Source organism: Comamonas sp. C24C, assembly GCF_053345995.1.
The window spans coordinates 183552-241222 of sequence record NZ_JBKFBC010000002.1; the positions used below are offsets into that span (position 1 = coordinate 183552).

At 61.3% G+C, this 57671-nt stretch carries 38 protein-coding genes (2 of these 38 cut by a window edge); 25 read left to right on the forward strand and 13 right to left on the reverse strand.

The window, feature by feature from the left end:
* The 4 genes in view from ACLBXN_RS04590 to bamE are tightly spaced (at most 42 nt apart) and all read left to right on the forward strand, a layout consistent with a single transcriptional unit that may run on beyond the window.
* Positions 1 to 779, forward strand: the 3' portion of a protein-coding gene (locus ACLBXN_RS04590; protein ID WP_447611312.1) for a TolC family outer membrane protein. It extends 589 nt beyond the left edge of the window; the window shows 779 of its 1368 coding nt (coding positions 590-1368); its start codon lies off the left edge, out of view; it ends in the stop codon at positions 777 to 779.
* A complete protein-coding gene (locus ACLBXN_RS04595) occupies positions 776 to 3046 on the forward strand; it encodes a type I secretion system permease/ATPase (protein WP_447611313.1) in 2271 nt (756 codons plus the stop codon). Before ACLBXN_RS04590 ends, ACLBXN_RS04595 begins: the two co-directional genes overlap by 4 nt.
* Positions 3043 to 4320, forward strand: coding sequence for an HlyD family efflux transporter periplasmic adaptor subunit (locus tag ACLBXN_RS04600; protein WP_447611314.1), 1278 nt, complete (start codon positions 3043 to 3045; stop codon positions 4318 to 4320). The genes ACLBXN_RS04595 and ACLBXN_RS04600 overlap by 4 nt, the downstream gene beginning before the upstream one ends.
* A gap of 42 nt (positions 4321 to 4362) precedes the next feature.
* Complete coding sequence (gene bamE, locus ACLBXN_RS04605) at positions 4363 to 4800, forward strand: outer membrane protein assembly factor BamE domain-containing protein (RefSeq protein ID WP_447611315.1); 438 nt, start codon at positions 4363 to 4365, stop codon at positions 4798 to 4800.
* 320 nt (positions 4801 to 5120) lie between these two features.
* Here bamE and ACLBXN_RS04610 read toward each other — a convergent pair whose 3' ends face one another.
* Positions 5121 to 6059: a LysR family transcriptional regulator gene (locus ACLBXN_RS04610; RefSeq protein WP_407715685.1), complete on the reverse strand. Its 939-nt coding sequence runs from the start codon at positions 6057 to 6059 to the stop codon at positions 5121 to 5123.
* 150 nt (positions 6060 to 6209) lie between these two features.
* On the opposite strand from ACLBXN_RS04610, the gene ACLBXN_RS04615 reads away from it, so the two are divergent.
* Positions 6210 to 6674 (forward strand): (2Fe-2S)-binding protein, encoded by a 465-nt coding sequence (locus ACLBXN_RS04615; protein ID WP_447611316.1) that lies wholly within the window; start codon positions 6210 to 6212, stop codon positions 6672 to 6674.
* A 19-nt stretch (positions 6675 to 6693) separates the two neighbouring features.
* On the forward strand, positions 6694 to 8955 hold the full coding sequence (locus ACLBXN_RS04620; protein WP_447611317.1) for a molybdopterin cofactor-binding domain-containing protein: 2262 nt from the start codon (positions 6694 to 6696) through the stop codon (positions 8953 to 8955).
* A gap of 23 nt (positions 8956 to 8978) precedes the next feature.
* Here the strand turns inward: ACLBXN_RS04620 and ACLBXN_RS04625 are convergent, their stop codons facing one another.
* Positions 8979 to 11354: a DNA polymerase II gene (locus ACLBXN_RS04625; protein ID WP_447611318.1), complete on the reverse strand. Its 2376-nt coding sequence runs from the start codon at positions 11352 to 11354 to the stop codon at positions 8979 to 8981.
* A gap of 301 nt (positions 11355 to 11655) precedes the next feature.
* The gene (locus ACLBXN_RS04630) at positions 11656 to 12948 is read right to left on the reverse strand and encodes an allantoate amidohydrolase (RefSeq protein WP_447611319.1); all 1293 of its coding nucleotides are present in this window, start codon (positions 12946 to 12948) and stop codon (positions 11656 to 11658) included.
* Positions 12949 to 13038: 90 nt separating this feature from the next.
* Between ACLBXN_RS04630 and ACLBXN_RS04635 the strand changes: the two genes are divergently transcribed.
* On the forward strand, positions 13039 to 13938 hold the full coding sequence (locus ACLBXN_RS04635; RefSeq protein WP_447611320.1) for a LysR family transcriptional regulator: 900 nt from the start codon (positions 13039 to 13041) through the stop codon (positions 13936 to 13938).
* Positions 13939 to 14062: 124 nt separating this feature from the next.
* Here the strand turns inward: ACLBXN_RS04635 and ACLBXN_RS04640 are convergent, their stop codons facing one another.
* The gene (locus tag ACLBXN_RS04640) at positions 14063 to 14923 is read right to left on the reverse strand and encodes a LysR substrate-binding domain-containing protein (RefSeq protein ID WP_211455756.1); all 861 of its coding nucleotides are present in this window, start codon (positions 14921 to 14923) and stop codon (positions 14063 to 14065) included.
* 95 nt (positions 14924 to 15018) lie between these two features.
* Between ACLBXN_RS04640 and ACLBXN_RS04645 the strand changes: the two genes are divergently transcribed.
* From ACLBXN_RS04645 to ACLBXN_RS04685, 9 genes are all read left to right on the forward strand, one after another.
* Positions 15019 to 15609, forward strand: a complete 591-nt coding sequence (locus ACLBXN_RS04645) for a cysteine dioxygenase family protein (RefSeq protein WP_211455757.1) — start codon at positions 15019 to 15021, stop codon at positions 15607 to 15609.
* A gap of 100 nt (positions 15610 to 15709) precedes the next feature.
* On the forward strand, positions 15710 to 17299 hold the full coding sequence (locus ACLBXN_RS04650) for a rhodanese-like domain-containing protein (RefSeq protein ID WP_447611321.1): 1590 nt from the start codon (positions 15710 to 15712) through the stop codon (positions 17297 to 17299).
* Positions 17300 to 17348: 49 nt separating this feature from the next.
* The gene (locus tag ACLBXN_RS04655; protein ID WP_407715691.1) at positions 17349 to 18335 is read left to right on the forward strand and encodes a Bug family tripartite tricarboxylate transporter substrate binding protein; all 987 of its coding nucleotides are present in this window, start codon (positions 17349 to 17351) and stop codon (positions 18333 to 18335) included.
* Between the two features lie 21 nt (positions 18336 to 18356).
* Positions 18357 to 19583, forward strand: coding sequence for a cystathionine beta-lyase (gene metC / locus ACLBXN_RS04660; protein WP_447611322.1), 1227 nt, complete (start codon positions 18357 to 18359; stop codon positions 19581 to 19583).
* Positions 19584 to 20374: 791 nt separating this feature from the next.
* Entirely contained in the window at positions 20375 to 21853 is a 1479-nt protein-coding gene (locus tag ACLBXN_RS04665; RefSeq protein WP_343679316.1) for a TolC family protein, read from the forward strand.
* Between the two features lie 17 nt (positions 21854 to 21870).
* Positions 21871 to 22653 carry an efflux RND transporter periplasmic adaptor subunit gene (locus ACLBXN_RS04670; protein WP_447611609.1) on the forward strand — a complete coding sequence of 261 codons (783 nt, stop codon included), beginning with the start codon at positions 21871 to 21873 and terminating at the stop codon, positions 22651 to 22653.
* Positions 22654 to 22862: 209 nt separating this feature from the next.
* On the forward strand, positions 22863 to 36470 hold the full coding sequence (locus tag ACLBXN_RS04675) for an Ig-like domain-containing protein (RefSeq protein ID WP_447611323.1): 13608 nt from the start codon (positions 22863 to 22865) through the stop codon (positions 36468 to 36470).
* Positions 36471 to 36506: 36 nt separating this feature from the next.
* Positions 36507 to 37871 (forward strand): efflux RND transporter periplasmic adaptor subunit, encoded by a 1365-nt coding sequence (locus tag ACLBXN_RS04680; protein WP_447611324.1) that lies wholly within the window; start codon positions 36507 to 36509, stop codon positions 37869 to 37871.
* Positions 37872 to 37877: 6 nt separating this feature from the next.
* A complete protein-coding gene (locus tag ACLBXN_RS04685; protein ID WP_447611325.1) occupies positions 37878 to 39989 on the forward strand; it encodes a site-2 protease family protein in 2112 nt (703 codons plus the stop codon).
* 397 nt (positions 39990 to 40386) lie between these two features.
* Here ACLBXN_RS04685 and ACLBXN_RS04690 read toward each other — a convergent pair whose 3' ends face one another.
* Positions 40387 to 40938: a ferritin-like domain-containing protein gene (locus ACLBXN_RS04690; RefSeq protein ID WP_447611326.1), complete on the reverse strand. Its 552-nt coding sequence runs from the start codon at positions 40936 to 40938 to the stop codon at positions 40387 to 40389.
* 433 nt (positions 40939 to 41371) lie between these two features.
* Between ACLBXN_RS04690 and ACLBXN_RS04695 the strand changes: the two genes are divergently transcribed.
* Together ACLBXN_RS04695 and ACLBXN_RS04700 are read left to right on the forward strand one after the other, a co-directional pair.
* The gene (locus tag ACLBXN_RS04695) at positions 41372 to 41938 is read left to right on the forward strand and encodes a hypothetical protein (RefSeq protein ID WP_447611327.1); all 567 of its coding nucleotides are present in this window, start codon (positions 41372 to 41374) and stop codon (positions 41936 to 41938) included.
* Between the two features lie 320 nt (positions 41939 to 42258).
* Positions 42259 to 42642: a hypothetical protein gene (locus tag ACLBXN_RS04700; protein ID WP_447611328.1), complete on the forward strand. Its 384-nt coding sequence runs from the start codon at positions 42259 to 42261 to the stop codon at positions 42640 to 42642.
* A gap of 263 nt (positions 42643 to 42905) precedes the next feature.
* Here the strand turns inward: ACLBXN_RS04700 and ACLBXN_RS04705 are convergent, their stop codons facing one another.
* From ACLBXN_RS04705 to ACLBXN_RS04715, 3 genes are all read right to left on the reverse strand, one after another.
* The gene (locus ACLBXN_RS04705) at positions 42906 to 43055 is read right to left on the reverse strand and encodes a hypothetical protein (protein WP_003056894.1); all 150 of its coding nucleotides are present in this window, start codon (positions 43053 to 43055) and stop codon (positions 42906 to 42908) included.
* A 935-nt stretch (positions 43056 to 43990) separates the two neighbouring features.
* Positions 43991 to 44830, reverse strand: coding sequence for an alpha/beta fold hydrolase (locus tag ACLBXN_RS04710; RefSeq protein WP_447611329.1), 840 nt, complete (start codon positions 44828 to 44830; stop codon positions 43991 to 43993).
* Positions 44831 to 44873: 43 nt separating this feature from the next.
* Positions 44874 to 45125 carry a hypothetical protein gene (locus ACLBXN_RS04715; protein ID WP_155293547.1) on the reverse strand — a complete coding sequence of 84 codons (252 nt, stop codon included), beginning with the start codon at positions 45123 to 45125 and terminating at the stop codon, positions 44874 to 44876.
* A 353-nt stretch (positions 45126 to 45478) separates the two neighbouring features.
* Here ACLBXN_RS04715 and ACLBXN_RS04720 point away from each other — a divergent pair, with 353 nt between their 5' ends.
* The 3 genes from ACLBXN_RS04720 (at position 45479) to ACLBXN_RS04730 (ending at position 46592) form a co-directional block, all read left to right on the forward strand.
* Complete coding sequence (locus ACLBXN_RS04720) at positions 45479 to 45775, forward strand: DUF883 family protein (RefSeq protein WP_447611330.1); 297 nt, start codon at positions 45479 to 45481, stop codon at positions 45773 to 45775.
* A 61-nt stretch (positions 45776 to 45836) separates the two neighbouring features.
* The gene (locus ACLBXN_RS04725) at positions 45837 to 46184 is read left to right on the forward strand and encodes a PRC-barrel domain-containing protein (RefSeq protein WP_447611331.1); all 348 of its coding nucleotides are present in this window, start codon (positions 45837 to 45839) and stop codon (positions 46182 to 46184) included.
* Between the two features lie 84 nt (positions 46185 to 46268).
* Positions 46269 to 46592, forward strand: coding sequence for a hypothetical protein (locus tag ACLBXN_RS04730; protein ID WP_407715705.1), 324 nt, complete (start codon positions 46269 to 46271; stop codon positions 46590 to 46592).
* A 184-nt stretch (positions 46593 to 46776) separates the two neighbouring features.
* On the opposite strand, the gene ACLBXN_RS04735 is transcribed toward ACLBXN_RS04730, so the two are convergent.
* From ACLBXN_RS04735 to ACLBXN_RS04755, 5 genes are all read right to left on the reverse strand, one after another.
* Positions 46777 to 48963 carry a TonB-dependent siderophore receptor gene (locus ACLBXN_RS04735; RefSeq protein WP_447611332.1) on the reverse strand — a complete coding sequence of 729 codons (2187 nt, stop codon included), beginning with the start codon at positions 48961 to 48963 and terminating at the stop codon, positions 46777 to 46779.
* A gap of 79 nt (positions 48964 to 49042) precedes the next feature.
* Positions 49043 to 49759: a TonB-dependent receptor gene (locus ACLBXN_RS04740; RefSeq protein WP_447611333.1), complete on the reverse strand. Its 717-nt coding sequence runs from the start codon at positions 49757 to 49759 to the stop codon at positions 49043 to 49045.
* A gap of 168 nt (positions 49760 to 49927) precedes the next feature.
* Complete coding sequence (locus ACLBXN_RS04745; protein ID WP_447611334.1) at positions 49928 to 50287, reverse strand: DUF3325 domain-containing protein; 360 nt, start codon at positions 50285 to 50287, stop codon at positions 49928 to 49930.
* Positions 50288 to 50290: 3 nt separating this feature from the next.
* Complete coding sequence (locus ACLBXN_RS04750; protein WP_447611335.1) at positions 50291 to 51973, reverse strand: PepSY-associated TM helix domain-containing protein; 1683 nt, start codon at positions 51971 to 51973, stop codon at positions 50291 to 50293.
* Positions 51970 to 52278 (reverse strand): DUF3649 domain-containing protein, encoded by a 309-nt coding sequence (locus tag ACLBXN_RS04755; protein ID WP_447611336.1) that lies wholly within the window; start codon positions 52276 to 52278, stop codon positions 51970 to 51972. Before ACLBXN_RS04755 ends, ACLBXN_RS04750 begins: the two co-directional genes overlap by 4 nt.
* A 471-nt stretch (positions 52279 to 52749) precedes the next feature.
* On the opposite strand from ACLBXN_RS04755, the gene ACLBXN_RS04760 reads away from it, so the two are divergent.
* The 4 genes from ACLBXN_RS04760 to ACLBXN_RS04775 all read left to right on the forward strand — a co-directional run.
* Complete coding sequence (locus ACLBXN_RS04760) at positions 52750 to 53268, forward strand: sigma-70 family RNA polymerase sigma factor (RefSeq protein ID WP_447611337.1); 519 nt, start codon at positions 52750 to 52752, stop codon at positions 53266 to 53268.
* The gene (locus tag ACLBXN_RS04765) at positions 53265 to 54245 is read left to right on the forward strand and encodes a FecR domain-containing protein (protein WP_447611338.1); all 981 of its coding nucleotides are present in this window, start codon (positions 53265 to 53267) and stop codon (positions 54243 to 54245) included. Before ACLBXN_RS04760 ends, ACLBXN_RS04765 begins: the two co-directional genes overlap by 4 nt.
* Before the next feature lie 148 nt (positions 54246 to 54393).
* On the forward strand, positions 54394 to 57000 hold the full coding sequence (locus tag ACLBXN_RS04770) for a TonB-dependent hemoglobin/transferrin/lactoferrin family receptor (protein ID WP_447611339.1): 2607 nt from the start codon (positions 54394 to 54396) through the stop codon (positions 56998 to 57000).
* Between the two features lie 66 nt (positions 57001 to 57066).
* Positions 57067 to 57671, forward strand: partial view of a choice-of-anchor tandem repeat GloVer-containing protein gene (locus ACLBXN_RS04775; RefSeq protein WP_447611340.1) — the start only. 1513 nt of this gene lie beyond the right edge of the window; only the first 605 of its 2118 coding nucleotides appear in the window; its start codon is at positions 57067 to 57069; its stop codon lies off the right edge, out of view.

Genomic DNA, 57671 nt, shown 5'->3' on the forward strand with positions numbered 1-57671 from the left:
AGGCACAGTCCCGCATGGATGGTGCACGCGGCCAGCTGATCAATTACGAAGCGCAGGCGCGCCGCTGGCAGGCGCGGCTGATGACTCTGACCGGATTGCAGGCGCCACCCGCCGTGAGTGCAGGAAATAGCGGTATGCCGGATGCCCTGCCCCGGGCCTGCACTGCTGCGCAGGTGGTGCCCACGGCGGCGGTGCGCCGAGCCCAGGGCCAGCGGACGCTGGCCCTGGCCGAGTTGAAGGCCGCTGACGCACAACTGATGCCTACGCTCTCGGTGGATGGCTCAGCCTCGCGTGGGCTTACCGCAGCCTCGCGCCCGACTGGCTACCCGGATCTGGATATGCGGGTGATGTTCAATGTATCGGCGCCGCTGTTCGAGGGAGGGCGTAACCAGGCCCGTCAGCGCGCAGCAGGGTACGCGCTGGAGGCTGCAGACGCGGCGGTGGCCAACGCCGAGCTCCAGGCTCGGCAGTCGCTGCGTGATGCACAGGACCAGAGCCTGGGCTTACGGGAGCGTCAGCCGGTGGTGGACGAGCGTATCTCCAGCATCCGCATCACGCGTGATTTGTACCGTGAGCAATACCTGCAATTGGGCACACGCTCGCTGCTGGATCTGCTCAATGCCGAGCAGGAATACCACGGCGCACGATTCGAGCAGGTGGACAACGCCCATGACCTGCAGAGGCTGGCTGTGGAGTGCTGGTACCAGAGCGGACGGTTGGCGGATGAGTTTTCGCTCGATACCCGGTTCCGGGATGCGAGCCAAGGAGTGATGCGATGAACGGGTCGATGAATCAGGGTCATCGGAGGCCGGCTGGTGCCGGGCTGCATTCGCTACTCATGCAGGGATGGCTGGAAGCGATACTGGCTGTGGCCGCGCATTATCAGATCGACACCTCGCGTGAACGTCTGTGTGTGGATGCGGCCTGGGCGGCTGATGGCGAGCTGTCGGCCGAGGACCTACGTCAATGCATACGTCAGATGGCCAGGCAGGCGGGCTTGACCGTGACCGAGGTGGCTCCAGACCTGCAGCGGCTCACGGCCTGGCGCTTGCCCCTGGTTTTGCAACTGCGCGGTGGGCAGGTGGCTGTCGTCACGGCGCTGGCCGAAGACGGCCTGCGCCTGTTGCTGAGCGGCGACGAGGGTGGTGAGAGCACGTACACGCCAGCCGAGTTGCAGTCCGAGGTGGAGGTGATGGCGGTGCTGCGTCCGCTGCAGTCTGCCCCCGATTCGCGCGTGGACGGCTACCTGCGCCCGGTGGAGAGTCATTGGTTGAGCGACATCGTGTTTGCCGACCTGAGACCCTACGGCCACATTCTGCTGGCCTCGTTCATCACCAATCTGATGGCCCTGGGCGGCATTCTGTTCTCCATGCAGGTTTATGACCGCGTGGTTCCGTCCCAGTCCGAGCCTACACTGTACGTGCTGTTCGGCGGAGTCTTGCTGTCCATCGCATTTGCCTGGGCCATGCGCTCGGCGCGAATGCACATTACCGACATGCTGGGCAAGCGGGCAGACCTGCGCATTTCGGATCGCGTCTTCGGTCATGCGCTGCGCGTGAAGAACAGCGCCCGCCCACGTGCCACGGGCACTTTCGTGGCTCAGATCCGAGAACTGGAGCCGGTGCGCGAGATGCTGACCTCCACCACGGCCGCTGCGGTGGCCGATCTGCCTTTCTTTCTGCTGTTCTGCTTCATCTTCTGGATGATCGCAGGCGCATTGGTCTGGGTGCCATTGGCAGCTTTTGTCCTGCTGCTGGCGCCCAGTCTGTTGGCGCAAAAGCGCCTGCGCAACCTGGCCCAGGCCAGCATGCGCGAATCGGCGCTGCGCAACGCGATGCTGGTGGAGACCGTGCAGGGCATTGAGGACATCAAGCTGCTGCAGGCCGAGCCGCGCTTTCAGAATCAGTGGAACCACTTCAACGCTGTGAACGCCGAGGCAGGTCTGAAGCTGCGAGCGCTTCTGCATGGTCTGAGCAACTGGATGCAGACGGTGCAGGGCAGCGCTTTCGCTTTTGTGGTGTTCTTTGGCGCACCTCAGGTGATGCGCGGCGAGATGAGCACCGGCGTGCTGGTCGCATCCTCCATCCTGGTCAGTCGCATGCTGGCTCCCTTGTCCAGCGTGACCGGCGTGCTCAACCGCTGGCAGCAGGCCAAGATGGCCAGTGACGGGCTGGATCAACTCATGCGCCTGCCGGTGGATCACGCCGAGGACGGCAGCCGCATCCACCGCCCCGTCATTGAGGGGCGCTACGATTTCAGCGAAGCCGTGTTCAGCTATGACGGCAAGACCCCCGCGCTTCAGGTCAAGCAACTGCAGATTGCGGCCGGTGAGCGCATCGCCATCCTGGGGCGCAACGGTGCGGGCAAGTCGACGCTGCTGCAGGCTCTGTCGGGGCTGATTGAGCCGATGGCCGGACGGGTGCTGCTGGACAGCGTGGCTTTGGCTCACATTGACCCGGCCGACCTGCGCCGTGACGTGAGCTTGCTGACCCAGAATGCGCGTCTGTTCTATGGTTCCTTGCGTGAGAACCTGCTGCTGGGCGCGCCCCATGCCAGCGATGGGGAGCTGATGACCGCGTTGCTGGATGCGGGCGCCTGGTCCTTTGTACAGACCTTGCCCACCGGCCTGGATCACATGGTGATGGAGGGGGGCTTGGGCCTATCGGGAGGGCAGCGCCAGAGCCTGTTGCTGGCGCGCCTGCTGTTGCGTCAGCCGCGGGTGCTATTGCTGGATGAACCTACGGCGGCGCTGGATGATGTGGCCGAGCGCGATGTGATCGCGCGGTTGCGCAAGCTTGCGCCGGGGCGCACCCTGGTTGTGGCAACGCACAGGCCCGCTGTGCTGCAGGTGGTGGACAAGATCATCGTGGTGGATAAAGGCCAGGTGGTGCTGCAGGGCGCGCGCGATGAAGTTCTCAAGCGCCTGAATGGCGCAGCCCAGCCGGCAACCTCGCAGCAGAGTGTTCGCGTCTTGCAGAGCGCACGCATGAAGGTGGCCGTGCAGCCGCAGACAAGGCTGTCCTCTGTGGAGGAGGGGCAGGAATGACACAGACCAGCAAATCCGTCGGGGCATTCCCGACAGCCACCGAAGCTGCGCCAGCGCGCAGGTCATCACCCGAGCTTTCGGGAGCTCCTGCGCGTCTGCGGGGAGCCATGCCGGCCATAGGCGACTTTGACGAGGTGCGCGCAAGCCGCTCGGACCGTGTGGTGTGGTGGGTCACCGCTTTCGTGCTGGCCTTTCTGGCCTGGGCCTGGTTCTTCGAGATCGACGAGGTGTCCAACGGCGGCGGCAAGGTGATTCCATCTTCGCGCGAGCAGCGCATCCAGTCTCTGGAGGGCGGCATTCTGGCCGAGCTTCTGGTGCGAGAGGGAGACATCGTGGAAAAGGGACAGGTGCTGGCCAAGCTGGAGCCTACACGCGGCGAATCCAGCGTGGAGGAAACGGCGGCCCGCTACCGAGCCGCCCTGGCTGCCAGCGTACGCCTGCGTGCCGAGGTCGAGGGCCGCGACAGCCTGCAGTTTCCGCAGGAGCTGCAGGCCCATGAGCAGCTCAAAGCGTCGGAGAGCGCACTGTTCCGTTCGCGCCGAGCGGCGCTGAACGACACCGTGGCAGGCCTGAGTCAGGCACTGGCGTTGGTTCGCAAGGAGCTGGGCATCACCCAGTCGCTGCAGGCCAGCGGTGCGGCCAGCAGCGTCGAGCTCATCCGCTTGCAGCGGCAGGGAGCGGAGCTGGAGCTGAAGATTGCCGAGGCGCGCTCCGGCTATATGGTGCGCAGCCGCGAGGAGTTGGCCAAGGCGGATGCAGAGGCGAAGTCTCTGTCCTCGGTGGTGCGCGGGCGCGCGGATTCGCTGGAGCGTCTGACACTGCAGTCGCCCGTGCGGGGCGTGGTCAAGAGTCTGCAGATCACGACCATTGGTGGCGTGGTACCTCCCAACGGTCTGCTGATGGCGTTGGTGCCCCTGGATGACCAGTTGCTGGTGGAGGCTCATATCTCGCCGCGCGATATCGCCTTCATTCGTCCCGGGCAGGAGGCGCTGGTCAAGGTCACCGCATACGACTACGCGGTCTATGGCGGCCTCAAAGGGCAGGTGGTGACGATTGCACCGGACACCCAGCGTGACGAGGTCAAGCCCGAAATCGTCTATTACCCGGTCCTGGTGCGCACCGACTCGGACGTTCTGGTGAACAAGGCCGGCCAGCGCATGCCGATTGTGCCGGGCATGGTGGCCGCTACCGATATCCGCACGGGCCGCAAAACCGTCTGGGACTATTTGACCAAGCCGCTGAACAAGGCGCGCGAGGCCTTGCGCGAGCGCTGAAGCCCCGCAATGCGGGTTTCTATTTTGATGAAAGAGGATGCCATGAGCATGATTGAATCTACCTTCCGCCTTTCCACTCTGGTGCTGGCAGCAGCTTGCATCGCCTTGCCTGCAGCGGCGCGTGGCAATCCGGAGGATGCTGTCAGCAATCCCGACAAGCTGCAGTATTCCGACGTCAAGGTGGGTTACGCAGACATGAAGACGGACTTTGCCCGCGATGGCGTGCTGGCTGAGCAGTTGGGCGGCATCCGCTCTATTCAGCCCGGAATGGCTCAGGAGAAGGTGCTGCAGACGCTGGGAGAGCCCTTGGCGCGAACCGCTGGATCCAGGGGGCAGGAGTGGGACTACAACTTCAAGCTGCGTCAACCGCAATCCGGCAACTTGCTGGTGTGCCAGTACAAGGTTGTGTTCGACGAGGTCAATGAGGTGCGCGAGTCTGTCTGGCGTCGCCGGCAGTGCCAGCAACTGGCGCAGCGCTGAGGCGCTGCTGGAGCTTATCCATCTCGGCTGGCACTTGCGCAAGGGCTGTTCGACAGGTGGGCATATGCCCAGGCATTCGATCCGCACAGCGCTCCATCGGGCCAGGCCTGCAGGAGTGGAGTGCCTTGTTGCTTTGAAGACGTCATGAGCGATAGGCGCATGACCGTTGGCAACGTTTGCACGTGAATCGCGTTTTGCTGGTTGCCAAGCATCAGCCGGCGCAGCGTTGTTTCAGTCCTGTGAGGATTGGCTGAACTGGCTCGGCACGCTGCAGAAGGCCGGGAGTCATGGTTCTGGCAACCCACAGAAGCAGGATGAAGTCAGGGTCGCCATTTCCCATCCGCTGCATTGGAAAAGCCGTTTCGCTGCACATGGCGGACCAGAAAATCAAGAAATATCCGGGTCTTGAGAGGCAGGTGCGTGCGGTGCGGGTAATAGGCGTAAAAGCCCGGGAAGCTGGCCCAATAGGGCTTCAGCACCTCAACCAGCTGGCCGGCATGGAAGGCGCCGCTCATGGAGTCGCGCCAGCCGGTAATCAGACCGACGCCATCAAGGGCCGCGCGCATGGCCGTCTCGCCATGGTTGACGGTCAGCGGTCCGCTCACGGCGCGTTCGCACAGTTTGCCGTCGATATTGAATTCCCATTTGTAGACGGCTCCGCTGCTGCTCATGCGGTAGTTGATGCATTGATGATGCTCCAACTCATCAGGGTGTTGCGGAACGCCATGTGCCTGGAGGTAGGCAGGAGATGCGCCAAAGCTCATGGTCAGGTCCTGAGTGAGCGGCATGGCCACCATATCGCCCTCCAGCGATTCGCCATTGCGTATGCCGATGTCGAAGCCTTCGCGCACGATGTCCACAAAGCCATCGTCATAGACCAGCTCGACATGAATGTGTGGATGGTGTGCAAAGAATTCTGCGAGCATGGGCTCGACCAGCACCTTGCCGGCGGGGTGGGAGATGGTAAGGCGCAAGGTGCCGCCTTCTACGCCGGCCTGGAGTTGAAGATCCTCGGTCGCCTCGCGCAAGCTGGCGAGAGCCGGTGAGATGCGCTCCAGATAGATTCTTCCTGCCTCCGTCAGATTGACGCTACGCGTTGTCCGATCGAACAAGCGCACATCCAGACGGGTTTCCAGCTTTTTGATGGTTTGGGACAGTGCGGCGGGCGTGACTCCCATGGCATGGGCTGCATAGGTCAGGCTGCGATGCTGGGCCACCTGCTCAAAGGCTGCCAGATAGGCAAGTATTTCGGGCTTCATGCCGTCTATTTTTAAGTAAAGCTTAATAACATAGATAGATTGCTTGGCTTTTTCTTTTGCATTGACTGACGCACACTGCCTCTGCTTCGCGTGACTCCTCCAAGCTCGCGCTGTAGTGTCCGTGTTGAAAAGCAAGAAAGAAAGCACCCCATGCCCGTCAAATTCACTCTCAACGGCAAGCCCGTATCGGCCGATGTGGATCCTTCAACGCCCATCCTCTGGACCTTGCGGGACACGCTGGGCATGACCGGGACCAAGTTTGGTTGCGGCATGGCTATGTGCGGCGCTTGCACCGTACATCTGAATGGCCAGGCCATACGATCGTGCATCACGCCCGTCTCGGCGGCGCAGGGGCAGAAGATCACCACCATCGAAGCGCAGGCCGCAGACAAGGTGGGCAAGGCTGTCGAGGATGCATGGGTGCGCCACGACGTGGCTCAATGCGGCTATTGCCAAAGTGGGCAGATCATGAGTGCCACCGCGTTGCTCAACAGCAATCGCCGACCCAGCGATGCTGATATCGATGCTGCCATGGCGGGCAATATCTGCCGCTGCGGAACCTATGCACGCATCCGTGCAGCCATCCACGATGCGGCCAAAGACCTGTCGGCCTGAAGAAGAAGGATTACATCCCATGCCTATTCCTCAGCATTTTTTTGCAGATCTGCCCAAAGGTCTGCGTGAGCTCGCAGCTGACACGCTGGATGCCGGCTCGAAGCTCGAGCGACGCGAGTTTCTCAAGTTGGCGACGGCCTCTGGTTTTGCGTTGGGCATATTCCCCGCCGCTGCACCGGCCCAGACGAGGAGCGACGATCAGGTCGCAGTCAGCGCGCTCAAGCCCATCCAGCAGCCCTCGGCTTTCGTGAAGATCGGTCGTGATGGTGTGGTGACGATTACGATCAACCGCCTGGAATTTGGCCAGGGAGTGCAAACCGGCCTGCCCATGGTGCTGGCTGAAGAGCTGGACGCCGATTGGTCCAAGGTGCAGGGCGTGCACGGCAATGCCGATCCCGCCTATGTGGACCCCGTCATGGGAATGCACTTGACGGGCGGCTCCACCGCCATCAAGAACTCCTATGTCCAGTACCGGGAGCTGGGTGCGCGCACCCGCGCCATGCTGCTGGCCACGGCTGCCAGGCGTTGGGGCGTGGACCCACAGTCCTTGCGCACGCAGGAAGGGCAGGTGATCGGTCCCAAGGGCAAAAAACTGGGCTACGGCGAGCTGGCCGATGAAGCCATGAAGATGCCGGTCCCGCAGCAGGTGGTGCTCAAGGACGCCAAGGACTTTCGCATCATCGGCCGGGCCACGGGACGGCTCGATGCACGCGCCAAGTCCAGCGGCAGGCAGTCCTACGGCATTGACATGCATCTGCCTGGAATGCTGACTGCGGTGGTGGCGCATCCACCGGTGTATGGCAGCAAGATCCAGTCGGTGGACGATGCGGCCGCCAAGGCCATCAAGGGCGTGCGCGCGGTACTGCGTGTGCCCAGCGTGTGGGGCGGCGAGCTGGTCGCGGTGCTGGCCGATGGCTATTGGCCTGCCAAGCAAGGACGTGATGCCTTGAAAGTCCAGTGGGACAGCAGCGCTGTAGGCAAAGTCGATTCGGTGCAGCAACTGGCTCAGTATCGTGAACTTGCCAAGCGGCCGGGCGCGCCGAAGTTTGATGCCGATGTTTCGGCGCTGGGCGGCGCGGCGCACAAAATCAGCGCCGAATATGTGTTTCCCTATCTGGCCCACACTCCGATGGAGCCGCTGAATTGCACGGTACGTGTGACCGGAGCCGGAAAGGACGCCAGGGCCGAGCTTTGGCTGGGTACGCAGGCTCCGGGTTGGGAAGTGGCAACTGCAGCGCGCGTGCTCGGCGTGGCACCGCAGAATGTCCGCGTCAATGTGCAGATGGCGGGCGGTGGCTTCGGTCGCCGTGCTAATCCGCGCAGCGACTATGTGGCCGAAGCCTGCGAGATTGCCAAGGCCGCCAGAGCCTCGGGTATCGACGCCCCTGTGCGCATGATCTGGAGCCGCGAGGACGATGTCAAGGGAGGCTATTACAGGCCCATGCATGTGCATCGCGCCGAGATAGGTTTTGACGAGAAGGGGCGGGTGCTTGCCTGGGACCATGTGATTGTGGGCCAGTCGCTTGCCAAGGGCACGGCGTTTGAAGGCTTCATGCTCAAGAACGGCGTGGATACCACCACGGTTGAAGGCATGAAGGAGCCCTATGACCTGCCGATGCGGCTGTCGGTACATCATCCCGAGCTCAATGCGCCGGTGCTCTGGTGGCGTAGCGTGGGAGCTACCCACACAGCCTATGTGATGGAGACCCTGATTGACGAGATTGCCCGGGCGGTCAAACAAGATCCTGTCGCGTATAGGCTAGAGCAGTTTGGCGACCGCCATCCGCGCCACAAGGCTGCGCTGCAGCTGGCGGTGGAAAAATCTGGCTACGGAAAGCGGCAGCTGGCCGAGGGCAGGGCCTGGGGCGTGGCCGTGCATCAGTCTTTCGACTCGGTGGTCGCCTATGTGGTGGAGGCATCCGTGACTGAGGGCGTTCCCAAGCTGCATGCAGTCACCGCAGGCGTGCACTGCAATCTGGCGGTCAACCCTCGCAGCGTGGAGGCTCAGGTGCAAGGCGGAGCCTTGATGGGCCTTGGCATGTGCTTGCCTGGTGCTGCGATCACATTCAAGGATGGTCAGGTGGAGCAGGGCAACTTCAATGATTACACCGTGGCCCGCTTGACGGACATGCCTGCAATCACTGTGCATATCGTGCCCAGTGCCGACGCCCCCACCGGCATGGGTGAACCAGGTGTGCCGCCGCTGGCGCCGGCCTTTGCCAATGCTATTGCCAAGCTGAGCGGCCATACACCGCGCGAGCTTCCATTTCCTAAGGCCTAGGAGCGTCAAGGCAAGGGCCTGAATCACTCAAAAAGCTCTCGCTGAGAGGATGTCAGGGTGGTGAAGTCCTCGCCAAGAGGGAACAGGATCGAGTCGGCGATCGGCTTGATCTGTTTCGCCAGATAGTGCTCGTAGTCGATGCGCGAGCGGCGGATTTGCAAAGGCTCGGGGCCATTCTTGGTCATGAGGTACTGGATCCAGCCGCCGTTCTGGTATTGCCGGGGCCTGCCCATGCGGTCGTTGTATTCGTCCGCGATGCGAGCGGCACGTACCTGAGGTGGCACGTTGCTCACATAGGCATCCAGGCGGTGCCGTAGGCGCTTGCGGTAGATAAGCAGCTCGTCCTTCTTGCCCGCCAGCGTTGCACGGGCGTACTCGATGACGAACTCGCGGTAAGGAGCGGCCTGGAAGACGCGGGAGAGCAAGCCCTCCTGGAACTGTCTTGCCAGCGGTGTCCAGTCGCTTCGCGCCATCTCCAGGCCCCGATAGATCATCGTCTCTTTGCCGGCAAGATCGATGCTCAGGCCGGCGTAGCGCTTCTTGCTGCCAATGTCCGAGCCCCGGATGGTGGGCATGAAGAACTTCTTGTAGTGCGTGTCGAACTCGATTTCGAGAAAGCTCTCCAGGTCCTGTTCCTGCCGCAAGGTTTGCGTCCACCAGGCGTTGATGTCTCTGGCCAGCTCCGCCGCGACGGCGTGTGCCTCTTCGTTGCTATGGGTGCGCTTGAGCCAGATGAAAATGGAGTCCGTGTCCCCGTAGATGACTTCGTACCCGCGTTGCTCCACCAGATCCCTAGTGAGCTTCACCATCTCATGGCCGCGCAAGGTAATGGCCGAAATCAGCTTGGGATTGAAGAACCGGCACTCTGAAGCTCCCAGCACTCCGGCGAACGAATTCATCACCAGCTTGAGGGCCTGGGACAAGGGTTCGTTCTTGGCTCGTTTGGCCTCGTCGCGGGCTCGCCACAGCCGGGTCACGATTTCCGGCAGGCCATGCTTCTCGCGCGAGAAGAGCGTGCCCAAGGGGCCTTTGATGAGCCCTTGGGAATCGCGGGCATGCAAGCCTTCGGTCAGGCCTACAGGATCCACGAGAAAGGTCCGAATGATGGAGGGGTAGAGGCTTTTGTAGTCCAGAACCACCACGGAGTCATAGAAGCCGGGCTTGGAGTCCAGCACATAGCCGCCTGGGGACGATTTGCCCTGGATATCGCCCACATTGGGGGCTACGTAGCCCAGGCGATGCATGCGCGGCAGATAGTGGTGGCTGAACGAGGCGATGGAGCCGCCGAAGTGATCGAGCTGCAGGCCTGTGGCGTGGGCTCGCTCCATGGCAAACTGCAGCAGCTTCGCCTTTTCGAAGATGCGCAGAACCAGCTCGCAGTCGCGCAGGTTGTAGCTGGCGAGCGCAGGCTTGTCCTGCTGGTAGCGCCGCTCTATCTCTGCCATCTTGTCGTATTCGTCCCCGATCTCCTTTCCCTCACCCAGGAGTTCCTGCGAGACGTTCTCGAGGCTGAAGGAGGAAAAGCTCCAGACGGCGGCCCTGAGGGCCTCGATGCCGTCGATCACCGCCCGGCCCGGCATGGGAGCGAAAAGATAGCCTTGCTTGCCTGGGTGGGTGCGCCACGCGATGGGCGTTCGTTCCCGCCCCGGCAGCAAAGGGATTCCGCAGTCGTCCGCCGTCTTTTGCAACACGCGCAGGTCGAACTGAATGACGTTCCAGCCAACGATGACATCCGGGTCGTTGCGCGCAAACCAGTCGTTGAGCTGCTTGATCATCTCCTGGCGGCTTGAGCAATACACCAGTGCAAAGCCCGTCGTCGGCTCTGGCTCGGAAGAGGGCTGCCCGAGCATGAACACCACGCGCTCAGCCATACCGTCCAGTGCAATCGAATACAGCTCCTGGTGCTGGCTTGTCTCGATGTCCAGCGACACCACTTTGAGTGCAGGCCTGAAATCCGGTGCTGGAGCCAGCCTGCAGTCCAGCAGCGCGGCATTTTCTGTGCGACCGCCCTGCACAGTGACGCCTGCAGTGATGAAGCGCTCCATCAAGTAGCGTTCATGTGGCCGAACATCGGCCTCCAGAAGAGGAATGCCTTTTTGCTGGAGAGTGCGTTCAAGCCGCCGCAATTGGCGGAAGTTTCTCGCATAGATACCCAGTACTGGTTCTTGCTGAAAACTTCTCAGTGAGAGTTCCCGCAACTCGACTCCCGGCAGGGTTGAAAGCTGTGCATCCACCGCGGCTCTGTGCCTGGTCTCGACGAAAGCCACTGAAGTCTGGGCGGTCAACAGCACTTTCAGCGGGCCGTCCTCCGTCGCAAGCCAGTATTCAAACTCGGCGCCTGCCGGTGTATCCCGCCAATTGCGGGTAAGAATGAATCCCTGGCGTTCTGGAGTTGACACGAAAGATGAGGTAAGGCGAGTGTGACTGCCTTGAACCCGAGTTCAAGGCCCTGATCGGGTGCGGCTGCATGAGCTTGTCGAGCAAGTCATCTGCTTTGCAGAGGCACCGGTGAAATGATACTCAGCAATCAGGGGCAGGTCTTGCAACAGAGCTGCTTGGGCAACTGCCATTCGGCCGAGTAGTTCTGTCTGAAAAGCCGATCATTGCTGCATGGCAGACCCCGAAGCCACCGAGCCATGCATCCGTGCATGGCCGGCATGTATCCGGTATATCGGCTCCATCTGGAATTTAGGAGCGTCGTTAATCCATTTGCTCATCCAGGTCCAGCAGGGTGGCGGCCAGCACCTGGGTGCCGACCAGGACCTGACCGGGGGAAGCCCACTCCACAGCGCTATGGCTGCGCCCTTCAAGGCAGGGGATGAAGATCATCCCCGAGTGCCCCGTCTGCGCAAGGTACATGGCATCGTGGCCGGCTCCGCTCGGCATGCGCCGACAGCCCAGACCCAGGCGTCGCGCGGATCGCTCCACGGCAGCCGTAATCTGCGGCGCGCAAGGGACCGGGTCCACATGGGTGCGAGGCTCCACCCGCCAGTGCACGCCCAGTTGATCGATAGCCGGGCCGCAGCGCCGCGCCAGTACTTCCCAGAACTCCTGCAGCAAGGGGGCATGGTTGCTGCGCACTTCCAGCGTCATGTCTACCTGGCCAGGCACGGTGTTGCTGGCGTTGGGCGAGACGTTCAAGCGACCTACCGTGGCAACCACATAGTGAGTGGTGTTGCGGCTCCACTGCAGCGCCAGGCGCTGGGCCTGGCGAATCACTACTGCCGCAGCCACGAGAGCATCGCGGCGTTCATGCATGGGTGTGGTCCCCGCATGATCGGGCCGACCGTCGAAGAACAGCTGGGCACGGCGTATGCCCACGATGTCGGTCACAGCACCTATGGCCAGGCCTTCACGTTCCAGCATGGGGCCCTGTTCAATGTGCAGCTCTACAAAGGCGGCAAAGCCTTGCTGGCGGCGGTCGGCTTCGGACAGCGCTTCAGGGCGGGCACCTAGGCGCTGCAGGGCCTGGCCCAGGGTGTCGCCCTGGCCGTCGCTGGCAGCGAGCATGTCTGCGCTGAGCTGGCCGGCCATGGCACGGCTGCCGACGCAGGAGATGCCGTAGTCACTGGGCTCTTCGCAGAGGAAGTCGATCACCTCGAAAGGGTGCTTCAGCGTGATGTCCGCCTCCTGCAGTGCATGCGCCACTTCCAGACCCGCCAGCACACCCAGGATGCCGTCGAAGCGTCCACCGGCGTTCACGGTGTCGGTGTGCGAGCCCGTGGCCAGGGGCTTCAGGTCATCGCAGCGGCCGGGGCGGCGGCCGATGAGGTTGCCGGCCGCATCCAGGCGGACCTGCAGGCCAGCGGCTTCGAAAGCTTCACGTAGCCAGGCACGTGCGGCCTGGTACTCCGGGCTGAAGGCGCGGCGGGTCCAGGGCATATCAGGGCGGGTGAATCTGGCAAGGTCTTCGAGCCGGCGCCACAGGCGGTCACCGTCAATCGGTGGCAGAGCCGGGGCAAGGCGAGGGGAGGAGGTAGAAGCGTTCTGCATGCAGTAATCTTCGCCCGGGATTTACCAACAAGGAATCTTTTGATGTTTATGCAAGGTATTAGTGAAACTTTGGCTAATGCCCCCAGTTTGATGCTGCTGAGAAGCTTTTGCCTGGTCGTTCAAGAGCGCAGCTTTTCGCAGGCGGCAGAGCTGTTGCAGCTGTCCCAGCCGGCGGTCAGCCTGCAAGTGCGGCAACTGGAGCGTCAACTTGGTACACGTCTCATCGAACGTGTGGGGCGGCGTGCTGTTCCGACGGCTGCGGGGCAGACCTTGCTTGAGCAGCTGCCTGCCGTGACCATGGCGCTGGAGGGACTGGCACATGCGCTGAGTGCGCATGCGCGAGAGGTCAGCGGGCAGGTGCGTATAGGCACGGGCCTGACGGTGTGTCTCTATCTGCTTCCCGCCGTGCTGCGCCAGATACGGGCCAGCCATCCAGGCATCGATATCGTGGTGGTCACGGGCAATACCGAGGAGTGCGTAAGGCGCGTGGAGGACAACAGCCTGGATCTTGCCTTGGTCACCTTGCCGGTCAATCGCCGGGCCTTGCTAGCCACGCCTGTGCTGCATGATGAACTGGTAGCCGTAGCTCGCCCGGAGATACTGATGTCGAGTGATGCGGTTGCTGCGCGGGAGTTGAGGTCCCTGCCTCAGCTCGCCCTGCAGAAATCAGCCAGCACGCGCGGGGTGGTCGATGCCTGGCTGCGCCGTGCTGGCGAACTCCCGCATCCTCAGATGGAGCTGGACAGCGTCGAAGCGCTCAAGGAGATGGCAGCCATAGGTCTGGGTTATGCCGTGATTCCGCGCATGGCCATGCAGGGTCGAGGAGCTCGCGATGACCTGGTGTCACGCCCTCTGACGCCCAGACTGCAACGAACGCTGGCGATGGTGTTGCGCAAGGACAAACCGCTGAGTCGTCCCCTGTCCATGGTGTGCCAGAGTATTCAGGAGCATTGCGCGCAGTGGCTGAAGCAAACCAAGACGTGTGGCTAGCTCAAGCGGCACCACAATGGTCGACTGCCCTGGCTGCAAATGCGTCGCCGAGTGCGGGATCTGCGCTGTCGCGCCTGCATAGATACCGTCGATTCGGTAGCGGGTCATGACCCATGGACGGGGTTCAAGTGCCGGGCAGCCACATGCGTGCCTTGAGGTTCTCGAATACCTGGCGTGTGATTGGATTGACTACATGGCTGCGTATGTAGAGCTTGTAGACCAGATCCGGCAGCGGTGGCATGCCGTCGCCACTGCCTAGTACGCGCAGGCCGGGGTCCAGTTGTTCCACTCCGCGTGCGGTGACTCCCAGATCGGCGCGCAAGGCTGCGCGTATGCCCACCAGACTGGTACAGGTATGGCGCGGTGTCCAGTCGATATCGGCGGCATCAAGTGCATCACAGGCCAGGCGGCGAAAAATGCTGGGCCCGCTCGCCAGCACCAGCGGCACTGGCTTGCCGGGATCGTGCACATAGTTCGCACCGCACAACCAGACCGTGGGGCTGGAGCGGAGTGCGAAGCTCTCGAATGTGGTGTCGTCGCGATTGGATATCACCAGATCCAGTTCCCCTTGCTTCAGAGATTCCATCAGGAAGGGACTGCGTTCCATGTGGATGTCGATCTGCACACCGGGAAACTTCAGGGCAATCTCTTTCAACACCGGAGGAAGCATGGTGTCCGCAACGTCATGCGGTGCGCCTATCCGCACCAGACCCTCCAGATGGTGATGCTTGAGGCTGCTGATCGCTTCGTCATGGATAGCCAGCATGCGCTGGGCATAGCCGAGCAGACGCTGGCCGTGTTCGGTCAAACGTTTCTGGCGTCCCTGCTTTTCAAAGAGCGTGTGTCCAACCTTGTCTTCCAGGCGCTGCATTTGCTGGGTGATTGCCGACTGCGTGCATCCCAGCTGCACGGCGGCGGCAGCGAAGCTCTGCTGACGGGCGATGGTTGCCAGTGTGCGCAGCTGGTCCAGATCCAGTGTGTCCATATATAAGTTTCTCTTAAGTATATGGTTGAGTTTATGGGATTGTTTACGTTAGAGTGGCCCGCTACATTGGTTGTCATTCAACCAAGGAGTCTGCTTTGTCCACGATGAAAGAACAACGTAACAGTGCTGTCCAGACGGCAATTTTGGCAATGAAGAGCGCTATCGGCAATGATTCTGCGTCGCGTCAAAGTCTTGAGAAAGTTCTTGCTCAGCTAATGGAATTGGCAGGGCAAAAGCAGCTCTGGGGAGGTGAGGATTTTCCTGCTCCCGAAGAAGGTGAACATCAGGCTCGCTACCTGATTGCCGAAGATGCAGACCAGAGCTACGCGCTGTACCTGAACGTGATGCGCCCAGGCAAGCGCATCGTGCCGCACAACCATACGACCTGGGCCTGTATTGCAGCGGTGGAGGGCACGGAGCACAACCGTGTCTACGAACGTACCGACGATGGATCGGTTCAGGGCAAGGGCACGCTTGAGGAAGTCGATCTGGTGGTCGTGCAGCCCGGCCACGGCATTGCCTTGATGCCCGAGGACATTCACTCCGTGGAAATCCAGGGCGAGCAGGTCATCCGTCATCTGCATATGTATGGCAGGGCGCTGGAGACACTGAATGCCAGAACCAGCTACGACCTGCAGGCAGGCACCTGCCAGACCATGTCCATCGGTGTTCAGACGCGCCGCTGACGCACTGCTAAGCCGCTAGGCCTTATCCCTCTTTGCTTTGCAACGCGCTCCTTGAAGCGCGTGGGCGCAGCTTTGCCTGAAATTCGCGAACTTAACTGTTATGACTCAATTCGCCAACGCCTCAACCCTTAAGTCCTGGCTTCACGACGGCCAGGAAATCGCCGTACTGGATGTTCGTGAGCATGGCCAGTACGGCGAAGCACATCTGTTCTACGGTACACCCTTGCCCTTTAGCCGCCTTGAGGTCGATGTGCCGCGCCTGGTACCACGCAAGACCGTGCGCGTGGTGGTCTATGACAGCGGAGAAATCGATACGGAAAGCGTGGCACTGCGAGCGGCGCAGCGCTTGCAGGATCTGGGCTATACCGATGTCCATGTCTTGGAAGGCGGCACGAAAGCCTGGCAGGCTGCGGGCTATGTGCTGTTCGCCGGCGTGAACCTCCCCTCCAAAACATTCGGTGAGCTGGTGGAGCACGCCTATGGAACGCCGCGCATCACGGCGCAGCAACTGGCTGCCAAGCAGGCCTCGCGAGAGCCGCTCGTCATTCTCGATGGTCGGCCGGTGTCCGAGTTTCACAAGATGAACATACCCGGTGCCATATGCTGCCCCAACGGCGAACTGGCCTACCGTATCCGTTCCCTGGTGCCTGACGACAGCACGCCTGTCATCATCAACTGCGCCGGGCGTACGCGCTCCATCCTGGGTGCCCAGACCTTAATCAATCTGGGGATCTCCAACCCTGTCTATGCACTGGAAAACGGCACTCAAGGCTGGTATCTGAACGATCTGCCACTGGAGCATGGCGGCAAAAGCCGCTATGCCGACGATTCTGGCAGCGGCATTCTGCAATCCCAGGCACAAGAGCTGGCGCAGCGTTTTGAAGTGCCTTTCGTGAACGCACAGAAGGTTGCGCAATGGGCTGCGGATGGAGACAGAAGCCTGTTTCTCTGCGATGTACGTACGCCGGAAGAGTTTGCCGCCGGAAGTTTGCCTGGCGCGCAGCACACTCCCGGGGGGCAGCTGGTCCAGGCCGGCGACCAGTTCATCGGTGTACGCGGAGCCCGACTGGTGCTTTTCGATAGCGATGGCATACGCGCTGCAGTGATCGCCAGCTGGCTGCGCCAGATGGGGCAAGACGCGTGCGTGCTGATCGACGGCCTGCATAGTGGCCTGAGGCTGGAGAGTGCCTCCGGTTTTGCCGCACCGGAACTGCCCTTGGTGACGGTCGCCGAGCTACGGTCCCGCCTTGAGCGCGACGAAGTCCTGCTGGTTGACCTGCGGCCAAGCATGAAATATCGCGCGGCACATATCCCGGGTGCGCTCTGGTCGATTCGTTCGCGTCTGGCCCGGAACTTGCGTGATGAAACACGCGCCATCGTGCTGGTGGCGGATGAGCCGGCGCTGGCGCAATGGGCATCGCTGGAGCTGCCGAAGCCCGCAGCACTGCTGCAAGGCGGAATGGCCGCCTGGCAGCAAGCCGGTTTGCCGCTGGAAGCCAGCGCCGACATTCCCCCGGATCACGATTGCATTGACTACCTGTTCTTCGTGCATGACCGTCATGACGGAAACAAGGATGCCGCTCGTCGCTATCTGGCATGGGAAACAGGACTGGTTCAGCAACTCGACGCCCAGGAACTTGCCGCGTTTCATCTGCCCGTTCCTGCTGCCCCGCTTTCCGGCGCCGTCTGATCGCTTCGTCTGATTGCGCCAACCGCTTCACACCCTACGAAAGAAAATCATGCTTGCTATTCGTTCTCTGGCTGTTGTTCTCATGGGCACCGTGCTTGTTGCGCAGGTGCATGCGCAAACCTTGGCACAGCGCAATGGCTTCCCCAGCCAACCGATCCGCTTTGTCTCGCCCTTTCCGCCCGGCGGTGGCAACGATGCAACCACACGCTGGGTCACCACGCGTCTGCCAGAGCTCACCGGACAGCCGGCGGTTGTCGAGAACAAGGGCGGAGCGGGCGGCAACATAGGCGCCAAAGCCGTGACCGAAGCCAAGGCCGACGGATACACGCTGCTGACGGGGCAGGTTTCTCTGATGGCAGTGAACCCCACGCTCTACAGAGCGCCGGGCTTTGATCCGCTCAAGAACTTCATCCCTATCACCCAGGTCAATGCGGCGCCTCTTGCGATCGTGGTTGCCGCGGGATCGCCTCTCAAAAGCTTTGCCGATCTGGCGGCAAAGTCCAAGGCTGAACCCGGCAAGATCACCTATGCCACGCCAGGCAACGGCACTTTGTCGCACCTGGTTGGCGTGGTACTGGGCAAGGAAAGCAATGTGTCCATGACGCATGTGCCCTATAAGGGCGCGGGTCCGGCCATCAATGACTTGCTGGGCCAGCAGGTCGATGTGCTGATTACCTCGACCTCCTCTGTGGCGGGCATGATTCAGGGTGGTCAGATACGTGCCCTGGCAGTGACCAGCCCGCGCCGGGTAGGTGTATTCGGCAAGGTGCCGACGCTGGAGGAGTTGGGCTATAAAAACACCACTTTTGAAGACTGGTACGGCTTTTTTGCACCAGCAGGAACCCCACCCGAGCGCGTTGCCTATCTGAACGAAGCGATTGTCAAGACGCTGCACAAACCGGAGGTCAGCAAATTGGTCACCGATGGCGGCAGTGAAGTGGTTGCGAGCACTCCCGAGGCTTTTGCTGCTCAGCTCAATAGTGACATCAAGCGCTGGAGCTACGTGGTCAAACTGTCCGGCGCCAAGCTGGATTGATGAGGAGTTCAGGGCATCACCATGACGACCAAAGATCGGCAAGCTTCGAGTGAAGGCCTGGGCACGCGGCTTACCCACATGGGCAGGTCCCCTGCCTATGAGGGTGGCTCGGCCATCAATCCACCCATTGTGCGGGCCAGCACGGTGGTGTTTGAGAACACCCATCAGCAACGCGAAATGCGAGCGCGGCGCGGGCAAGAGCGCATCTTCAGTTACGGTGCGCGTGGCACTCCCACCAGCTTTGCCCTGGAAGATGCGGTCAGTGAGCTTGAGGGCGCCTATCGCACGCGCCTTTTGCCCACGGGGCTCGCCGCAGCAAGCATGGCCTTGCTCAGCTATCTCAAGCCGGGCGATCATGTTCTCATTACGGACAGCGCCTATCAGCCTGTGCGGCACCTGACGGAGCAGTTTTTGCAGCCCTACGGCATCGAATACAGCTTTTTTGCTGCCGATGGCAGCGACGCAGCCGCCAAAATGCGGCCAAACACTCGAATGCTGTATGCCGAGTGCCCAGGTTCGCTGGTGTACGAAATGTGCGATCTGCCTGCGCTTGCTGCCATGGCACATGCGCACGGAGCCCTGGTGGCGGTCGACAACACCTGGGGATCCGGGGTGCAGTATCGCCCCCTGGCGTTGGGAGCTGATATCTCCATCATGGCCGCAACCAAATATCTGTCAGGACATTCGGACGTCATGATGGGCACGGTTGCCACCACGCAGGCTGCCTGGGAACCGCTTGCCAGTCGTTGCGACGCCTTCGGCATGAGTGTCAGCCCTGATGATGCATGGCTGGTTCTGCGCGGCTTGCGCACCTTGTCGGCAAGGCTGCGCATGCATGAAGAACATGCCTTGACGGTGGTCCGCTGGCTGGAACAGCTGCCGGCAGTGCAAACCGTTTTCTGCCCGGCACTTCCTGGTCACCAGGGACATGAGTTGTGGTTGAGGGATTGCTCAGGTACCAATGGCCTGATCTCCTTCGAGCTTCAGCCATGCATTCCCGCCGAAGCCGTGGACCGATTCATCGACAATCTGCAACTGTTCGGGCTGGGGGCTTCATGGGGTGGTTATGAAAGCCTGGTCATTGCTGCAAACATGACACAGGCACGCAGCGTAACGGACTGGAGTCAGCGTGGTTCGGTGGTACGACTGCATATCGGCCTGGAAGACCCGCAGGATCTCATCGCGGATCTGGCGCAAGCGATGGAGGGCTCGGGACTCAACGGGCTGGACACGAAACCTCGAACCTGATGCTAAGTTCATGAAGGCTCCCTGGAGAGCCTTCCCGCAAGAATGGCGCCGGATCGGGACGGATAAGCAGGATTCTGCGTTCCCAAAAAGGCTGTGCCCAGAGCAACGAGCCAAGCCAGCTCTCGAATAGATCACGTGGCCGGATTCCGGGCATCTTCAAGAGGCATGGCTGCGGCGAACAAAGAGCTCATGGATGCTTATTCCGGCTGTACATGCTCAAAGGCAAGAATTTTTCGGGGCTGTCACAGCATCAGTTCACGGCACTGCGATAGCAAGACAGCCAAACCAGAGGTCGCACGGCGGCACTTGGCTTCTCCCCACCGAAATGTTCAGCGCATGTATTGCATTGAGGAACTGAAACATCGCAGGCAGCCTCTGGCCGCAGCGGCGCAGGCCGATCCTGAACGTCGTAAACAAAGGTGGCAGAGGTCATCATCGGCGATGCAGCTGATGTCCACTATCGGAAATCCGGCCGTCCTCACCATGCTGCGCTGAGGAGGATGCCCATGGATCATCACTTTTGAAACGCACCTTTTTGGTGCGAAGAAAGCAGGGCGTGGCAAGAGCGCATTTGTAGGACGAAATACCTGATTTCAGTGATTGCTGTGCTCATCTTTGCTGGGTAGTATTGAAAATACATTTATTGACAATTAAGACTTATGCATACTTTTTTAAGTTTTGCTTGGGTCTTCTTGTCAAACCGTCTTTGCCATCACCTCCTTGCAGATATGAACGCCTTTGCTCACCGCCGGCCTGAGACAAATTTCCGTGGCCGTGCCCGGCTCACTGCCTTGTTAGGCTCCGCCATCTGGCTTACCGGCTGCGCCAATCTGACCGGCCAGGCGCTTTCCACGGAAGAAATCCAGTCGCAGGTTCAGGCCGATCGGCAAAGCCTTGGCAAGGACGTGGCTGCGCTGACCGGGCCGGTAAGCCTTGAAGAGGCCATTGCGCGGGCCATTAAATACAACGCGGCCCAGCGCCTGCGCGGCATGGAAGAGGCGGTGGCCCAGGGCACGGCCAATGTTGCCAAGTTCGACATGCTGCCCAAGCTGGTGGCCTCGGCTGGCTACCGCTACCGCGACAAGGACCTGATCAGCCGCAGCACGGACTCCGTCACGGGCGCGCCTTCCCTGGCACACCCCTATATCTCTTCGGACCGTGAATCGACGCTGAGCTCGCTGAGCTTCTCCTGGAGCCTGCTGGACTTCGGTCAAAGCTATTACGCCGCACGCCAGCATGCCGACCGCGCCCAGATCGCCGCCGAGCGTCGCCGCAAGGCCATACACACGCTGATCCAGGATGTGCGCATCGCCTACTGGCGTGTGGCTGCGGCCCAGGCCCTGGAATCCTCGCTGCAAACCGCAGGCCAGGATGCCGACAAGGCCCTGGAAGACTCGCGCAAGGTCGAAGCGGAGAAACTGCGCTCCCCCATGGAGCCGCTGCGTTATCAACGCCAGTTGCTGGAGAACATCCGCCTGCTGGAGGCCATTCAGCAGGAGCTGTCCTCCTCGCGCATCGAACTGGCCTCCCTGATGGGCGTCTCGCCTGCCGAGCTGAACCAGCCACTGCGCGTGATTGAGCCAGCAGCCTCGAATGCCCAGCGCTGGCTGGAGCAGCCCGTGGACAAGCTGGAAGACCGGGCCCTGCTGCTGAACCCGGATCTGCGCGAGAGTCTGTACAACGCCCGTATCGCCAACGAAGAGACCAAGCGCGTCATGTTGCGCATGTTCCCCGGTCTTTCCTTCAACTATGGCGTCAACAAGAGCAGCGACAGCTATCTGATCAACGACCGCTGGCAGGATGCTGGCCTGCAAATCTCCTTCAATCTACTGGGACTGCTGTCCCTGCCTGCACAGCGTCAGCTGGCCGATGCGGGTGTCCAGTTGGCCGATCAGCGTCGTCTGGCTACCCAGATGGCGGTATTGACACAGCTGCATGTAGCCCGCCTGCAATTTGCGAACGCCGTGCGCCAATATGAAAGAGCGCAGACCATTGCCTCCGTGGACCAGCGCCTGTCCGAGCATGTGAACAACCAGGTGCAGGCCGACAAGCTCAATGCACTGGAGCGCGTCTCCCAGCAGACCAGCACCATTCTTTCCGTACTGCGCCGCTACCAGGCCCAATCCAATATGCAGGCAGCCAGCTCACGTCTGCAAGCTACCCTGGGCATGGAGCCCGTGATCGAAGGCTCGGACAGCATGCCCCTGCCCGAACTCACGCAGGCCGTGGGCAAATCGCTGCAAAGCTGGGACGCGGGCCAATTCCAATGAAGTCTTGCGTGTCTCCTTTGATTCTGGGCCTGGCATTGGGTTTTTCGCTCGCCGCTCAGGCCCAGACCGGCTCGGCAGCCCAGAGTCTTCCCAAAACTCAGGCCTCTTTGCCCAGCGTGCTGGATCAGCGCGAGATCCGCGCCCAGCTCGCACCTCGCCGCTACACCACCTTGGCGGCCGAAATCGGCGCCAAGGTGCAGCGCCTGCCGGTGGTGGAGGGCGGGGCCTTTCGCCAGGGGCAGCTGCTGGTGCAGTTTGACTGCAGCCTGCCGCAAGCCCAGCTGAACAAGGCCCAGGCGGGCGTGGATGCCACCGAGAAGACCTGGAAGGCCAACCAGCGCCTGGCGGAGCTGAACTCCGTCGGCAAGGTGGAGCTGGATGTCTCTCAGGCCGAATGGAACAAGGCCAAGGCTGAAGTCGCCGCCAACCGCAGCCTGCTGAGCAAGTGCCAGATCACCGCGCCCTATGCCGGTCGTGTGGCCGAGCAGAAGATCCGCGAGCAGCAATATGCGCAGCCGGGTCAGGCACTGCTGGACATTCTGGACGACTCTGCACTGGAGCTTGAATTTCTGGTGCCTTCGCGCTGGCTCAGCTGGCTGCATTCGGGCTCGGAATTCCAGGTGCGTATTGACGAGACCGGCAAAACCTACCCTGCCAAGGTCCAGCGCCTGGCCGCGCGCGTGGACCCGGTGAGCCAGTCTGTGAAGGTCAATGCGGCCATACACGGAAAGTTTGGCGAACTGATCGCCGGCATGAGCGGGCAGGTGCTGCTGGCACCCCCCCCAGCCGGCAAGCCTTAGGCATTCAAATAAAAGAGCATGTTGCGCATGCCATTAAAAGGTTTCAGATCATTTTTATGCTGAAGTCAATATATAGAAGGCGCAACATGCTCATATTTTTATAGTCAGATAGTCAGAGACCGACCGCTCCCAGGAAGAGGGCAAGCCGGCGGTCTGAACCTGCAAGGCAGGCAAGCGCCATGCCACCTTCATCCCGGAAGGACACTTTGATGACCCGCAAATCTCGCCCATTCTGGAACCGTCTGACACAGGCCATGAAGGCGCAGGCAGTGAAGACCGATGCCCCCCAGCGCCTGCAGCCGGCCTCTGCCGTGCGCCCGCTGGCATTGGAGCAGCGCTTTATGTTTGACGGTGCGGCTGCGGTGGATGTGGCGCATGCGGCTACAGATTCTGCAGCACCTGCGGCGGCAGAGCACACGGCAGACGCGGCCAGCGCACTGAGACATGCGCTGACCGCAGAAGCGCAGAGAATGACCGAGGGTTCGCCGGTGGCTACACAGCGCCAGGAAGTGGTGTTTGTGGACAGCAATGTCAGGAATTACCAGCAGCTCATCAGCGGCCTGAAGCCGGGCACCGAAGTCGTGGTGCTGGATGCCAGCAAGGACGGGCTGCAGCAGATATCCGACTACCTCAAGGGCCGTGAAGGCCTGGATGCCATTCACATTCTCAGCCATGGCAAGGTCGGCCAGGTGCAGCTGGGTAGCGATTGGCTCGACAGTGCGGACCTGGCCAGCCGCAGCGAGCTGTTGAATGCCATCGGTCAATCGATGGCCAGCGATGGCGACATCCTGCTCTACGGCTGCCAGGTGGGCGCCAATGGAGAAGGGCGGGCATTCATCGATGGTCTGGCTGCGGCCACCGGCGCCGATGTCGCCGCGTCCAGCGACCTGACCGGGGCAGCTTCAATGGGCGGCGATTGGGTACTGGAGGTCAACCAGGGCGCGATCGAATCCAGGGTCGTCGATGGTGTGGCGTCCTATTCCGGGCTGCTGGTGGCAGCAGACGAAAACTACGACGACGACCCCAATCAGACCTTCGGAACCAGTGTCTTCACCCTGGATGGCGTGAAATACACCATCACTGGTATCGGAGGGGCCAACTACGGCAGCCTGGTGAGCAACAGATCTGTCTTCTCCCCCTTGGGGAACGACGGCTCGGATTACTTCCTGCTCTTGGACTCGAACGGGCTGTTCGGCGTCACCAGCATCAAGGTCGAGATGGCCGATGGCAGTATGTTCCGCCTCAATGGGCTGAGCTTCGACGGTATCGCCGATACGAACATACTCATCACCCCCAATGGGGGCTCTGCGCTCAGCTATCTCAGCGACAACGTCTTCATTACCCGCGAGAACATCAACACGTCGGGCAACACCGATTTCCAGAACATTTCAAGCTTCACTATAAGCGGCGGCAATATTGGCATTGCCCTGGATGACCTCAATTTCGAGGCGCCACAGGTAATTCCCACCTTGACCTCGGCGATAGTAGCCGACACCAATCTCAAGGCTGGCGAGACGTCCCTGGTGACCTTCACGTTCAACACTGCCGTGAGCGGTTTCACCACCGCTGACCTCACGGTCAATAACGGTGTTATCACCGGCCTCAGTTCGAGTAACGGCGGCCTCACCTGGACCGGTACGCTGACGCCCGACGCCGACGTCACTGACACAAGCAACCTGATCACAGTGAACCTGGCAGGAGTTGCTTCGGTCAGTACCGGTACTGCGGGTTCGGGTACGGCCAGTTCGAACAATTACGTCATCGACACCCATCTCCCGACGGTTACCTCGGTCTCGTCATCGACATCCAATGGCACCTACGCGCCGGGCGCTGTCATCTCCATCACCGTGACCTTCGACGAAGCGGTCACGGTGACCGGTGTTCCCCAGCTCACCCTGGAAACGGGCTCCACCGACCGGGCGGTCAGTTACGCCAGCGGCTCAGGTACCAACACCCTGACCTTCAACTACACGGTGCAGGCCGGCGACACCAGTGCCGACCTCGATTACGTCAGCACCGGTGCCCTCTCGCTCAACGGTGGCACCATCCGCGATGCCGCCACCAACAACGCCACCCTGACTCTGGCGTCACCTGGCGCCGCCGGTTCGTTGGGGGCCAACAAGGCCATCGTCATCAATTCGGCACCTACCCTCAGCAACCTCAACGGCGACAGCGTTGCCTGGGCGGGCGTAGGCAACAGTGCGGCTCTCGATTCCAGCGGCAATGCCTCGATCAGCGATACGGAGTTTGGTGCGCTCAACGGTGGCAACGGCAACTGGGCGGGCGCGAGCCTAACGGTGCAGCGCTCGGGCACAGCCGTTCCTGCAGATACCTTTGGCTTCAACACCGCCGCGGCGCTGTTCACCGTCAGCGGCAATGCCCTGCAGTTCGGTGGCCAGACCTTCGCCACTTTCACCAACTCGGGCGGCGTGCTGACCATTACCTTCACAAGCTCCGGCACCGCGGCCACCACGGCACTGGTCAACAACGTCGCGCAGCGCATTACCTACCGCAGCGATACGCCGGCTGGTGACGCGACCGTGCGCTTCACCCTGAGCGACGGCACCTCCAGCGCCACGGCTGATACCACGGTCACCAGTGACACCATCTATGTCACCAACACCACCGATACCGCTACCGTCAACGTCAGCGACGGTGTGAGCTTCAGCGAGGCCGTGGCCATTGCCGCCGCCGATGCCACTGGCAGCCAGACGCTGGTCCTCACCAATGCCTTCGCTACCACCGTGGGCCTGGCCGGGAGTCTCTCCATCAACGAGAGCCTGACCCTCGACGCCAGCGCGGCATCGGGCCTGCAGGTCAACGGCGGCGTGACCATCACCCTGGGTGGCGGCACCACACTGACGTTCAACAACAGCACCGGCTTTGCCACCATCGCCGCCACGCTTGGCGGCAGCGGCTCGCTGGAAAAGACGGGCGCTGGCACGCTTGTCCTGTCCAGTGTCAGCAACGAAGCCAACATGTCCGGCGGCATCACGGTCAGCGGCGGTACCTTGCAGGTGCAGAGCGACGATCATCTGTCCTCCGGCACCCTGACATTGAATGGCGGCGCCCTGACCAACAACGCCGCCGCGTTTACCATCGATAACGCCATCGTGCTGGGTGCCAGTGGCGGTACCTTCAATATCGGCGGTGGTAGTGGCGCTACGCAGGTCAGCCTGAGCGGCATCGTCTCCGGTAGCGGCACGCTGATCAAGAACGGCCAGGCCATCCTGGAACTGAGCGGCAACAACACCTATACCGGCGCCACCAATGTCATGGCGGGTACGGTGATCGCCAGCCACGCCAACGCGTTGGGGACCACAGCCGGCGCCACCACCGTGAGCAGCGGCGCCACTGTGCGTCTCGCCGGTTCGCTTACCTTTGCCGAGTCCTTCAGCATTGCAGGTACTGGCAAAGCTGTGTCCGCTGTCAACTACGGCGCACTCCACCAGATCAGCGGCAGCAGCACAGTGAGCGGTACAGTCACACTGACCAGCAATGCCGACATCAGCGCCGCCAGCGGTTCGACGCTGACGATCAGCGGCGCACTGTCCGGTGGCGCCTCCACGCTGAACAAAACCGACGCCGGTACTGTGATCCTGTCCAACAGCGGCAATGAGACCGGCCTCACCGGCGGCACGACCATTGCGGCCGGCACCTTGTCGGTCGCCGCCGACGACAACCTGGCTTCTGGTACCGTCACTCTGAACGGCGGAACCTTGGCCGTCACCGGCGCCACGACCATCGATAACGCAATCGCCGTTGCTGCGGCATCGACCATCAGCAACAGCAGCAATGCCACCCTGAGCGGCGTCCTCAGCGGCAGCGGCACTCTGACCAAGTCAGGCGCCAGCACACTGACTCTGTCCGGCAGCAACACCCACAGCGGGGCCATCAATCTCACCGCCGGCGGCCTGACCCTGAGCGGTGGCTCGGCGATTGGCGACAACAGTGCAGTGACGCAATCGGCCGGCACCACGCTGACCCTCTCCAGCGCCGAGACCATCGGTTCGCTGGCTGGCACAGGCAGCGTGGTACTCAACGCCGGTCTGACGACTGGCGGCGACAACACCAGTACCACTTACGCCGGCGCTATCTCGGGCCTGTTCGGCCTTAACAAGGCTGGCAGTGGCACACTGACGCTGACTGGCAACAACAGCTACACCGGCGCCACCAACGTGTCGGCGGGCGGACTGACGCTCAACCGGGTCGGCGGCGCGCTGGCCGACAGTTCGGCGGTGACAGTGTCGTCCGGCGCGACGCTGACGATATCCGCTGATGAGACGATCGACACCCTGTTCGGCGCCGGCTCGGTGGCACTGGGCGCCCAGAATCTGACCGTCGGCGTCAATGGTTTGAGCAGTAATTTCTCCGGCACGATCACGGGCTCAGGCACCCTGACCCAGGACGGCACTGGCACCTTGACGCTGTCCGGTACCAATGGCGCCCAGAGCTGGGCGACGCGGGTATTCGACGGCACGCTGTCGATCAGCAGTGCCAGCAATATCGGAGCTGGCGCGGTGGAGCTGAATGGCGGCACGTTGTCGATCACCGACAACATCACCCTCGTCAACGCAATCACCCTGAATGGTGCTGGGGGCATCGTGTCCGTGGCTTCCGGCACGGCCGTCGGCCTGTCCGCGTCGATCGGCGGCACGGCTGGGCTGAGCAAAGCCGGCAACGGTGCGCTGACACTCTCGGGCAGCAACAACTACGCCGGCACCACCACCGTGTCCGTCGGCACCCTGTCCGTTACTGGCAGCACCGCCAGCGCCACCACTGTGGCCGCCGGGGGCACGCTGGCCGGGACCGGCATCCTGGGCGGCAATGTGACGGTGCAGAGCGGTGCCTTGCTCTCCCCGGGTAATGCCGGTGCGGGCAGTCTGACCATCAATGGCGACCTGCAGATGAACGCGGGCAGCGTCCTGGCCGTCGAGATCAATGGCACCACGGCCGGAACCCAGTACGACCGGGTTGTGGTCAACGGCACCGTGGACATTTCCGGCGCGATCCTGTCCGCCACCCATGGCTACACGCCCGGCCTCAGCGACGTCTACAACATCATTTCCAACAATCTCGCCGATGCCGTCACAGGCACATTCAGCGGCCTCGCAGAAGGCGGCACCCTGACCGCCGGCGGCAATAGTATCCAGCTGACCGCCAATTACGCCGCAGGCGACGGCAACGACTTCACCCTCACTGCGCCGACCAACAGCACGCCGCTGGTTACCAACCTCGACGGCGACAGTACCCCCTACACCGCCGGCAGCACGATAGTGCTGGACGCAGGTGGCAATGCCATTGTCAGCGATGCCGAGGACAACCTGGCCAACTGGAATGGCGGCAGCCTGATCATTCAGCGATATACCAACGGAGCAGCCGATCCGAGCGCCAACGACCTGTTCGGTTTCGACCAGAACACCGCCAACTTCACCGTCAGCGGCACCCAGTTCAGCGGTGACCTGCAGTTCGGCGGTCTCACCTTCGCCACCTACAGCTACACGGGCGGTGTGCTGACCATCACCTTCACCGGCAGCAGCCTTCCGGCGTCCACCGCGCTGGTGCAGGACGTGGTGCGCAACATCAGCTACCGCAATGACACGCCCTACGGCGACGCGCACATCCACCTCTCGCTCACCGACAGCATGGGCGGCACAGTCAACAGCGACGTCACGCTCACCTGCAACACCATCTACGTCGACCAGAGCAACGACGACGCCGGCGGCGACGCGGCGGACGGCTTCAGCCTGCGTGAAGCGTTGGCTCGCGGTGCGGCCCAGGGCGGCGCGGACACGATTCGAGTGGTACTGGCTGATAACAGCACCATCACCCTCGGCAGCGGCGTCACCGGTGGCGCCGGCGACACACTCGATCTGGATGGCGCCAATGGCCTTACCGTCGGCGGCAGCACCATTACCCTGGGTGGTGGTTTCACCATCAGCAACGGTTTTACCGACACCGCCACGATCGCCAGCACGCTGGCCGGCAGCGGCTCACTGACCAAGACAGGCGCCGGCACGCTGACGTTGGCCAGCACCGGCAACGAAGCCGGCTTCTCGGGGGCTATCGCCATTGATGGCGGCACCCTGGCGGTCGGCACCGACGATGCGCTCGGTAGCGGCGCGCTGCAGTTCAACGGCGGCACCTTCGATGTCACCACTGGCGGTGTCACGGTCGACAACAACATGGTCTTCGGTGCCGGTGGTGGCTCGCTCCACGCCGACGTCGACTGGACCGCCTCGGGTGTGTTCTCCGGCGGCGGCACGCTGAGCAAGACCGGCATCTTCGGCACCCTGGCGCTGAGCGGTACCAGCCAGCACACGGGCACTACAGTTCTCGGTGAGGGCATCCTGGCCGTCGGCAGCGACAGCAACCTCGGCAGCGGTCTGGTGAGCGTCTATGGCGGCACCTTCTCGGTGACCAGCAACGGCCAGACCATCGACAACGCGTTCGATATCACCAGCCGTTCCGGCTCCATCGAACTAGGCTTCGGCATCACGGCGACCCTGTCGGGCCAGATCACCGGCACCGGTGACTTCTTCAAGGGCGGCTCCGGCACCCTCCATCTGACCCATACCGACAACAGCCTCAGCAACTGGACCTTCGGCCAGATCAACGGCACGACGGTACTCACCTCGGCCAACCAAATCGGCGGCGGTATCCTCAAGCTCGCCGGCGGTACGCTGGCGGTCAATACCGTCGGCACCTTCAACCTCGACCGCACGACCCAGGTGCTCAGTACGGTCACCCTCGACGCCACCGGCAGCAACACAGGCACGGTGATCAGCCTCGGCGGCCCGATGAGCGGCAGCGGCGCGCTCAGCCTCAACGCCGGCGACAGCCAGATCTACCTGAGCAACGCCAGCAGCCTGACCGGCAACCTCACCCTGTCTTCAAGTGGCGGCATCGGCCTGGTGGCCGCGATCGGCAGCAGCACCCTGGGCAGCGGCACGATCAACCTCACCACCGGTTCCACCTTCGGTATTGCCGGCAGCAGCCGCACCTTTACCAACAGCATCGTGCTGTTGGGTGATGCCACGATTCGCACCGGATCACCGGCCACCGGCGCCGACGCCATCACTTTCACCGGGACCATCAGCGAGAGCGGTGGTGCGCGCAGCCTGACAGTGAATGCCTATACGGTCGGCGGCAACCATACCGACGTGGTGCTGGCTGGCAATAACACCTACACCGGCTCCACTGTGCTGAATAACGGCACTCTGAAGGTGACCAGCGACGCCAACCTGGGCAGCGGCGACATCGTCCTCAATGGCGGCACGCTGGCCATCGGCGGCGCTACCACCATCGACAACGATGTGAGCGTGACAGGCGGGGGGACCATCGAGACCAACGCGGCCACCACCCTGTCCGGAGTGGTTTCCGGCGGCGGCACGCTGACCAAGAGCGGCAACGAGACTCTGACGCTGACCGGTGCCGAGACTCACACCGGTGCCACTACCGTCTCCGCCGGCACCCTGGTGGTCAATGGCAGCACGGCCAGCGCCACCAGCGTGGCCAACGGCGCCACCCTGGCTGGTACCGGTACCCTGGGCGCAGTGACGGTGCAGAGCGGCGGTACGCTTGCACCGGGCGGTAACGCGGCGGGCATCCTCACCATCAATGGCCCCCTTTCCATGGCCGCCGGGAGCACACTGGCGCTGCAGATCAATGGCCTGACTGCGGGCTCCAGCTACGACCAGGTCGTGGTGAACGGTACGGTGGACGTGAGCGCCGCCAACCTGGCCGTCACCCACGGCTACGCGGCGGCGGAAGGCGATGCCTACACCATCATCAGCAATGACCTCGCCGACGGCGTGACTGGCACCTTCAGCGGTCTTGCCGAGGGCGGCATCCTGGCCGCCACTGGCAACGGCGCCGCGCTGACCAGCAGCTACATCGGCGGCACCGGCAACGACGTCACTCTCACGGCACCCATCTTCCCGCGGGTGACCGGTGTGACCTCCAGCAACGGCAACGGCCAGTACGGCATCGGCGATGTCATCAGCATCGCGGTGACCTTCGACACCAATGTCAACGTGACCGGTACCCCCCAGCTGCTGCTGGAGACCGGTGCCACCGACCGGACCCTCAACTACGTTTCCGGTTCGGGCAGCAATACCCTGACCTTCAGCTACACGGTGCAGGCGGGTGACGTTGCGGCCGATCTCGACTATGCCGCCACCACGGCGCTGACCCTCAACGGCGGCACTATCAAGGGCGCTGCCAGCCAGGATGCCATCCTCACCTTGGCCGCCCCCGGCGCCGCCGGTTCCCTGGGGGCCAACAAGGCCCTGGTGGTCGATGGCGTGCGGCCGTCCGCCAGCATCTCGCTCAGTGACAGCAGCCTGACGGCGGGTGAGACCGCCACGGTGACCATCACCTTCAGCGAGGCGGTGACCGATTTCAGCCTGGCGGACCTGACGGCCCGCAACGGTACCCTGAGCAACTTGAGCACCAGCGACAACATCAACTGGACCGCGACCCTGACGCCGGACGCCGGCAATACCAGCAACGGAAACTATGTCTCTCTGGACAACAGCCTCTACACAGATGCCTCGGGCAACACCGGCGCCGGCGTGGCCCTGTCCAGCCTCTACGCCGTCGATACCCAACGGCCGACCGCAACGATCGTGGTCAGCAACAACTCGTTGAATATCGGTGGCAGCAGCTTGGTAACCATCACCTTCAGCGAGGCGGTGACCAATTTCGGCTTGGCCGACATGTGGGCGACCAACGGCACCCTGAGCAACTTGAGCACCAGCGACAACATCACCTGGACCGCGACCCTGACCCCGACCAATGGCGTCACCCACAGCGGCGATGTCGTCACCCTGAGCAACTTTGGGGTCAACGACCTAGTGGGCAACGCCGGCACCGGCACCACCAACTCCAACACCTACTCGGTCGACACCCAGCGGCCGACCGCGACCATCGTGTTCGCCAACCCGAACATGGGCATCGGCCAGATGTCGCTGGTGACCATCACCTTCAGCGAAGCGGTGAGCGACTTTACCAATGATGACCTGACGGTGAGCAACGGTACCCTGAGCGCGGTGAGCAGCAGCGACGGCGGCGTCACCTGGACCGCCACTTTCACCCCGACGGCGGGCATCAACAGCGCCAGCAACCACGTCATTCTCGACAACACGGGTGTGCTCGACGGGGCGGGCAACGCCGGTAGCGGCACCACCACGTCCAACAACTATGGCATCGATGGCGTGCGACCCACCGCCATCGTGGCCATCGACAAGAACTCGCTGACCATCGGCCAGACCGCGCAGGTGACCATCACCTTCAGCGAAGCGGTGACCAACTTCTCCAACAGCGACCTGACGGTGTCGGGCGGCAGCCTGAGCACTGTGAGCAGCAGCGACGGCGGCGTCACCTGGACCGCGACCTTCACACCGACCGGCAACATCACCAACGTCAGCAACGTCATCGCCCTGGACAACACCGGCTATACCGACACGGCCGGCAACGCCGGGACCGGCACCAGCGTGTCGCACAACTACGCGATCGACACCCAGCGCCCGACCGCCACCATCGTCATGTCGGACCCAAACCTGAGCGCCGGCGAGACCTCGCAGGTGACCATCACCTTCAGCGAGGCGGTGACCGGTTTCACCTTGGGCGACTTGAACGCCGGCAACGGTACCTTGAGCAACCTGAGCAGCAGCGACGGCGTCACCTGGACCGGGACCTTCACCCCGAATGCCAACACCAACAGCGGTACCAACGTCATCACCCTGGCAAATACCGGGGTCTTCGACATCGCCGGCAACAGTGGCGCCGGTACCACCGGTTCGGTGAACTACACCATCGATACCGTACGCCCCACCGCGACCATCGTGGTGGCCAATCCGGCGCTGAAGATCGGCGACACCTCCCAGGTGACCATCACCTTCAGCCAGGCGGTGAGCGGTTTTACCAACGCCGACCTGACGGTGGTGGGGGGCACCCTGAGCGCGGTGAGCAGCGCCGACGGCGGTGTCACCTGGACCGCCACCTTCACCCCGGCCGGCAACATCAGCAACGCGGCCAACCTGATCACCCTGGACAACAGTGGTGTCAACGCGGCCTCGTCGGGCAACACCGGCACGGGTCTCACCACCTCCAACAACTATGTGATCGATACCCAGCGGCCGACCGCGACCATCGTGGTGGCCAAAGATCAACTGGGTATTGGCGGCAGTTCGCAGGTGACCATCATCTTCAGTGAGGCGGTGACGGGTTTCAGCCTGGCCGACCTGACGGCCGGCAACGGTACCCTGAGCAACCTGACCACCAGCGACAACATCACCTGGACTGCCACCCTGACGCCGGCGGTGGGCGTGAACGCGGGCAACAACCATGTCAGCCTGGATAACACCGGCGTGACAGACATTGCAGGTAACGCGGGTTCCGGCACCACCGACTCGAATGCCTATGCAGTGGACAGCATCCGGCCTACAGCGACCATCGTGATGAGCGACCCGACGCTGTCGGCTGGCGAGAGCACCACCGTGACCATCACTTTCAGTGAGGCGGTGACCGGTCTCGACAACAACGATCTGAGCATGCCCAACGGCACGCTCGGCACGCTCAGTTCCAGCGATGGCGGGATCACATGGACGGCGACCTACACCCCGAATCTCAACGTTCGCGACACCAGCAACGTGATCGCACTGCACAACCCCGGCTATACGGACCTGCTCGGCAACGCCGGTGTCGGTGTGACCATCTCGGCCAACTTCACCATCGACACGGTGCGCCCAACGGCGACAATCGTGGTGGCCAATCCGACGTTGAATGCCGGTTCCACCTCGCAGGTGACCATCACTTTCAGCGAGGCGGTCACTGGTTTCACCAATGCCGATCTGGTGGTGAGCAACGGTACCCTGAGCGCCGTAAGCAGTAGCGACGGTGGCGTCACTTGGACCGCGACCTTCACACCGTCGGTGAACATCGCCGACACCACCAACGTCATCACCCTGGACAACAGCGGCGTGCAGAACGCGTCAGGCAACGCCGGCAGCGGCGCCACCACGTCCAACAACTACTCGATCGATACCCTGCGCCCGACTGCGACCATTACCGTGGCCAATCCCAATCTGGGCGTCGGCCAGGCCACGATGGTGACCATCGCCTTCAGTGAGGTGGTAAGCGGTTTCAGCCTAGCTGACCTCAGCGTCGCCAACGGGGTGCTGTCCAATCTGGCAAGCAGTGACGGCGGTAAGACCTGGACCGCGACCCTGACGCCCACTGCGGCGATTACCGATCCGACCAACCTGATCGTATTCGATACCGCGCTGGTTTCCGACATTGCGGGCAATGCCGGGGTCGGTATCGCGATTTCCAACAACTACGCCGTCGACACCCTGCGACCGACGGCCACCATCGTCGTTGCGGATGCGGCGCTGCAAGCCGGAGAGACCACCACGGTCACTATCACCTTCAGTGAAGCGGTGGACGGGTTTGACAACAGCGATCTGAGCGTCAGCGGCGGCACCTTGAGTGCTGTTAGCAGCAGCGACGGCGGTATCACCTGGACGGCGACCTTCACGCCCACGGCCAACCTGGAGAGCACGGTCAACCGGATCACGCTGAGCAACGCTGGAGTGACAGACAAGGCGGGCAATGCGGGAGTGGGCACCACCGACTCGAACAACTACGCCGTCGACACCCTGCGACCGACGGCCACCATCGTCGTAGCGGATGCAGCACTGCAAGCGGGAGAGAGCACCCTGGTCACTATCACCTTCAGCGAAGCGGTGACGGGGCTGGATGTTGGTGACTTCACAGTTGCCAATGGCAGTCTGAGTAATCTGATGTCCAGCGACGGCGGCTTGACCTGGATGGCGACGCTGACGCCGACTGCCGGCATCACCGACGCCACGAATGTGATCGGCCTGAACAACGCCAGCTACACCGATCTGGCGGGTAACACGGGAAGCGGCACAACCGACTCGAACAACTTTGCCATCGACACCCTGCGACCGACGGCCACCATCGTCGTAGCGGACGCAGCGCTGGCGGTCGGTGAAACCTCGCTGGTCACCATCACCTTCAGCGAAGCAGTGAACGACTTCACCAATGCCGACCTGAGCGTCAGCGGCGGCACCTTGAGCACGGTCACGAGCAGCGATGGCGGCGTCACCTGGATTGCGACCTTCACACCCGCGGCCAACCTGGAGAGCACGGTCAACCGGATCACACTGAACAACACCGGTGTGATAGACAAGGCGGGTAATGCGGGAGTGGGGACCAGCGACTCGAACAACTACGCCATCGACACCCTGCGACCGACGGCCACCATCGTCGTAGCGGACGCGGCACTGCAAGCCGGAGAGAGCACCCTGGTCACCATCACCTTCAGCGAAGCGGTGAACGGCTTCACCAATGCCGACCTGACGGTGGCCAACGGCACGCTGAGCAACGTCAGCAGCAGCGACGGTGGTATCACCTGGACGGCGACGTTCACGCCGACCAGCAACATCACTGACGCCAGCAACCTGATCACCCTGGACAATACCGAGGTAACTGACGCTGCCGGCAATGCTGGCAGCGGCATCGCCGATTCGAACAACTATGCCATCGACACCCAGCGCCCGACAGCCAACATTGTGGTGAACGACGCGGCGCTGGCGGTGGGCGAGAGTTCCACGGTCATCATTACCTTCAGCGAAGCGGTGACGGGGCTGGATATTGGTGACTTCACTGTGGCGAACGGCAGTCTGAGCAACCTCAGCAGCAGCGACGGCGTCACCTGGACGGCGACCCTGACGCCGACAGCCAGCATCACCGATGCCAGCAATGTGATCACGCTGAACAGCACCGGCTATATGGATGCGGCAGGCAACAGCGGCATCGGCACCGCAATATCCAACTCTTATGCCATCGATACCCTTGATCCGGTTGCGCCAGAAATTACTCTGGATCAAGCCACGCTGGTGAATGGGCGGCAAGTCTCGCCAACGGGCTTGGTCTTCATTTCTGGTCTGGAAACGGGAGGAAGCTGGCAGTACTCCTTGGACAATGGCGTTTCCTGGCTTGAAGGCCGCGGGAACTCCCTCCAGCTACCTGGTCTCGGGGCATTCAGCCTCTGGGTTCAGCAAAGGGACGTGGCGGGCAATGCATCTTCGGTAACTTCACTCAGCGGCGTTGTTGAACCGCTGGTACCTCCTGCCGTGCATGCTCCATTTGCCTTTGCTGTGAGTAATTCCTCTGATGGACTTGGTCTCGCTCCATTTCAACCTTCCGAGGTACCAGAACCGAATGCAGATTTTCTGCATCCTGCGTCGATGATGCTCGGCTCCGTATCTCGAGACACAGGGATGCCTCGTCAAGATAGCTGGTCTGAATATGGCCTTCCGCAGTCAATTGCGGGCGTCAATGACTGGATGTGGGCGTTGCTTTTCGCACCGGCAGAACCCAATCGTTCTGGATTTGATCCGGCACCTGAGCAGTTCTCGGTCACGACTGGGGCCAGCATTCTGGATCTGAAGCCCGTTCTCCTGACGTCGGAGAGCCCGTGGGATATCGAGTCGCTCCAGTTCAGCTTCTCCGGTAAGCAGGCGCTTCCCGGATGGGTACGCTTGGACCGTCATAGCGGTCAGCTAAGCATCAACGCACCCAAGGATCTCAGCACAACGCTTGTCCTGCAGATCAAGGTCAGCGATGGAAAAGGCCACGAGTCGGTTCGGACTGTCAAAGTGGTCATCGGCGAGGCAAGGGCCACGTCCAGCGCACCCGCAGGGAGGGCTGGGCTGAGTGAGAAGATGGCAAATGCAGCGAATCAGCAGGTGGGGAAAAGGATGTCCATGTATGTCCATGGCTAAAGGATTGATGGGTGCTGCCCATGAGGCGGTTGTGCGATGAATGCAGCCGTTTCTCCTCAGAACGCAAACCCGGCAATGCTGCTGCTCGAGCTTGGGCATCGAGCCAGGGCCGCGCGCAGCAGCGCCGAACTGCGTTTTTTGCTGGTCAACGACAGCCGTTTGCTCGTGCCTTACCGTCAAGCATGTTTGTGGCTGGATAAGGATGGTGTGACGGCGCTGTCCGGCGTGGTCGAGACCGACAGGAACACTCCTTATGCGCAGTGGCTGCACGGGGTTGGCCAGTTTCTCCAGACGCAGCCATCCGTTCAGGTTCGGCGCATTGAGCCGGCTCAGCTTCCTCCCGAGCTGGCCAGTTCCTGGAGCGAGTGGCTGGGCGCTTATGCGATATGGGTGCCTCTTGTGCAGGATGCCCAGACACCTGTTTGTTGCGGCGGGCTGTTGCTTTCAGGGGCGCAGCCTATTGAAGAGCAGCGTTTTCCGCTGCTCGTCGAATGGTGTCATATCTGGTTCCATGCCTACTCTGCATTGCAGGCAGGCCAATCCAGGTTCTGGCGAAAGCCTGCGGTATCAATAGCTGTAGCCAGGAGCTGGTGGCAGAGAAAGCCTGTCTGGATCATTGGCGGGCTTATTGCGATTGGTGCTGTCCCTGTGCATATGAGCGTTCTTGCTCCGGGTGAACTGGTAGCAGCCCAGCCTGTGGTGTTGAGGGCACCTTTGGATGGCGTCATCGATCAGATTCATGTCCAGCCCAACCAAGTGGTCCGTAAAGGTGAACGCCTGTTTGGACTGGATGAGGCGCAGATCGGCAGCCGATTGGAAGTTGCCCAGCAAGCTTTGCTGACCGCTGAAGCCGAATACCGGCAATCCGCCCAGCTGGCCTTGGGCGATGCGCGTTCCAAGGCGCAGCTGGCCGTGCTCGTCGGGCGTATAGGCGAGAAGCGCGCCGAGGTGCAATATCTGAGCGATCAGCGTGAGCGCAGCCGGGTGCTGGCGCCTGAAGATGGCATGGTCCTGTTTGATTCCCCCACGGAATGGCTCGGCAAGCCTGTTCAGACGGGCGAGCGCGTGATGCGCATTGCCCGGCCTGATGAGGTGGAAATCGAGGCCTGGATCCCCATCGGGGATGCCATTCCATTGGAGCAGGGTTCTACGGTGAAGCTGTATCTGGCTGCCAATCCCATGGCCGGCCTGGAGGGCAAGCTCCGGTACATGGCATACGACGCCAGTGCCAGACCGGATGGTAGCTATGCCTACCGGGTGCGAGCCACCATGCCGCCCAATAGGGAGGAGGCCCGTATTGGCCTCAAAGGTACCGCCAAACTGCAAGGCGATTGGGTGCCCCTGGTCTATTGGGTTTTGCGCAAGCCCTGGGCTGTCCTGCGGCAGTTCCTTGCCTGGTAAGTCGGCATGAGTACCGCATGGTCTGCATTGCGTGAAGAGCTGGATTTGCTTGCCGGTCCTGTGCTGCCCGATGGCCAGCCCAGCTGGACCCTGCATGATCCCGTGCGTAATCTGTTTTTCCAGCTGGACTGGGCCAGCTTTGAGGTGTTCAAGCGCTGGCATTTTGGGGCCGCTGAAGCGATTGTGCAGGATGTGAATGCTCAAACGACATTGACGCTGCATCAGGAGGACGTGAACGCGCTTTTCCAGTTTGCGCAGCGCAATGATCTACTGGAGCCACTTCCCAATAGTGCGGGCACGCTGGCCGAGCGTTGGCAGTCCAGGCGTTCAAGCTGGATGCAATGGCTTTTGCATAACTACCTCTTCTTTCGGGTCCCTCTGATCAAGCCCGATCGCTGGCTGACACGATGGGCGCCGCGGCTGGACTTTCTTTTCAGCCGAGCTTTCGGCTGGGTTACCTTGCTGGCTCTGTGCGCTGGACTTTGGGGCGTTTCCCGCGCGTGGGGTGTGTTTACTGCGACCTTGGTTGATTCGCTGACCTGGCAAGGCCTGGCAGCCTATGGCTTGACTTTGGGGTTCGTCAAGGTATTGCATGAACTGGGGCACGGCTTGACTGCCAAGCGATTCGGATGCCGTGTTCCCACCATGGGCGTCGCCTTTCTGGTGCTATGGCCGGTGGCATACACAGATACCAATGAGGTCTGGAAGTTGACACGGCGTGACCAGCGCCTCAAGGTGGCGGGCGCCGGAATTGCAACGGAGCTGATCATTGCCGCATGGGCCTTGCTGGCCTGGGTCTGGTTGCCGGAGGGGGCACCCAAATCCATGGCCTTCTTGCTGGCCACCACGACATGGGTCAGCACCCTGGCCATCAATGCAAGCCCATTCATGCGCTTTGATGGGTATTTTCTGCTGTCCGATTTTCTGCAAATGCCCAATTTGCACTCACGTGCCTTTGCCCTGGCACGCTGGGATATGAGGGAGAGATTATTCAAGCTCGGAGAACCTCCGCCAGAGTTTTTCTCCAATGCCAAACGCCGTGGGCTGATTCTGTTTGCCTGGGCTACCTGGATTTATCGGCTGGTTCTTTTCTTGGGTATTGCGGCCTTGGTCTATCACTTCTTCATCAAGGCGTTGGGTATTTTGCTGTTTCTGGTGGAAATCGTGTGGTTCATTGCCAAGCCTGTGTGGTCAGAGATTTCAGCGTGGTCTTCACGCTGGCCTCAAATCGTGCGTAGTCGAAGAGCTCGTTGGAGCGCTGTCGGTGCCTGTGTCCTTGTTGCGCTGTGCTGGCTTCCGATGCCTGCCCCGATTCGCACGGAGGGCATGTTGCAATCCAGTGATATTTGGCCTTTGCATGCGCTTGACGCATCGCAGCTGCAACAGCAAATACTTGGCAACGCAGATACGGTTGCGCTGGATGCGCCTGTCTTTGTGCTGGACTCCCCGGCGCTCAAGGCTGCTCAGGCTCAGAACGATGCCCAGAGAATCCAGTATTCACAGCAAATAGCTGCGGCAGGTTTCGACTCGGAGCTGCGCCGAGATTGGCAGGTTCTGCAGGAGCGCCAGCTGCAGGCGGCCACCCAACAGCAGGCGGTGGAAACCGAAGCCAGCCGATACCGGCTGAATGCCTCGGGCGCCGGAGTGCTGCGAGATGTGGATCCTGATCTGCGGCCGGGAGACTGGCTCGCCCGCAACGAACTGCTGGGCAGAGTCGTGGGCCGTGATCGCTTGGAGGTTCTTGCCTATGTGCAGGAAGAAGATGTCCAGCGCATCAGCACCGGCGACAGCGCAATTTTCATCGCTGACGCTGGTGTGGGGCCGGTGCTGGATCTGAGGGTGCGCAGCGTCGATCAGGACGCGAGTCGTACTCTCTCGGAGGCTGCGCTGTCTTCGGCGGCTGGAGGCATGATTCAGGTCCGAAGCATGCAATCCACCCTTTACCCGGAGCGCCCGGTCTACAGAGTGGTGCTGGATGTGGAGACACCGCTGGAGGCAGACACCGATTTTCAACACCGCTGGCGTGGCAAAGTCGCCATTCGCGGTCGTTGGGAAGCCGCTGCAGCGCAGTTTGTGAAAACTGCGACAAGTGTCTTCTGGAGAGAGGCCGGGTTTTAGCTCCGATAGGCCGTGTCCTGTTCGCCAGAGCAACCCGGACCGCTTCTGGTTGCTCATTTCAGGGCTGAATGACAGCGATGAACCTTGCCGGACCACTGAAGCATCAGCTGTGGTCATCGGTTTCCTGCCCTGGAGCACGGCCGAAGTACGGGGGCATTGGCGATGCACTGCCTTGCACAGGATGCGGCCATGCAGCGGGTGGGCCTGCCCGGCGGCACGACAAGCTCAAGCCGTTCATCGCGGTGAGGACATCGCGCGTGAGGTGACACGTGCCCGGCATAGCAGCGCCTCCTGCGCCGGCATTCTGGTGTTGGCAATGGCTGGCCGAGCTGCGGCAACGGATACTGGAAGCCGGTGGCTTGGACCCGATACCCCGCTCAGATGCTTATGACGGCTGCTATTTATGCATCCAGTCGGACAGCTCGTCAGCGTGCTCCTGCTCCTGTTCAAGGATCTGCTCAATCAGACGGCGGGTGGTGTGGTCTTTATCCCCGATCAGGGCAATCATCTGTGTGTAGGCCTCGATCGCCACCCGTTCGGCAACGAGGTTGGCCCGAATCATGGAATGCAGGTCCAGCTGTTCATCGTAGTCAGCGTGACTGCGGTCAACAAGCGTGGCCGGATTGAAGTCAGGCTCACCACCCAGTTGGACAATGCGCGCTGCTATTCGATCGGCATGGGATTGCTCCTCGTTGGCATGCACGAGAAATTCACCGGCGATGGCTGGCGAGGACAGGCCGGTAGCCGTGAAGTGGTGGCGTTTGTATCGCAGAATGCAGACAAGCTCGGTGGCCAGGGAATCATTCAGCAGCTGGATGATGTCCTCGCGCCAGGGGCTTTTTTCTTCAACGACGGCTCCGTCATCCAGGCTGCGCTTGGCTCTTTCCAGTGCTTGGGTATCGATCTTCAGTGGCGCTTGAGCGTTTTTCCTTTGTGCAGTTTGGGACATACGTGGGTCTCTGAGTTATGGGGTTGAACACAAGGCTGGCAGCTCCTGCGGGAGTCAGGCCAGCCGCGTATGTCCAAACTTAGATGGCATCGCCATGCATGTCTGTGAGACAACTTCGCATAAGCCTGCGCTGACGCGCAGTCCGATTTTTGAAGTCGCTCCTTGTCAGGTCAGGCCTGGGAGCCTCGTGCATTCCTGGCTGCAGCGGGTTCTGGGCCCTGAACCGATGAGCGCCTGTGGATGGCCGGCGTAGGCTCAGACCCACCCTCATTTTTAGGTATGCCTGACGCCGTGCCAGGCACACGGGTTCTAGAGTCAAAGCTCGCCCTGCACAACAGAGGCGCACGCTCAGGCAGTGCCGCCGTTGGGCGGGTTAACGATCCATTGCGTATGTCTAAAGGCATCGTGATAACAACCTGAAAAGGAAAGTGTCATGAAGTTCAACCCTAAGCTGGCCATCGTTTACGCCGCAACCGCTTTAACCACATCAGCTTTCGCTTTGACTCCCGCGGAACACACAGCAGAGAAGCAACGTATCAGCGCGGAATACAAGGCCGCCAAAGAGCAATGCAAAACACTGAAGGGCAATGCCAAGGACGTCTGCGAAGAGCAGGCGAAAGGCGCTGAGAAGGTGTCGTCAGCGGAGCTGAAATACAAAGCCGAGCCCAACGAAAAAAACCAGTATGCGGTCGCCAGAGCGAAGGCTGATGCCGATTACGGAGTGGCCAAGGAAAAGTGCGATGACTTCTCTGGCAATTCGAAAGATGTGTGTCAAAAGGATGCAAAGGCCGCGCATGTAAAGGCACTGGAGTCCGCGAAAGTCTCCGAAGTTCGAAATGATCCGGCTGCAAAGCCTGGTGATATTGCCAACGTAAGAAAGGACGCCAGCGAGAGAACCAGGGAAGCGGATTACAAGGCCGCTAAAGAGCGCTGTGATCCGTTGTCCGGCGATGTCAAAGATGCCTGTATAGCGGATGCCAAGAGGCGTTTCGGTCAATAGGCTCGGCAGGTCTGAAGACGTAAAGGCGGAGTTTCATGCTCCGCCTTTTTTCATGCGTGCCTCAGATCTGCATGGATATCGATAGATCCGGATATGTGCCTGAGGAACTGTTCTTTGGCTCATGCCGCCGCCATCTGAATGAGGAATGTCTGGCGATCAACATGATGGAGATCGATCTGGGAGGCACTGAAGAACAGCATTTGAGAAACACGAATACTCAAGACTGGAGCTGTGTGAATCTTGTTACTTTGGGTAAAACCGTTTAGAGGTAGGGATGACTTCGCGTAAGTTGAAGGATCATTCTTACAAACGGGAGGAACATGCCAATTCCAGGAACACCTGCGCCATTTGATTTAAAGCTGCATGACTGGCTGAGCAAGATTGAAGCGGCAAAGCCATGTCATTGTCAGCAGGACGCGCATGATCTGATCATTGGTTTGTGGGCGCAAACTCATCTTGAGGGTGGTGCTCCTGAAGTGCTCGTACAGGATTTGCTGAACAGAAAGCTCTGTATCGAAGATGGTTGGCAGGGTCTGGACTCCGATGTCGCGTTTACCGATATTGATGCGAATGTTTCGGTACGAGTCCATCTGCATATGGATGGAAGTGTCGTTATTCAATCGATTGAAGAAGATGCGCCCCAGATTCTGGGTGTGCTGCCAGCAGCGCCACAAGACCAGTTGGTGTCGGTAGGCGTTGGATGAACCCATAAAAATGCCCGCCGAAGCGGGCAAATTTCAGGGTCGTATCAAGCAGTCCTTCAGCGTTGACAGTCAATGCATTTGAATACTTGGCGATGGCTTTGTTTCCTCGCCTAGTTGCCGCTTATTGCATTTGCACTGCTGCTGATTGAAATTCGGACTCTTGATAGGTTGCCCCATCTGTAGCGGCCAGTAGAGGCTTCGATACTGCTTGTTTGCCAAAGGGTGGCAAACATCTTCAAGCTCACTGGTCGCGTTATCACGTCCTATTTTGCCTGTTGCTGCTTCTGCTGACCCTGCTGCTGCCCAGGCTGTTGCTGCTTTGGGGCTTGCTGCTGTTGCTGCTTTTTTTGCTGATCCGCCGCGTTTTGACCTTGTTGATTCACGTTGTTCTGCTGGTTGTTTTGCTGTTGCATAACTCTAGTCCTTCAGTTGAGGTGAACAACAAGCGGTTGCTTGCTGTGGTTCAAGCATGACGCGTCATAAAAAACCACTTTGTAGGAAGTCGGAGACCAAACCTGTCTTTTGTAACGATGATCGCCATCGACCAGGCTCTGCCATTTACTTGCTTCAGCAGCGACAGTAAGGTGGGATGAAGTCCAAGGAGAAAGGTCATGAAAATTCTGAAGGCGACCGGCCCCGATGCCCCTAATCTCCCCCCGCTTGAGGATCCGAATCGGCCCCCAGGTGTTGCTCCCTCCAAGCCCAAGCCGATTGATCCTCCCCAGGATGTTCCTCCAGTGCAGCTTCCGCCAGAACCTGCGCCCCAGCCCTGAGGAGGCCGCAGATGCCAAGAGGGGATAAGTCCAAATACACGGACAAGCAGAAGCGCCAGGCTGCACATATCGAAGAGAGCTATGAGGAGCGGGGAGTGAGCGAAAAAAGAGCCCAAGAGATCGCTTGGGCCACGGTGAACAAAGAGTCCGGGGGCGGGAAAAAGTCCGGCTCGGGCAGAGCCAAGCCCAAGCCCAAATCCAAGCCATAGCGACGTCGGCTCAGATCAGCGTCTGATCAGACAGAGTTGCAGAGATTGCTACAAAGGCTGCTGCACACTTTTTGCAGGCATCTGCACAGGCTGGACGTACGCGGGCGAGTGCTGTTTGCAATCATTGGCACATGTCTGTCCATCTCGCTGTTGCGAACCATGGAGAACGCAGCGAGACATCAGATTGCGGCACAGTCAGCATCCAGCATGAGGCAGCAGGTCATCTCTGCACATGGCTTTCCTCGAGGCAGGCATGCAAAGAATGAATCGCAAGCGGCGGCACAGCCGTTGCATTCATCAATGCAGGCCAGCTAGGGGTTGGTTGAAATCAAGGCAGGATCCTTTCAAAGCAGCGAAGAGAGAGGCTCAGTGAGCCTCGATGAAATCGATCAGCGCCCGATTGAACTCCTGGGCATGCGAGAGATTGCAGCCGTGCGGCCCGTTTTTGATGATATGGATTTGACTGCCTTTCACTGCATCGTGCGTTCTGGCTCCGCTGACCTCCAGAGGAACAATGCGGTCGCTGTCGCCATGAATGATGAGCGTAGGCACATCAATTTTCTGCAGATCGTCCCGAAAGTCGGTTCTAGAGAAGGCGCCGATGCAGGCATGGGTTGCTTTCGCTGAGGCAAATGCCGCAATCGTCTTGGCATACTCGCGCTGTGCCTCGCTGACCAGCAACCTGCCTTGCGCATTCGAGAAGAATTTCTGTGTGAATTCATCCAGAAAACTCAGGCGGTCCTGAAGAACGGCCTGCTCCTTCTTCGCAACGTCCGCTTCGGTGACCGCTCCTTGCGGGTTCGTCTCGCACTTGAGCAGGAACGGTGGAACAGCCGCAGCGAACACCGCACATCGGATAAAGGCTGTGCCATAGGTCCCGATGTAGCGAGCCACTTCGCCGCCGCCCATGGAGAAGCCCACCAGGCAGACCTTCTCCAGTTCAAGCTCCGTGATCAGCTCATTGAGGTCTCTGGCCAGCGAGTCGTAGTCGTAGCCACCCCAGGGTTGGGAAGAGGCGCCAAAGCCTCGCCGGTCATAGGCAATCACTCTGAATCCGGCGTCAACCAGATCGGCAACCTGAGGCTCCCAGGTGCGTCCGCTCAGAGGCCACCCATGAATGAGCACAACGGGAGGACCACTCCCAAAGTCTTGATAGTGCAGTTTTAGGGGCCTGGAACTGGATTGGGAAATATCAAGGTATGGCATCGGATCTCCTGTGTAGTGACGGTCATACAAGACGTGAGCCGGACTAGGTCGTTCTTCGGCTACCCAAGGGGCGTCCATCGCCGGCCCTGGCGTCTGTATCGACCAGACCTCTTTTGAGGTCGTTGTGGGCTTGCTCCATCTCCGGGTGAACGTTGCCGCCGGTTGCATGCAATGACTGATCCCGCTCGTGCGGCAGCTGGGACTCGTTGCCATGTGCCCCCGCGTCGCCCTTTTTCCTGAGATTCACTTTGGCTTCGTCAGGGCTTGCCACCGTCAAATGGTCTTTCGGTTTCATAAGCGCCTCCTTTCGAAATCTCAGTCTGGAGTAGTGACCAAGACTGCCGTGTAGTCCATACGACAAGACATGTTCGAACCTGTGAATGACGTGTCCAGATGCTATGGGCCGATTCACGGATTCAGGATCGAGAGGTTTGAGGTCGCTTGCCATGACAAACACCGCATACCCCGCACCGACCGGGCACGCGCGGGGCCGGCCTGTTCACGAGGAGGGTTTTGATCCTCAGTTTGAGTGATGAGGACGCCGTTGCCTCAGGTCACATTTCAAATGGCCAGGCCCGGGCTCGGCCTACAGCAGCTCCAAGCTTGTGTGCTTACTCTGAACCTCACATGTTCACGAAAGGAGCTCACATGAGATTTCGAAAAGCGAATACCGCTGACCTCACCAACGACCTGAGCCAGTTGCTGGATGACTTGAAAGAAGTCCTCGCGTCAAAGGGGCGCGATGCGGATCCGGCAGCGTCACTGCTGTTCAGCAAGGCAGCAACAACGCTGGAGAAAGTGAGAGCCGCCTCGTCCAATGCAGTTTGCGAATCCAAGGCCGCGGCGCAGGCTGCGGATGCTTATGTACACGACTCACCCTGGCGTGCAGTGGGCGGGGCATTGGCGGTTGGCGCACTGATTGGATTGGTGCTAAGCCGGCGTTAAGCAGTCGAAATTCTCAACGGCCACCGGGCTTCCCAGTGGTCAGTTCAAACAAGGAGTTCACATGATCACCACATCCGCTCTCATTTCATCGTCAAAGGTGGACGGCACCAAGGTATACAACCCGGCTGGCGAAAAGCTGGGCTCGATCGAGTCCTTGATGATCGACAAGATATCCGGCCAGGTTCGTTATGCCGTCATGGCGTTTGGCGGCTTCCTGGGGATAGGCACTGATCGTCATCCATTGCCATGGAGCACTCTGAAATACGACGTGAATCAGGAGGGCTACGTTGTTTCCCTGTCCAAGGAACAACTGCGTGAAGGACCTCGATATCCCGTGGACACCGTGCCCGAATACACCGATGAGTACGGAAGGCGTGTCCATGACTACTACGGCGTGCCGTGGATCTGAATCAGCCCGGCACAGCAGCGCTCATTGTCGTGAGCGCTTCACACCAGCCGCCTCTGCCGATGCGGCTCTTTCAAGGAGTTTGTTATGAACGGCAATCAGCATTCCGCAGCCAGTACCACGGAATATTGCACAAACGACAAGCCCTCAGAGAACAAGGCATCTGAGCCGACCATCATTGCCGAACAGCATAGAAGTGAGTCCGCGACCCTGAAGAACATGGCTGGGAATGCAGTTGCCGGCACGCCGCCTGCTGCGCCTGAGCAGCCAGCCAATCCTCATCCATCGCAGCAGCCACAATATCCTGCGGATCCGATGGACCCCTCCGATCCCAATGGCCCGAATCCGATCGAAGGCGGAAGAGAAGAGCTGTTTCCCACGGAACCTGCCAAGCAGCCACCCAATGAGTAGTTCTTGCGTGCGCTGAAGGCCGGTGGCTGTTGGACAGAGTAGATCAGGCGACGGCAACCACTTGCACGTGCAGCAAGCCGGGCCGAGTGCAACGGCTGCACGGGGCAAGGTCTGGAGCCCGCCAGGATGGCAGGCCCCAGGGAACCAGGACGGAAACTCCTGTCGCCGGCCCGGAGCTGCTCGCTCAATAGCGATAGCTGGCAGTCAGCAGGAAGTTGCGGCGCTCGCCATAGAAGCAGTCGCCACGCGACAGACATTGGGTGATCACCACTTTGTCGCCGATATTGTTGGCATGCAGGGCCAGGCGCCAGTCGCCAGCGTCATAGGCCACCATCGCGTCGGCCAGCAGGGCTGAGGGCGTGTCGATGGCAGAGGTACCGCTCCATTGCGGTCCGAGATAGCGCAGGCCCGCGCCAACGCTCCAGCCGCCGCGGCCCTGGGCCGCAAAGCGGTGCATGAGCCAGCTAGATGCCATATGGCGAGATACCGCGGCTACGCGCTGCCCCTGATCGCCGGCGTTGCTGCGGCTGATCTTTGCGTCGGTATAGGCATAGGCCACCGTCCAGTCCCAGTTTCTGGCCAGACTGGCGATCAGCTCGGCTTCAAAGCCCTGGGTTTTGACCTCACCCAGCTGCAGGCTGTTGAGTGGGTTGGCTGGGTCATTGGTCTTGCGATTCTGCTCGCGCAGTCCATAGACCGCGGCATAGCCAGACAGACCTTTGCCCTCCGGAATCCATTTGACGCCGGCTTCCAGCTGTTTGCCGCGTTGGGGCTTGAACGGCGTGCCGTAGAAGTCCACGCCGCCCAGTGGCTGGAAGGATTCCGTATAGCTGACATACGGTGCCCAGCCGCCGCCGGCCTGGTAGGTCACGCCCAGGCGCTTGGTGGTGGCAGAGTCATCGGCAGCCGCAGCCGGGCGGCCTTCGGTCTCGGTTTTGGCCTTGTCGTGACGCAGGCCCACCGTCGCGGTCCAGGGGCCCCAGCGCAACTGATCTTGCAGATAGAAGCCGAGCTGGCGCTGTGCCACGTTGGGCGCACGTACCAGCTGGGAGGCAGAGGGCGGCGTGAACGTGCCATACACGGGGTTGTAGACATCTAGGGCTGTGCCTGGCCCGCGCCAGTTGGACTGGTTGCTGGTGTTGCGCTGCCAGTCCATGCCGGCCAGCAACTGGTGTTGCACGTCGCCGGTCTGCAGCAGGCCTTCGAGCTGCGTGTCGACCAGCAGCATGCGTCCTCCGTTGATCTGCCATACGGCATCGCGCTGCACGGTGCGGCCATTGGCGTCAAACACCGGGCGTGCAGGGCGGCCGGTGGCTGCATTGGCGCCAAAGCTCGTGTAGAGCGTACGGTAGTCCACTTCGCTGATGGTGCGGCGCAGGTTCTGGCGCAGTGTCCATTGCGAGTTCAGGCGGTGGCTGAACAGATAGCCAAAGGATTTGTTTTCCGAGTCGTACTTGTCCCAGCCTGGTTCGCTGATAAAGGTGCGGGTCGGAATCTGTCCGTAGGGGCTGGGCAGGCGCGTGCCCTGCCAGGGAAAGAACTGGGTGATGGAGCCGCTCCTGTCCTTCTGGTACAGGGCTTGCAGCGTGAGCGAGGTATCGGTGCTGGGACGATAGGTCAGGGAGGGCGCAATCACCACGCGGTCGTCCTTGACATGGTCGACCTGGGTGTTGCTGTCGCGGCCCACGGCTACCAGGCGATAAAGCCACTTGCCTTCCTCGTCCATGGCGCCGGTCATGTCGCTGGCAATCTGCTTGCGACCGTGGCTTCCAAGCTGAATCTGCACCTCATTCAGCCGTTCGGCCTGCGGGCGCTTGCTGGTCAGGTTGAGCACGCCGCCCACGCTGCCCTGGCCGTAGAGCACGGAGGAAGGGCCGCGCAGAAACTCCACGCGCTCCAGCGTGTAGGGCTCGACCTTGATGTTGTTGTAGGTGCCGTAAGTGCGCAGCAATCCGTCCTGGTACTGGCTGACATCGCCGCCGCGCGCCTTGAAGGAGTCCACGCGGTTGTCGAAATAGCTGGAGTTGATGCCCGCCGTATAACGTGTGGTTTCACGCAGGGTGGTCACCCCCTGGGCTTCGAACTGGTCGCGCGTGACCACGCTGATTGATTGCGGCGTTTCGATCAGGGGCGTATCTGTCTTGGTGGCCGAAATCGCCCGCTGTGCGGCAAAGCCGGTGACCGGGCCGGTGGCGGTTTCGCCGGCCAGATTGTCTTGCACGGTAACAGGAGCGAGCGTGACTTCGGCATTGCTGTTGGTGCTGGTTGTGGAAGGCGAGGTCTGAGCCTGTGTGCCAAGGCTCAGACAGGCCAGGGTACTGAGCAAGGCCAGTGATCGTCGGTTGGTTACGCCGGGAAATGGGGAGTTCATGGTGCGGTTGTCAAATAGCTGCTGCGGAGAAGTACCAGTCAGGACTGGAGCGTTTGCTGGCGCGGCATGCGGTTGCATGTCAGGGCTTGGCGGCTGCAGGCAGGGCGGGTGATGGCATGCCGTCTTCGATGCTGAAGCTCAACGTGGTCACATAGCTGGCCTCGCCATAGTTCTTGCCTTGCGCCTCGCCGCCTTGCTTGTGGCTGTGATGCACCTCGGCCACATACAGTCCCTTCCAGGGCAGGGCAAAGTTGACGCGGCCTTGCTCGTCGCTTTGTGCCTCGCGCGACCAGCCTGACGGTGCGACGATCTGCACCTTGGTCTTGGGCAGGGCCATTCCGTTGAAGCTCACCATGAGCTGTCCCGGTTTGCCTGTGGGCACCAGATCAAGAGCTTGGGCATTGGCGGCCACGGCCTGTGCCGGCGTTGCCACCCAGCGGGCCGCAGGCACCCATAGCAGGGCTGGCTCATTGCGCTTGCTGCGGTCGATCAGGGGATAGGCGGCGCTGGCAAAAAGGGTTTTGGCCTGGCTTGCGGCGTTGTAGCTGAAGCCAGTGGCATTTCGTTGGCCGCTCAGTTGCTGTGTGCCGCTGGCTGTTTGCTGGGCCAGCGTGGGCGTGGCCAGAAATTTGTCCAGTGCACCGGGCGAAGTCTCGCGCAGGTTGTCGTTGAACTCGCCAAAGAACAGCTGGGCCTGGCCGCCATTGCTTTCCAGCCAGACCTGATGGGCCTGGGCCGTGCCAAGGCTGGCAAGCAGAAAGGTGGCGAGGCCTAGGGCATGATGAAAGTGGCGCATGAAAATCTCCTTGGATGCTGGTAGTTGAATGAAGGGCTATGCTTGAGCGAAGACTGCCGGGTCGGTGTCCGCACGCGAGCGCCGAGCCGAAGCGCGACCCTGCGCTTTCCTCGTGCTTGCGGGTCATCGATGGGCGGTGGCTGGCTCGGGCGGGTCCTGCTCGGTGTCTCAATGACCGAGGCGGCTGAAGCAAAAAACCAGTAATGCCAGGCCCAGCGCTGCCAGGCCGAGCACGGGCAGGCGCTGTGCTTGCCAGGTGGCCAGGGCGGTGGCGGCGAGAGCCGACAGGCACAGAGCAGCGGTCCAGGCTGTTGCAGACAGGGCGACGCTGCTCGCAGCCGGCAAGCACAGGGCAATGCCCAGGGACAAGCTCAGCAGCGCCCAGCCACTCTTGAACAGGCGCTGGCGCAGCAATGCGGCTGCAGGGGCTTCACTGTCCACCCTGGGCCAGGCATCTTCGTGATGTCGGTCCATGGCCAAGGCCAGGGCTGTCCAGGCGGCAAAGCACAACAGAAAGTCGAGCAGCATCTGTTAAGCCTCCTGCGCCGTGTTGTCGCCGGGAATCCGCGCGGTGTTGGGTTTGCGCTCGGACTTGGCAGGGGCTGCGTGTCTGGCTGCGGGCTGGGGCTTGTGCCTGAGCAGATGCCGGGTGAGGGCAGCAAACATCAGTCCCGTGGCCGCAAAACTCAGGTCCATGCCGGCCCAGCTCCAGTCCAGGGCTGGCAGGCTGATGCCCAGATGGGTGGAGGTGGTCAGGGCATTGACCAAGGGCAGAAGCAGATAGGCGAGAGCGGTCAGGCCCAGGAGCAGTGCCCAGCCCTGGCGTGAAGGTCGTACCAGACCCAGCAGCAAGGCCAGTATCCAGATGCCGAAAAAGCAGGACAGCTCGGCATCGGGTCGGCCTGGCATTTCCAGGGGCAGCAGCCGGTTGGCCAGCAGATAGGCCGCGATTGCCAGCGGCAGGCCGCCCATGAGGCCGATATTGAAACTTGCCACCAGCCTTTCGCCAAAGGGCAGGGGGGCGGCAGGCGTCTTGCGCAGGGCCTGGGCGCGGCGCTTGACGGACCACAGTATCAGTCCCGAGGCAATCATCAGCGAACCCATGACGCCAAAGCCAAACAGCACCCAGCGCATCCCGGTATCGGCGAAGCGACCCAGATGCAGGCCATAGAGCACGCCATAGGTCTTGATGGCCGGGCCCTGCGGATCGATCTGGGTCTGCAGCTGACCGCTGCTGCCGTCGAAACGCAGCCGCGCCGGCCCATATTGCAGTCTGTCGCCGTCATGGCGGGTGATCTCCACCAGCGGGCCCTGGCTGTCGCTGCGCACCGTGATGCTGCCGACACGGCCGCCTTGCCATAGCTGATTGGCCTGGCTCAGCATGGGGGCCAGATCCAGCATGGGCAGGGGCTCGGCCTGCGCGTTGCCGCCGCGCCTGGCGCTGCGTGCACCGGGAACATCGCCCTGCAGCTCGGAGAAATAGCTTTGCGTGTCCGTTCCTTTTACGCCAGGGTAGGCGGCGGCTATGCCGGCCGGCATATACATGGCGTGAAAAATCATCAGACCGCTGAAGGTGATCATCAGATAAAAGGGCAGTACCAGCACCCCCGAGACGTTGTGTGCGTCCAGCCAGGCGCGCTGTCCGCCCTTGCGCGGGCGAAAGGTGAAGAAGTCCTTGAAGATGCGGCGATGCGTGACCACGCCGGTCAGCAAGGCAATGAACATCATCAGCGTCGCTACGCCCACCACCCAGCGGCCCTGGATCGTCCAGCGGCCCTTGTGCGCGGTGCGAAGCTCGAAATGGAAGCGGTAGAAGAATTCTCCGCCAGCGGTCTCGCGGGTCTGCAGTGCGGCACCGGTCTGCGGGTGCAACAGCAAGGTCTCGAAGCGGCTGTTGGGCTTGTCGCGCCACAGCACATTCACGGCCGGCGTGCGTTCATCGGGCAGGCGCATGATGAAGTTGCTGACGCCCGGCGCGTGCTCGTGCAGCGCCACCTGGGCGCGTTGTGCGACGTCGCTGTCGGACGCGGGCAGACCATGCAACTCGGGCCGCATCCACAGATTGAATTCGTTCTTGAAGAAGCTCAGCGTGCCGGTGACGAAAATCGCAAACAGAAGCCAGCCGAGAATCAGACCCGACCAGGTGTGCAGCCAGGACATGGCCTGGCGAAAACCTTCCTGCTCGGGTTGGTGCGTGGTTCGAGAGCCGCTCATGCCTGGACTCCCCACCACGATGTCCCGTAAATCACTGCCCCCAAGAACAGCGCAGGAAGAAGCACTCCGGCCCAGGCAAGCCAGGCTGTGCGCGCATAGAAAGTCCAGCCAATCGCCATGGCGTAGACGACCCAGGACAGCAAGGTAGCCGTCATCACCGCCTCCACGCGACTCATCAGCGAACTCAGCAGCAGACTTAGGGCGGCGGTACTGGCGGCTGCGAGCGCATAGCCGCCCAGGGCGGCAGCCAGGCTGCGCGAGGCAACGGCAAGCCGGTAGTACGAAAGGGGGGCGCTGGCTTTCATGCCGCCTCCTGATGCGCTGACGGGCGGCAAGGACTGCGGCGCTCAGAAGCCGCAATGACAAAGCGCGGGCGAAACGCCCGTGGCAAGGGAACGCAGTTGGACGGGAAACTCAGCATGACAGACAGACAAACGGTGCGGCCGGTTCGCTGGCTGGCTTGTGTCAAGAAATCATGCTGGCGTGCGAAGAAATGTAAAGCGGAGTATAGACTTTATTGAGAATGATTTTTATTTATTTCGTTGACTAGGCTTGTAGGGCCTAGGAAAGCGGTATGCGCAGGTTTCCCATCACTGGTCAGTGTGTGCTGGGCGGACGCCTCAAGGCCCTTCCCGGAGCATTGGGCGATTCATGACGGGGAATCAGCTCTGCATTCCCCTGAGCTATGCAAGGATAAGCATGGCATGTGTTTCAAATGAATACAATTGAGAATGATTCTCAGTAATTAAATTTGAGCCGTACGGAAATCATGAGCCATGGTTGGTGTGCAAGCTAGTTCCTCTTCTCTTTTACACACGCTTTATTGCGACCACCATGGATGGCTGGTGAACTGGCTGAGGCGGCGAGTGCATTGTGTGCAGGACGCGTCAGACCTGGCGCAGGACACCTATATGCGCCTGCTCAGGCAGTGTCCGGAGGACTTGCAGGAGCCGCGGGCCTTTCTCGCCACGGTGGCACGCAGCGTGCTGATCGATCATTGCCGGCGCATGTCTCTGGAGCGGGCCTATCTTGAGACCTTGGCCCAGATGCCGGAGCCCGTATGTCCTTCGCCCGAGGAGCGGGCCATTGTGCTGCAGGCACTGGAGCAGATAGACCGCATGCTGGACGGGTTGGGTGGCCGAGCGCGCAGTGCCTTTTTGCTGGCGCAGCTCGATGGGCTGACGTACAAGGAAGTGGCGGTGCGTCTGGGCGTGTCCCTGAGCTCGGTCGAAAAATACATGGCAGCGGCCTTTGCGCACTGCTACCGCATCGTTTATCTGGATGCCGCGGCATGAGCGCAGGCCTGAACGAGCCGTCGCCGGAGGTGGTCCAGAAGGCCATCGCATGGCTGGTGCGTCTTCAGGGCGGCAGTGCCTCCGCAGCCGTCTGGGATGAGTGCAGACTCTGGAGAGAGGCCGCGCCCGAGCATGCCCTGGCCTGGGAGCGACTGCAGGGCATTCAAAGTCGTTTTGCCGCCATGCCCGCAGTACCGGCCGCTCTGGCGCAACAGACCCTGGATGGCGCGAGCAAGCATATGGGGCGGCGCAAGGCCATGGGGCTGATGGCTATCGCGATGGGGACCGGGTGTAGCGTACTGATAGCGAGTCGGCATTGGAGCGACAGTGCCTTGCTGGCCGATTTTCGTACTGGAGTTGGTGAAGTGCGCCGTGTGGTGCTCGCCGACGGCTCCGTCATGCTGATGGACACTTCGACGGCTGTGAACCTGCGCTTCGATGAGGGCGAGAGACGCCTGGTTCTGATCAAGGGGCGCATTGCGCTGACCTCGGGGGCCGACAGCGAGGCGCAGCGCTATCGTCCTTTGTTCGTGCAGACCCCACACGGCCAGGTGCGAGCGCTTGGCACCCGCTTTCAGACGCAGGTGCGCGAGGGCGGGACCCAGGTGCAGGTATTGAGCGATGCCGTCGAGCTCAGACCCCAAGCGACCTCACAAGTCCAGCTTCTGCGTCAGGGTGAGCAGGCCTGGTTCGATGCTTCGGGAGTTCACGAGCTGAAGGCCGGCGACGGTGATGGCGACGCGTGGACGGATGGGCTGCTGGTGGCCCGAAGCATGCCGCTGTCGGTCCTCGTGGCGCAGCTCGGTCGATACCGGACCGGGTATCTGACTTGCGACGAGCGTGTGGCGCAACTGCCTATCTCCGGAGTGTTCAGTCTGAGGGACACCGAGCGCAGCCTGGATCTGCTGCAGAAAACATGGCCCCTGGAGTTGCGCCGACGCACGCGTTACTGGGTCACGCTGGTGCCGCGCGGCTGAAGTTTCCTGGCTGGTCGCTCAAGGCACAAAAAATTTTCAAAAAACATTACGGGTTTGGCGAGCTGCTTCGTCCTTGTTAACAGTAGCGCCTTGAAAAAGACCGCCGTTTGGCAGGTCTGACGTGGCGGCTTTCAGAAAGGACTTATTCATGCTCCCCCGTCGCCTGCCACGCATGCGTGCATCCGCGCCTAGGCATCCCGCCGCATTTGCCTTGACTGCTGCCGCGGTCAGCCTTGCCTGGGGCACGCTGGCGCCGGTGGCTGCCCATGCGCAAATCGCGTCCCAGGTGAGCAACCAGGCGTTGCGCTCGTATTCGATTCCGGCAGCTTCGGTGGAAGCGGTGCTGAATCAACTGGCCCGTGAGGCTCAGGTCATGATCGCGTTTGATCCGGCCCTGGTGCAGGGCAAGCAGAGCCGAGGATTCAAGGGCATGGCAACGGTTCAAGCTGCGCTGGATTCGCTGCTGGAGGATCATCCGCTGCAGGCGCAAAGCGAAGGGCCGGGCGCATGGCGTGTTCGGCCGGCAGCTGCCCGTTCCCCGAAAGCTGCACAAGGCGCACGGGCCGGTGTGCAGGAACGCAATCTGGACGAGGTGCTGGTCGTCGCGAAAAAGGACGCGCGCCAGCAGGTGTTCGAGACCGCTGCCTCGGTGGCCGTGGTCACGCGCGAGGAGATCGACCGTTTGCCACCGCGCAACACCGCCGATGTTCTTGCAGAGGTGCCGGGCGTCTACACCTCGCAGAGTCGCAGGGATCCGGGGGTGTCGGTGAATATTCGCGGCATGCAGGATTTTGGCCGGGTCAACGTGATGATCGACGGCACGCGCCAGAACTACCAGCAAAGCGGACATGGCTCCAACGGCTCGGTGTATCTCGATCCGGAAATGCTGGGCGGTGTGGATATCTCCAAAGGACCGACCTCCACGGTGGGCGGCGCAGGGATGATTGCGGGGGTTGTCAACTTCCGCACGCTCGAAGCAGACGATCTGATAAAGGACGGCAGCACCCGTGGCGCCCGGCTGAATCTTTCGAGTGGCAACAACGGCTATCACTTTGCCGGCAGTGCGGCTCTGGGTCTCAAGCCCCGTGAGGACCTTGATCTGGTGATGCTGGTCAGTCGCAAGAAAGTCGGTGAATTTGAAAAGGGCCGCCGCGGGTCCATGACCGACGATGCGGGTGGTCAGGTGCATGGCGTGAGCCAGCTGACCTCTCAGGATCAGACTTCGGTATTGCTCAAGAGCACCTGGCGTTTCGCGCCCGAGCAGCAGCTCAAGTTCAGCTATATCGGCATGGATGCGAAGTTCGGCGAGAAGCCGCAGTCTGCCAGTGGCGGGGGCATTCTCAATCATGTCCGCACCGATACCTTGCTGGCCAACTATGCGTGGAACCCGTCCGCAAGCGCTCTGGTGGATCTCAAGTCCAGCCTTTACTATACCCGTACCCGCAATCAGGCGCATCGCTATGCGGGCGGCACGCTGGACCCCTATGCCTATGACCTGCAGTACCAGACCAGTACCGTGGGGGGGACGCTGGAGAACACCTCACGCCTTCAGTGGGGAGCCAGGGATGCGGCGCTGCTCAAGACCGGAGCGGAGTTCTTCCACGACTGGACCGACCCGCAGGCACAAGCGCTCTCGGTGGGGGCAGATGCCGGCACGACGGCGCTATATGCGGGCTCGACCCCGAAAGGCAAGCGCACGGTTGCCAGCCTGTTCGGCGAACTCAACTGGATGCACAGCGATTGGCTGGAGCTCACGGGTGGCTTGCGCTATGACTGGTACGGCATGCAGGGGGACGGACGCATGCGCGTCGGCTCGCTCATCAACCCGCCAGGCGTGCGCCCCCCGTCGACGGCGCTGTACACCCGCTTCAAGGCTGATCGCAACGATGGCGCTTTCGCACCCCGCCTGGCGCTGGCCGTCAAGCCGGTGGAGCCCATACAGCTGTTTGCCAGCGTGGGCCGGGGCATGCGCCCACCGGCACTGACGGAGGCTCTGATGTGGGGTCAGCATACGGGCAGCCTCTTTCCCTACTACCCCAACCCCGATTTGCGCGCAGAGCGTTCGCGCAACTGGGAGGTCGGGGCCAACGGCATGTTTGACGATGTGCTGAGCAAGGGCGACAAGCTGCGAGTGAAAGCGGCCTGGTTCAACAACAAGGTCAACGACTATGTGACGCTCGCACGCATCATGTCGCCCATCGATACCGCCGGGGGCGGCCTGCTGGGGCCCTATGCCTACGTGAATCTGCAGGACCCTTTTCGCAGCAAGGGCCTGGAGCTGCAGGGCGACTATGACAACGGCCGCGTCTTCGGCAGCCTCAACTACACCCACATGCTCGTCAACACCGGCAAGGGCGGTTATGACTCCTTCCCTCTGGGCAGTCTGACGGGCTACCCCAACAACAATCTGGGGCAGTCGGGCGACGCCAACATCTGGTATGTGCTGCCGCCCAGAAAGACTGCCAGCCTGAGCGCCGGTGTGCGTCTGCTCGACAAGAAGCTGACGCTGGGCGGCCGCATGCGCTTTCAGTCTCCCAGCACCAACAGCAGCGTCTGGACCACGCAGGGCGAGCGCTACAACCAGAAATCCTGGCGTCTGTTCGACCTCTGGGCAAGCTACGAAATCACTCCCAACGCCACTTTGCGTGTGTCCATCAACAACCTGCGCGACCTGAATTACTCGGAGATGCAGGGCGGCAGCTATTTCATCGGCCCTGGTCGTACCGCCATCGCCACCCTGTCCATCCAGTTCTGAGTTTCGGCCCGGGCCTGCGCCTTGCCGTCGTTTCCATCCGTCCGTCTTTTCCCAAAGGTCCATGTGATGTCCTTTTCCGCTCTTCATGGCTGGCCGCAGCATTGGCCCGCCGCAGCCTGCATCGCCGTGGCGCTTTGTGCTGCCATGCCGTCCGCCGCGCAGACCAAGGTCAGCGATGCCCGGCTGACCATGCTCACCTCCTTGCGGCCCGCCGGCGACGATGTCACCACGCCCGATGGAACGATTGGCTGGCCCGGCGCCCGCTACCCGACATCCCCACCCCTGTATGCGGTGCGCCCTGGTTCGAGTGCTGGCTATTTGTTTGGCGGTTTCAACGGCGGCGGGCCATCGGTCTTGTCCTCGCAGATGTATACCGCGTTCGGCATGTACACCATGCGAGCCGGGGTCTCAGTCTATGAGCGCGTAGCCTATAACCCGGCCAATGATCTGCATGGTCGCATCTCGGGCACGCCGGTGCGCGCATCCGACGGCAGTCTGTACGCGGTGATGACGACTATCAACGGCCAAAAGAATGCGGGCAAGAACCAGCCCAGCGATATTTCCTATTCGCCTGCCGTGGGCCTGGGCGTCATTGTCCGTACAGACTATGACGGGGCCAATTCCGCCTTGGTGCAAGGTACGCGCGGTCAGCTGTATTCGCCCAATGGCGC

What these genes read in the sequence shown, in the direction of transcription:
- ACLBXN_RS04685 (WP_447611325.1), top strand. Translation starts at nt 37,878, where the DNA reads ATGAGTACCGCATGGTCTGCATTGCGTGAAGAGCTGGATTTGCTTGCC.
- ACLBXN_RS04735 (WP_447611332.1), bottom strand. Translation starts at nt 48,963, where the DNA reads ATGAACTCCCCATTTCCCGGCGTAACCAACCGACGATCACTGGCCTTG.
- ACLBXN_RS04655 (WP_407715691.1), top strand. Translation starts at nt 17,349, where the DNA reads ATGCTTGCTATTCGTTCTCTGGCTGTTGTTCTCATGGGCACCGTGCTT.
- ACLBXN_RS04720 (WP_447611330.1), top strand. Translation starts at nt 45,479, where the DNA reads ATGAGATTTCGAAAAGCGAATACCGCTGACCTCACCAACGACCTGAGC.
- ACLBXN_RS04760 (WP_447611337.1), top strand. Translation starts at nt 52,750, where the DNA reads ATGGTTGGTGTGCAAGCTAGTTCCTCTTCTCTTTTACACACGCTTTAT.
- ACLBXN_RS04725 (WP_447611331.1), top strand. Translation starts at nt 45,837, where the DNA reads ATGATCACCACATCCGCTCTCATTTCATCGTCAAAGGTGGACGGCACC.
- ACLBXN_RS04620 (WP_447611317.1), top strand. Translation starts at nt 6,694, where the DNA reads ATGCCTATTCCTCAGCATTTTTTTGCAGATCTGCCCAAAGGTCTGCGT.
- ACLBXN_RS04635 (WP_447611320.1), top strand. Translation starts at nt 13,039, where the DNA reads ATGCTGCTGAGAAGCTTTTGCCTGGTCGTTCAAGAGCGCAGCTTTTCG.
- ACLBXN_RS04745 (WP_447611334.1), bottom strand. Translation starts at nt 50,287, where the DNA reads ATGCTGCTCGACTTTCTGTTGTGCTTTGCCGCCTGGACAGCCCTGGCC.
- ACLBXN_RS04690 (WP_447611326.1), bottom strand. Translation starts at nt 40,938, where the DNA reads ATGTCCCAAACTGCACAAAGGAAAAACGCTCAAGCGCCACTGAAGATC.
- ACLBXN_RS04650 (WP_447611321.1), top strand. Translation starts at nt 15,710, where the DNA reads ATGACTCAATTCGCCAACGCCTCAACCCTTAAGTCCTGGCTTCACGAC.
- ACLBXN_RS04675 (WP_447611323.1), top strand. Translation starts at nt 22,863, where the DNA reads ATGACCCGCAAATCTCGCCCATTCTGGAACCGTCTGACACAGGCCATG.
- ACLBXN_RS04615 (WP_447611316.1), top strand. Translation starts at nt 6,210, where the DNA reads ATGCCCGTCAAATTCACTCTCAACGGCAAGCCCGTATCGGCCGATGTG.
- ACLBXN_RS04700 (WP_447611328.1), top strand. Translation starts at nt 42,259, where the DNA reads ATGCCAATTCCAGGAACACCTGCGCCATTTGATTTAAAGCTGCATGAC.
- ACLBXN_RS04630 (WP_447611319.1), bottom strand. Translation starts at nt 12,948, where the DNA reads ATGCAGAACGCTTCTACCTCCTCCCCTCGCCTTGCCCCGGCTCTGCCA.
- ACLBXN_RS04610 (WP_407715685.1), bottom strand. Translation starts at nt 6,059, where the DNA reads ATGAAGCCCGAAATACTTGCCTATCTGGCAGCCTTTGAGCAGGTGGCC.
- ACLBXN_RS04710 (WP_447611329.1), bottom strand. Translation starts at nt 44,830, where the DNA reads ATGCCATACCTTGATATTTCCCAATCCAGTTCCAGGCCCCTAAAACTG.
- ACLBXN_RS04595 (WP_447611313.1), top strand. Translation starts at nt 776, where the DNA reads ATGAACGGGTCGATGAATCAGGGTCATCGGAGGCCGGCTGGTGCCGGG.
- ACLBXN_RS04680 (WP_447611324.1), top strand. Translation starts at nt 36,507, where the DNA reads ATGAATGCAGCCGTTTCTCCTCAGAACGCAAACCCGGCAATGCTGCTG.
- ACLBXN_RS04750 (WP_447611335.1), bottom strand. Translation starts at nt 51,973, where the DNA reads ATGAGCGGCTCTCGAACCACGCACCAACCCGAGCAGGAAGGTTTTCGC.
- ACLBXN_RS04730 (WP_407715705.1), top strand. Translation starts at nt 46,269, where the DNA reads ATGAACGGCAATCAGCATTCCGCAGCCAGTACCACGGAATATTGCACA.
- bamE (WP_447611315.1), top strand. Translation starts at nt 4,363, where the DNA reads ATGAGCATGATTGAATCTACCTTCCGCCTTTCCACTCTGGTGCTGGCA.
- ACLBXN_RS04600 (WP_447611314.1), top strand. Translation starts at nt 3,043, where the DNA reads ATGACACAGACCAGCAAATCCGTCGGGGCATTCCCGACAGCCACCGAA.
- ACLBXN_RS04770 (WP_447611339.1), top strand. Translation starts at nt 54,394, where the DNA reads ATGCTCCCCCGTCGCCTGCCACGCATGCGTGCATCCGCGCCTAGGCAT.
- ACLBXN_RS04765 (WP_447611338.1), top strand. Translation starts at nt 53,265, where the DNA reads ATGAGCGCAGGCCTGAACGAGCCGTCGCCGGAGGTGGTCCAGAAGGCC.
- ACLBXN_RS04640 (WP_211455756.1), bottom strand. Translation starts at nt 14,923, where the DNA reads ATGGACACACTGGATCTGGACCAGCTGCGCACACTGGCAACCATCGCC.
- ACLBXN_RS04695 (WP_447611327.1), top strand. Translation starts at nt 41,372, where the DNA reads ATGAAGTTCAACCCTAAGCTGGCCATCGTTTACGCCGCAACCGCTTTA.
- ACLBXN_RS04705 (WP_003056894.1), bottom strand. Translation starts at nt 43,055, where the DNA reads ATGCAACAGCAAAACAACCAGCAGAACAACGTGAATCAACAAGGTCAA.
- ACLBXN_RS04715 (WP_155293547.1), bottom strand. Translation starts at nt 45,125, where the DNA reads ATGAAACCGAAAGACCATTTGACGGTGGCAAGCCCTGACGAAGCCAAA.
- ACLBXN_RS04740 (WP_447611333.1), bottom strand. Translation starts at nt 49,759, where the DNA reads ATGCGCCACTTTCATCATGCCCTAGGCCTCGCCACCTTTCTGCTTGCC.
- ACLBXN_RS04755 (WP_447611336.1), bottom strand. Translation starts at nt 52,278, where the DNA reads ATGAAAGCCAGCGCCCCCCTTTCGTACTACCGGCTTGCCGTTGCCTCG.
- metC (WP_447611322.1), top strand. Translation starts at nt 18,357, where the DNA reads ATGACGACCAAAGATCGGCAAGCTTCGAGTGAAGGCCTGGGCACGCGG.